Source organism: Methylobacter sp. (genome assembly GCF_004322395.1).
Taxonomy (GTDB): domain Bacteria; phylum Pseudomonadota; class Gammaproteobacteria; order Methylococcales; family Methylomonadaceae; genus Methylobacter_A.
Window position 1 is genome coordinate 1 of sequence record NZ_SCTW01000033.1, and the last position, 46,121, is coordinate 46,121.

Consider the following 46,121-nt stretch of genomic DNA (forward strand, 5'->3'; position numbering starts at 1 on the left):
AAGGCGACCCGGTTGCCGCTTGCTTCCTGCGCTCCTCGCTTTCGACGGGGGTTGCCAGAAGGGCCATCCTTGGCCCTCTGGCAACGCGCTGCATCCATGCAGCGCCCCTGCGGGCTATTCTCGTCGAAAGCTCCGGTGCTCGGCGCGGCATACGGGACAAAAACCATCCATGCGTAACATCAGTTAGTCATAAAAGAAGCTAAAAATTTTTTACACTGCATTTACTTTCGAATCGATACTATATAATATATCTAAGCGTTTTATTTGGCTGTCTACCTACAAGACTATTTATCAGGTAGCGCCTTCCATAGTTAAGTAAGGGAAAAAAATATATGTTTAGATTAACAACCTTTAAATTTAACCGTGACAATCTGATCCAAAGTTTAGCGGCTATTTTTCTATTATTCAGCATTTCAACTGCTACTCTAGGGCAGCCTCAAGAGGCGTCGGCCTCCAATATGCAAAACTGCCATTATATGGATAGGGTTGAAGGCTCATCAGGATATGGAAAGAAATCCGATTGGCAAAGTCAGGCCAAATATTCAGTATTAGCTCAGGCTGAAGAATTAGGCGCAAGCCATATTGTTTGGGAACGGTTCACTCCTATTGGTGCCTTCAATGGGATTGCCGTTGCCAAAGCATATAACTGCAATTCATAGCAAAATATTGGTAGATTCATCGATACGTAGTCATACAAATTATTGGCAGAAAAAGGCTGCAATGGGCGCAGAAACAGAAGAACAACTTGCCATAGGATTATTTTACAAATTAGCAAAACAATTGTGCGGCAGCAGTGGGATTTGAAGCAAAATAACAGTGCAGGTAACTGGCCGTTAATCGGTTTAGCCGATAAATAGCTTCGCCTTCCGAAGTATTATGCAGGCGTTCGCCAAATGCGGCAGGGACAAGCGGTGTTTCTATCAGGGAGTGGTGAAAAGTATGACTGCGCAATACGCCGCCGGGCATTGGTGCGAATTGATAGCCTAAGCCTTTTAGCCTATTTTGCATGATGGCGTGTCCTGGTAATAGCCCCACCATTTCTCCGCGATTTCCGGTTTTATCCAGAATCGATTCCAACAAATACAACATTCCTCCACATTCGGCATAAATGGGTTTGCCCAGCTGAAAATGCGTTTGCAATGCGGCTTTCATTGCCAGATTATCTTGTAGCGTTTGCAAATGCAGTTCGGGGTACCCGCCCGGCAGATAAATACTGTCGACATCAGGCAGCGTTCTATCTGTAAGCGGCGAAAAGAACTTTAGCTTAGCGCCCATAGCCCGCAGCAAATCCAGGTTCGCGGCGTAAATAAATGAAAACGCGGTATCGCGGGCAACGCCGATGCAGATGCCTGGCAACAGTTGAGGCGGCGTTTCCTGTTCCGATGATGCAAATTCCACCGCTTTCGGCAAGTTTGCCAAATCGGTCGAACCAATGGCGGTTGCTGCGGCTAGCATCCGGGGTTCGAGGTCAGGTACTTCTTCAGCCTGAACCAAACCCAAATGCCGTTCCGGCAATACAAACCGGCTATCGCGTGGTATCCCGCCTAAATAATGTAGACCGGATGGCATGCCTTGCATGATCATTTCATTATGCCGAGGGCTGGCGACATTATTGGCTAAAACACCGGCGAATTTTATCCCAGGGCGATAGTTGGCAAGCCCATAGGCGATTGCTCCTAGGGTTTGAGCGCTGCCTGTTGCATCAATCACCGCCAGCGCCGGCACTGAGAATAGTTTCGCAACATCGGCGCTGCAAGGCTCACCATCGAACAAGCCCATGACGCCCTCGATCAAAATCAAATCAGCTTCCAGCGCGGCTTCGTATAACAGCCGCCTGCATTCAGCCTCGCCGATCATCCAAAGATCGAGCTGGTGCACCGGATAGCCGCAAGCGCGTTCGAGTATCATCGGGTCGAGAAAATCCGGGCCGGATTTGAATACCCGGACTTTTCGGCCTTGTTCGGCATGATAACGCGCAAGTGCGGCGGTAATTGTGGTCTTGCCGTGATTGGAACCGGGCGCGCTGATGAACAGGGCGGGGCAAGGCTGTGGTCGCGAACTGGAGAATTTCATTGTAGTCTCATTCCCACGCGCCGCGTGGGAGCGAGAGGAAGCTTGCAGGCGAAGCCAGCACTCCAAAGGCAAAATTAGTGGCGGCTAAGTAGTTGTGGTTCATTTCCAATTAGTTCCTGTCAATTTGGATAACAGCGTCGCCACGGTATTGCGGTTCAGGTGATAGCCGATAAAAACCAGTTCCGATTCCTTTGCAGATAAATTGGTTGTATCGGCAGTTATCGCCACGCGAGCGCGTACGCCTTGCACCAAAACCGATTTATCGGGGTCAACAAGTATAAAACCTTTGCTGCGCAACAACGGTTCTGTTTTAGCCACCTCGATTAACGCGTGTTTGAGCGTTTCTATATGCTGTGGTTCTTGGCTGCGCAGTACGAACGATAGCCAGCCAGGGTCCTGTTCATGAAAATGTTTGTGCGTTGCCAGTCCGTGACTGTGGCCTGCCAGACCGGAATGGGCGTGACCGTTCAATTTTACATGGTTGCCCAAGGTCGGCGTATCTGAACCGGGTATCGGCATAAACCGGTGGTTGTGCGCGGTAAAGGTAGGCTGGTGCAAGCGCAGACCGAGGGCTAGCCGGATATCCAGTCGCGCGTTGTACGCAAGTTCCAGAAAGCGCACGTTCGGCGCACGGTCGCGAACGCGTTGTTCCGCTTGTAACAATGCATCCTCATCCAGCGTGTCGATTTTGTTCAACACTACCACATCGGCATATTCGAGTTGCTGTTCAAACAGGGTTGCGACTGAATCCTGAACGGCTGCATGCGAGCTGTCAGAGTTCAGGTCACGGTCAAACTGGTCGGATAACAGCAACGGCGTATCCACCACTGCCAGCGTGGCATCAAGGATAAAATCCTCGGCCAGTTCGGGCGATTGCAATAGCTCCATGACCGCAGTAGGCAACGCAAGGCCCGAGGTTTCTATCAACACATGGTCGACATTGGCCCGGCGCGCGGCGATAGCCTGCATAGTCGGGATAAAGTGCTCGTCATCGCCGTAGGCAATCAGGCCGTAAGGGAAATCATGAATCCGCACATGCTCGTCACCGGCAACGCTATCGTTAATCAATGCATCGTCGATGGAAACCTCGCCGAACTCATTGATCAATAATGCAAGGCGGCGGGTTTGCCGGCTTTTAACCAGACTGCTCAGTAACGTGGTTTTACCGGAACCGAGAAAGCCGGTAACGATGGTGACCGGAATCATGCGTTGATATTCCATGCCTGTAATTGCTGCAATACCGCATCGAAAGTTGATGTGGTAAACGGATAGTCAAGTTTCGGGCGTTTGATGACCAGCAATGGAATGCCCAATGCCTGAGCCGCAGCTACTTTAGCTTGATAACCGCCTGCATCGCCGGAGTCCTTAGTGATGACGCAATCGATTTTCAAATCCCGCCACAAGGCTTCATTGAAAGCCTGTGAAAATGGCCCTTGCATCGCACAAATGCGGCTGCGCGGAACGCCCAGGTCGATGGCTCGTTGGATGAATTCAGGCTCAGGCGTTACCCGCACAAACCATTCGCGTTTGGCGGCTCCTGGCGCATTGAGAAAGGTAGCCAAGTCCTTGGAGCCGGTAGTCAGGAAAATACGCTGGCCGAGTGTAATGGCCTGCTCGGCTGCCTGTTCAGTGGAGTCACATTCCACACCGGCATCAGCAACAAAAGAGCTGGGCCTTTCAAAACGCAGATAGGGGATATTCAGACTTTTCGACAAGCCCATCAGTTGTTCCGATATCAGGCTGGCATAAGGATGCGTCGCGTCAACGATTGCCCGCGCCTGATTTCGGTTTAGCGCCTGTTTTCGCGCTTCAACGCCCTGATGCCCGGCCCAGATCGACACACCGGAGCAATGTTGGCTTGCAACCTCGCCGCCGTATTCCGTCGCGGCGGATATTACGACCGGATAGCCTCGCCGCGCCAGTTCATTAGCCAATGCGTTTCCGTCGCTGGTGCCGGAAAAAATCCATAGCGCATGAACGGGCAGTTCAGGACAACCGCAAGGGATTGCCCCTACGTCGGGGTTATCCCAGTTATTGTAACCGCGCGGCGTAAAAATAAAGCCGCGTTTACGCTGGGTAAAACGATTGCCGATCACGATCGTGGTTAGCATATCGAACTGCAAAGACGGCAGGTCTTCCAGGTGATGGATACTGACTTTCTGGCCCGGACGATAGGCATTATGGATTACGCCGCACAAGGTCTTCGGCGATTTTGATTCGAGCATGATATTCAGTATGCGGTACACGCCTTCCTGACGACCGGCGCTCTGCACGTTATACAAAACGCAAGCGAGATCGGCCTGGGCGATATGCCTCCCGCGTTGTTCAATCCAGTCCCAAGGGCATAGTAAATCGGACAAGCTCAGCGTGGCGAAGTCGTGTGACAACGGCGAGCCCAATAACGAGGCGCAGGCGTTGGCGGAAGTGATGCCGGGTATCACGTTGACGTCATAGTCGTCATCTTCGCGCATTTCATCGAAAGCCAGCGCCGCCATCGCATAAATGCCGATATCGCCGCTGGAAATCAGCGCAACTTTAGCGCGGCTACGGGCTTTTTCAATCGCTAGTAAAGCGCGCTCGCGCTCCTGAGTCAACGGCGGGGTGTGGATTTCCTTGCCGGCTACCCACGGCTCAATCCATCGTAAATACAGGTCATAAGCCACGATCACATCGCTATCCCGCAACGCCGCTTCGGCGCGCGGAACGATCAGATCGCTAAATCCCGGCCCGACCGAAACCAAATTCAATACACCTTTCATTCTTCTATCCACTGATTGTTAATCTGTAATATTACGCAAAACGTAGAGACGCGATTTATCGCGTCTCAGATTTATCGCGTCTGGATTATCTAGCGCCTCTGAGACGCGCCTCTGAGACGCGATAAATCGCGTCTCTACCATCACATTAAAGTATCTTCAACGACGGCCACAGCCACCCCGTTTAATGTTATTTTGGGTACGATCAATTTGCCGCGGGTGCCGGCAATCAACGCGCAAGGCTCGCATACGCCCGGCAAGCCTACATTCTGTTGCACCCAGTCCGACGGCTTGGTTACCCAAGGCCGCGCCGCCACTGTTGCGCTTGCCAATATGCGCAACGGCAAATCATGTTGCCCGCAAAATTCCACTAAACCCGGTTCGTTTGCCTTTAAATCTATAGTCGCTACTTCGCGCACTTCATTTAACTGCCGCTTGCCCAATGCTTGCTGTACAGCGGCGGTGATTTGTTCGGCAGCGACGCCTTTGCGGCAACCTATGCCGATAACCAGCGGTTTCAAGGCTTCGGTTGCGGTAGTGATGACCGGTACCGCACCGATTGCATTGGCGACGCGGTAAGCCAAACGATTAGCCCCGCCTTCATGCCCAGCCAACAATGAAACCGCAAATCTTCCTGCTTCATCCAGCACCACAACGGCCGGATCGCTATGTTTGTCTTGCGCCAAACCGTCGAGAAAGCGCACGGCGATGCCGCTGGCGGCTATAATGATCCATTGCGAATGCAGCCGGTAAGCGGCGGCAAACTGTTGTTTCTGAGCTGTGGCAATATCAAGCCAAGGCCGATACAGCACTCCGCCCAACTGCTCTTGCAGGATTAAAGCCAAGGCTTCGCTTTCTTGCCGTACTAGCCAGATGCCGCAATCAGCCATGCCGTAGCCTTCTTTTATCTAACATACATATCAACTTCAGCAGAGAACTTATAAAAATTGTTCACGAAAGCCACGAAAAACTCGAAAAGTCCAACAATATGTTTTTTTCGTGCCTTTCGTGTTTTTCGTGGATCATGCTTTTTTCTTCTTCACAACCCGGAATATATGCGTGAAGTCCTTCGAGTACAGGCTGGATTCGATTTGCTCACCACGCCCCAAAGCCGCGCCCACCAGCAACATCGTAGTGAGGTTCCATTCGCTGCTCTTGGTTTCTTTAAGTATATTGCCCAGAGTGCCTTGATAAGAGCGCTGTTCCGGCCAAGTTGCCCGGTAGACCAGCGCGACCGGCGTGTCATCGGGATAATGCAGACGCAGGTCGGCGACTATTTTTTTCAAATGCGGTCCGGACAGGAAGATGCACATCGTCGATTGGTGCTCTGCCAACCGCGCAATCGATTCCAGTTCCGGCACGGCGGAGGCTCGGCCGGAAACGCGGGTCAGGATCACGGTTTGCGATACTTCCGGCTTGGTTAATTCCGCTTTAATCGATGCCGCCGCCGAAGTGAATGAAGACACGCCCGGTACGATTTCGTAGTCGATACCCAGCGCGTCAAGCCGCCGCATTTGCTCTGCCGTTGCGCCGTAAATTGCCGGGTCGCCGGAATGCAGGCGCGCCACATCATAATCGGCTTCCTGAGCGCGGCGGTAACAAGCTTCCTGTTGCTCAAGGTCGAGCTTTGCGGTATCGATCAATTCGGCGTCAGTACGGCAATGTTGCAACATGTCCGTAGGCACCAGCGATCCTGCGTACAGCACCATGCTGACCCGGCCAAGAATATTCGCGCCGCGCAATGTGATCAGGTCGGAAGCGCCGGGGCCTGCGCCGATAAAATATACTTTCATTCTAAACCTCTATTGATCCACGAAAAGCACGAAAGACACGAACAAAACGAAATAAATCAGTAAGTCTGTGTTGAATTAGCCGCACACCCTTTGGATTATGACCAATAATTTGATGTGTTCCTGAAAATTTTCGTGCTTTTCGTGTCTTTCGTGGACAAAACGATTTTTCTAAGTTCATGAATGTCTTCTTTCTCTGGGTGTTTTGCGTATCAATAAAGTGGCGAGATAGCCCATCGCCGAAGTTGCGCATAAATCGCCGACACCGTCGGCCAGCATTTCGTCTTCCAAGCCGATGCGGCGGGCAAACGCGCAGTGCTCGGCGATGCCCATGTCGCGGAGTAGGGTCAGAACCCAAGGTAGGCGCGGCCCTATCTTCATCAGCACGACAATATCATGGCTTTCGATGTCTTGTCGTAATGCACCAGCATCTTCGGGGCAGGGCAGGATCAATGTACGCTCCTTGCCTACGCCCAGCGGCCAGCCCATAGCTGCGGCCGCAGCCGCGTAGCTGGTAATGCCGGGAAAAGTGCAGTGCGACAAATCCGGCAGATACTCGCGCAAGGCCGCCAATATATAGCCGTAAGTGGAGTAAGTTAGGCTGTCGCCGATGGTCAGGTAGGCGACGTCAAAGCCTTTGCGTAGATCGGCCGCGATGGTCTCGGCCAATTGGGCGTAATGCTCGCTCAGTACGGAGCGGTCGGGGTCCATGTTGAATTCGATTTCGCGTATCCGTTGTTGAGCGATGTTAATGTCGGCCAAACATTGCAAGGCCACCGATGATTCCGAACTACGCGCGCGGGGCGCATAAATGATGTCGGCCTGCCGCAATGCCTCGACCGCAGCCAGCGGAATATAGCCCGCGGGCCCAGGGCCAACGCCGATGCCCCAGAATGTACCTAAACGACTCATGCTGCTCCTGAGAAAGTTATAATGAAAAGTACTCGTATTTTGTACGATGTTATTTGTTTTGGCATAAAACAATGTTGATTAACTGTGTCCTACTCAGCGCGTTCGTTGTTATACACAACTCTGTCCAGGAGTCGTCATCCCGGAAATAGTTATTCAGCGCCCTGTCAGAACGTTGCAAGTTAGACCTTCCAGGTTTTAAAAACCTGGAAGGTCTGCATATCGGTTTCTCGCCTAACGCCGGAGCGCTCGTCTTTATATATCTCGAAGGCCGGAATAAACCGGTCCGTGCGTTAAGCGCGGGATAGGCGTTTTCGGCCAACATCCCAAGGTGCGCACGGCGCGCCCTACTTAGGCTTCACCCAAGCTATCGCCTTGTAAATTAAATAACCGTACTTCAACTTTTTTCACAGCGGGCACTTGAGCATGAACAAGTGCGGCAATACGTTGTTCAATATCTGTCCACAAAGTCTGTGCACCGGGCTCGTTTCTTAATCTTTCGGTTGCTGCTTCCACGGTGTTCGCTTGTTCCAGTTCCTGTACCAGATGGCTGTCAAGCCCTCGTTCCGCGGCTATGCGAGCAACGATACGCATCGCCATGTCGCTCTTGCCGGAGTGCGTATCCCATACCCCATCCAGCACTTTGGCAATTTTGCCCGGATGTCCCAACAGCCACAACACATCCAATTCTCGCTGTTGTTCAGCCAAGGACTGCTGCACAAAGCCGAGCGTATCGCCAAGAAAATTGGCGATCTGCACTGAGCGTTGTTCGGGCAAACCCAGTGTTTGTTTAGCATAACTGCGGCCGATTTTGCCCGGCAGCAAAGCGATGCTGTTTACGTCGTTGCCCAAAGCGACACGGACATAAACCTCAATCGAAGCAATCCATGACGCCAGCGACAACGGTTCGACTATGCCTGAAGTGCCGAGTATCGATATGCCGCCGACTATGCCGAGTTTCGGGTTAAAAGTTTTTTTAGCGATAACCTCGCCGTTGACACAACCTATGGTCAGGTCGAGGCCTTGATCACTATTACCGGCCGCTTCAACAACTGCCTGCCGCATCATCTCGCGCGGCGTCGGGTTGATTGCAGGTTCCCCTACTGCTACGCGCAAGCCCGGTTGGGTCGTAATGCCGACGCCGGCTCCTGCGAAGAAGCGTATTTTCCCTTTGTTGTTTTTTCTTACCTCGGCAAAGATGGTTGCTCCGTGCGTGTTATCCGGGTCATCGCCGCCGTCCTTGAGTACCTCGGCTCGAACCGTTTGCTCGTTTAGCCAACGACAATCCTGAATCGGTACGGTCAGGTAATGCGCATTGTCAGGCAATGTTATTTGCACCTGAATGCGATGTTCACCGTACAACAGCAGGTAGAGCGCGGCTTTAACTGCCGCCGTAGCGCAGCTTCCTGTAGTGCGTCCGCGCCGTAAACCGTTCGGTGCAAGAACATTGAGATCGAATTCTCTAAGCCCCGTCTGAGCCATACTTTTAGGTCTAAAAGCCCTGTAGGGTACGCTGTGCGTACCTCGTTTGCCCTGAGGCAACCGTCATTGAAGTACGCAGAGCGTACCCTACAAGGATGACTATCATTCCGTATTTAAGCGATCTGAAAGCTGGTTTACCGCATCGATCATTAACCCATTGACGACCGTTGCCGCCCACGGTGAACCGCCACGCGTACCGCTGTTGGTGATGCGCGGCACTTGCAGGCAACGTTTCAACTCAGCCTTGGATTCGCAAGTGCCGACAAAGCCGACCGGTAGCCCGATCACCAGTTGCGGCCGCCAGCCGTGTTCGCGGATCAAGCGCACCGCTTCCATAATCGCAGTCGGCGCATCGCCTATCGACAACACGATATCGTTACCGAATTTTTCGAACGCGCGCCGAATGCCTGCTGCGGAACGAGTGATGCCTTGCGTTTGCGCCATCAGCGCCGTCTCGTGATCATGCACCCCGCACCAGGTTTCGATGCCGAGCTGTTCGAGCAAAGCGCGCTTTAAGCCGGTCTGTACCATAGTTACGTCGGTTACCACGCGCTTGCAGCGGAGCAGCGCACGGATGCCGGTTTCGATCGCACCTGCCGAGAAATAAATGTCATCGACTGCATTAAAATCGCCGCTGGTATGCACCAGTCGTTGCAACACAGTTAAATGCGCCTCGGGAAAAACCGACCAGTCGCGCCCTGCATTGATAATGCGGAAACTTTCGGCCTCTATCGGATGCGGCACATAAGGCGCAAATTCCGTTGCGGCTTCTGTTGTTTTCTCGAACAAGCCGCGCACTTGAAGATGATGAGGGCGTTGCGGCTCGCCGACCTGCTGTTCGAAACCGACGATTTGCACCCGGTATTTGCATAGCGAGCAGTTCATCTCAGCACGGCCTTCTATCGCTTCTTGCGCCCTGGCGATTAGCACATCGGCCACATTCGGATGTACGCCGAGGTAACCTGATTTAAGCACTTCCAATTCGGGTTCACGTTGCTGCAACGCATCGGCCGCGTCATAAATGCGCTTGACCAGTATGCCGTCGAACAGGAAAAACGGCACGACGATCAGTCGCGCATAGCCCAGCTTTGCAACGGTACGCAAACCGTCGGCGACCAGCGGTTTGGCCGTGCCTGAATAACACACGTAGGACGCGCCAAAGCCCATGCCTTCTTCTATCATCCGCGCGAATTTGGCGACTTCGCCATTTGCATCGGGATCGGTGGTGCCGCGGCCGACCAACACTAGGCAAGTGTCGTCGCGGCGCACTGTTTTAGTCGATGTTGCTTCGGCCTCGACGATGCGCTCTTGCACTACTTGCAGCAATAACGGATGCAAGCCCATCGGCGCGCCGAAATGAAAGTCGATCTCGGGATGTTCGTATGCAAAGGTCAGCAGCTCGCTGGGCATGTCGTTTTTGGCATGAGTCGCTGCCAGTAAAATGCCGGGCACCATGACCACTTGTTTGGCATCAGCGTTTAGTTGATCTGCAATCGCCTGATCGATAGTCGGGGCGGCGAATTCCAGATAACCGTGGCTGACCGTATGCTGCGGTGCGCGCTCCTTGACCAGTTCAATCAGTTGCTCGAATTCCCGAATGCCGTCGGCATCGCGGCTGCCGTGGCCTGCGATAACGATGCCGAATTGTTGTGTTCCGTCCTGCATCAGCTAGCTGCTCCCGACGGTTCGATCTGGCTGGACATAGGGTTGCGGGTGCGGATCAGCATGATACTCATGTCGCTAAATTCCTGTGTCGCACAGTCGGCGAGCGTGCCGTGCCACTCCGCTTCGGCAATTGCTCCTTGCATTGCTCTACCTCCTGCATCCATGCAGTCGTCGGAACGCGTCAGATTCTCCCAAACTTCAGTCGGATGATCCGGCGATATGCCTTGTTCCAATAGATATGCAGCAATATGGCGTGGCATGAATGAGCGGGCTTCATCCCACGGACAAGGAATCACGATTGCATTGCGCTGGTCTTGCAGCACATGCACCAGATGTTGTTTAAACGGGGTTAAATCGCCGCGGCGGTGAAAAGTGATAAATGTCGTTTCGTCGAAACAGACTTTTGCGCGCGATGCGAGTATTTGCGCCGAAGAAATGCCAGGCACGGTTTCGACCGGATGGCCGCAAGCCCGCTCGACTCGTTCCAGGTACTGGAAGCCGCTGAAATGGATGTCGCCCATGAACACTACCACGCAATTTTTGCCGGCATGGTGTTCGGCCGCGACTTGCGCCAATTGTTCGGTTTGGTCGCGGTAATTCATTAGAACGACTTGCGCGGTAGCGGGAATCAGGCTTTGCACGACGTTAACGACGGCATCGAATCCGGCGACCACGTCGGCGTTGCGAATCAATTCAGCGCCTCGCTGGGTCAAATAGCCAACATCGCCGGGGCCTGCGCCTATGCAGATAATCATAATTGTTCCTTGTTAATTAGTGTTTCTGTCCACGAAAAACACGAAAAGCACGAAAAATTGTAGGGTGCGCTGTGCGTACCTTTAGGCTTAATCTTAATGGTACGCACAGCGTACCCTACAGGACTAAAAAATGTGGTGAATAAGCGTAGTGCCTCCACCAATTTAAAGTTTTGCTTCGATAACGTTGCGAGTTAGACCTTCCAGGTTTTAAAAACCTGGAAGGTCTGTGTATCGGAAGCTGGACGGGGCATGTTATTTCGTCTTGTCTGCTCACGCAAAGTGCGAAAAAGTTGACTTGAGGCACTGCGCGTGGAAACGAGGTGAATTTCAAGTTCATTTAAGACATCCACGTATCGTAAGAGCCAAGTTTTCTGCTGACAACTCTTCCAGTGTCAGGCATTCGGCACCTAGGGCTTGCGCGAGTTGCCGGGCACGGCCTAAGCGCAAATAGCCGGTTTCGGTATCGAGCACCAGCGCTGGTACACCACATTCTGCAAGTAATCCTGCAAACCTTAGCGACTCCTGCCAAGGGTCGTTGCCATCGTTCAACGCAACATTAGCCTTACCGTCGCTAAGCAGTACCAGCAACGGAGGCATGGTGGTTTTTTCCAGTGTTTCCAGTGCCACAGACAGCGCATGAGGCAACGGTGTACGGCCGCCTGTAGGCAGTTCGCGGAGGTTCTGTTCGGCAAGATCGACGCTACGAGTAGGCGACAGTAATAACTGTGCTGATTCGCCGCGAAAGCTGATTACGGCCACTTCATCACGCTGCTGGTAGGCATCGGTCAACAACGATAAAACCGCACCTTTCACCGCTTCCATGCGCCGTTGCGCAGCCATCGAACCGGAGGCATCGACGACGAACAAGATCAGGTTAGCGTTTTTGCCTGAGCGGATTTGTTGGTGTAAGTCGTCTTTTGTCACCTGGAATTCGTTTGAACCGCGAAGTGCCGCGCTACGCAATGTCGCGCCGACGGCAAGACTGTTTGGGTTCTGGTCCGGCACTGCGCGAACGACGCGGCCGCGTGGTGCATCTTTCGCGGTACTGCGCTTGCCTGCGTTGAAACGTTTGGAAGCGGTATCCACTTCTAAGCGTCGTACATTATTGGCGGACGCGGCGGCGAAAACCTGTTGCTGGTCTTGTGCTTCACCGTTACTTTCAGAGTTTTCCTGCCCGGTATATTCATCGCCGGATTCGCTTTCATCAGGCGGCTGCAATGCTTGTTGCATCAGATCGTCAAGTTGCTCCTGATCCAGTCCGGGCTGTTCGAACGGTTTACGTCTGCGCCGATGCGGTAGCACCAGTTCCGCCGCGCTACGCACATCTTGCGGTGTTACTTGCGACCGGCCGTCGAGCGCCGCCAATGCCCGCGCCGCTTTATGCATGACGATATCGGCGCGAAGGCTGGCTACTTCGAATTCGCAGCATAAATGACTGATCAAATCGAGCAACGCGTCATCCAGCGTTACTTCGGCTAATAACTGCTGCGCTGTTGCGAGTTGATGGCGCAAAGCTTGTTGCTCTTGCATCCAGGCCGCAGCGTAAACCGTAGGATTGGCTTCGAACGCGATGCGCCGGCGCACGACTTCGGAACGCATGGCTTTGTCGCGCGGCGCGGTCACTTCGACCATCAGGCCGAAGCGATCCAACAATTGCGGGCGCAAATCGCCTTCCTCCAGATTCATCGTGCCGATCAGCGTGAAGCGGGCAGGGTGGCTGATCGATAGACCTTCGCGCTGCACGGCATTGACGCCCATCGCCGCGGCATCCAACAGCACATCGACTAGATGATCGGGGAGCAGGTTGACTTCATCGATATACAGTATGCCCCGGTGCGCCGAAGCCAGCAGGCCGGGCTTGAATACGCGCTGTCCGCCTTTGAGCGCTTGTTCTAAATCCAGCGTGCCGATAACGCGGTCTTCGGTTGCGCCGAGCGGCAAGGTGACGAAAGGTACGCTGTCCGCTTGCGCCGTTGCATGTTCGGCATTGCAGGTTTCGCAATGTTGATACGGTGCGCCGGGCAAGCAGTTGTAAGCGCAACCTACAACCCTATCGATCAGCGGCAGGATGTCGGTCAGCGCCCGCGCCGCAGTGCTTTTTGCTGTGCCTTTATCGCCGCGTATCAGTACGCCGCCCAGCGACGGATCGACCGCGCATAGTAGCAATGCAGTCTTGAGCTGGGTTTGTTCGACAATCGCGGAAAAAGGGAAAGTGGCTTGGTTCATTTTAAAAATGGATATTTGTCCACGAAAGGCACGAAAAACACGAAAGAAATCAATAATGTTGTCTGCAAGCAATTTGACCCTAATATTACGCTCGTTCCCAAGCTCCAGCTTGGGAATGCAGTCTTGGAAGCTCTAGCTTCCTGTCCGGCACGCGAAGCCAGAGCTTCGTGTACTGGGTTCCCAAGCTGGAGCTTGGGAACCAGCTTAAATGATAAATACTGTTTACAGTTTAAAATTCGGTTTTTAAATCTCCTCACCCCAGCCCCCTCCAGCAGAAGAGGGCGTTTAGGTGCCAAATTTTGATACATGAGGAATTGATCAAGTTTATTTGGACAGTAATCTGAGTATTTTCGTGCTTTTCGTGCTTTTCGTGTTTTTCGTGGATAAAACAAATTTTCCATAGGCATTATGCCCCGCGCGGTGTTTCGCCGCGCGCCTCCAGCAGGGTTTCGCTATGCAGGTATAAAGTCTGCAATGCGTCCAGCGTTTGTTGCTTCGGTTCTGCCCACATGCCGCGGCTGGCGGCCTCCAGCAGACGTTCGGCTATCGCGTTTTGCGCCCAAGGGTTAGCTTGTTCCAGAAAGCGCTGCATTTCCGGGTCCATCGCATAAGTCTCAGCGACTTGTTCGTACATCCAGTCGTCCATCACTTGTGCGGTGGCGTCGTAGCCGAATAAATAATCGACGGTCGCGGTCAGTTCCAGTCCGCCTTTGTAGCCGTGACGGCGGATGCTGTCCAGCCATTTTGGGTTGACGACGCGGGAGCGGAACACACGCAGGGTTTCTTCCTTTAAGTCACGGACTTGCGCTCGCGACGGATCGTGGCTGTCACCGAAATACTTGCGCGGCTGCTGGCCGGTTAAGGCTCTGATTGTCGCGATCATGCCGCCGTGGAATTGCAGGTAATCGTCGCTGTCGAAAATATCGTGCTCGCGGTTATCCTGGTTGTGCAATGCGACCTGGACGCCTGACAACCGGGTTCTAAAAGCATCGCGCTGGTCGTTGCCCTGCTGGCTGCGACCGTAGGCATAGCCGCCCCAGTTGACGTAGGCTTCGGCGAAATCGGCATCGGCTTGCCAATTTTTTTCCTGAATCAGCGGCAATATGCCCGCGCCGTAACTGCCGGGTTTGGCTCCAAAGATGCGTAAGGCTGAGCGTTGCGAAGCTTCATCTTCGCTCAGGCCTTTGCCAATCCATTCGCCCAGTTCGGCTAAATAATGCTTGCGGACAAAGTTTTGCGACAGCGGTTCGTCCAGCGCGATCACGGCGTTGACTGCGTCGTCGATCAGGTCGATCAGTTGCGGGAACGCGTCGCGGAAAAAGCCGCTGATGCGCGTCGTCACATCAATGCGCGGGCGTTTCAGTTCCTCCAAAGGAATCACTTCGATTCCGGTCAAACGGCGGTTTTCGTGCTGCCAGACCGGACGCACGCCGAGCAATGCTAAAATCTGCGCGACGTCATCGCCGTGGGTGCGCATTGCGCTGGTACCCCAGATGCTGATCGCGACGCTCTCGGGGTAATCGCCGGTTTCGCGGACGTAGCGCGATAAAACTTCATTGGCAAGTTGCTGACCGACTCGCCAGGCTGATTGGGAAGGTACGCTACGCGGATCGACCGAGTAAAAATTGCGTCCGGTCGGCAGGATGCTTGCCATGCCGCGTGTCGGCGAGCCGCTAGGGCCGGCCGGGACATAGCCGCCGGACAGGCCGTGCAGCAGGTTATCGATTTCGTCGGTGGCTCGGGCGAGGTTGGGTGCTAATTCGCGGCAAGCAAAGTTCAGTATGCGTTTTACGGCAGTGAAATCGGCAGGGCTGTTTCCGATTTCACAGATAGCTAGATCTATAGGTAACACTGTTGGCTTAAGAGCAGGTGCCCCTTCTCCCTGAGGGACAAATCCGCCGGGAGCGGATTTGCACTCGCCCGCAGGGTGGCGGACAGGACAGTCCGACATGATTAGGCTGGGATGAGGGGATTTAAATAAGTTTTCTTCCTTATTTTGATTTCCCCTCACCCCACCCTCTCCCTCTGGAGAGGGCTTTGTACTGTATAAGTCGGCTGTACTGATACCAAAGATTCCATTGATGGCTAAGTCTATGGCGGATTCGGCGTAAGCATTCGCCTGTAATTCGCTGAATAATCGTTTGCATAAGGCTTCGATGGTTTCCAATACATCGGCATGAGTAGGCAAAGGCCGTTCGGCCAGTTTTTCTAGCTCGGCATTTGTTTGATTCAAGCGATGGCCCTGATGTTCCAGCAGCGAGTCCATGCTCAGGCCGAATAACCGGGCAATTTCAATAGGCAGTCCGGGGATGTCCTGATTCGGCAAGCGGGTCAGCGAGACCAGCATGTCTGTTAGTTGCTCGTTTTCGGGCGTCTGTCCGAGTATATGCAAACCGTCGCGGATTTGCGCCGCGCCCAGTTCGCACAAGTAGCCGTCCAGATCCTCAATCAAATGCGCGACATCGGCACCGGCCATTTTGGTCAGCAGTTCGGGCAGCCCGTCTTCGTCGTGATCATGGTCATGCTCGTGATGATGTTCGCCATGTTCATGGTGATAATCATGGCCGTGATGCCCATGATCGTGGTCATGATGATCTGCATGGTCATGAGCGTGTTCGTCATAATCCTGATGCCGATGTTCATGTGCATGGCAGTGCTCATGATGGTGATGGTCGTGCTCATGGCTGTGATCGTGATGTCCATGATGATCATGGTCGTGATGGTCATCGTGATCATGGTCGTGGTGCAACAGCCGCGCCTGCAAATCGGCGTCCAGGTTGGTTTCTTTGACCAAATCCCAGATTTGTTGTTGCAACAGCGGCAGCTTGGCCGGATCGAGCACTTCCACTTGGTAATATTCATCGACCAGTTGGGTCAGTTGGGCCAACGCGCCGTAAGTGTCTGCGGTGGTCATCGGTGGCGTCAGGTGATCGACGACGACGGCATGAGCGCGGCGCTTGGCCTGCGCGCCTTCGCCGGGATCGTTGATAATAAATGGGTAGAACAACGGCATGTCGCCCAACAGCGCATCGGGGAAACAGTTTTCCGATAAGCCCACGCCTTTACCCGGCAACCATTCGAGCGTACCGTGCTTACCGACATGCACTATCGCATCGGCCTTCCATTCGTCGCGCAGCCAGCGATACAGCGCATAGTAATGATGAGTGGGTGGTAAGTCGGGCTGGTGGTAGATCGCGTCGGGGTCCATGCCGTAACCGCGCGGCGGCTGCAATGCCACGAAAGTGTTGCCAAGTTCTATGCCTGCCAGCGCAAGATGATCGTCATGCAAATAAGCCTCGCCGGGTGCGGCTCCCCATTGTGCGGTCATTTTCTGCTGCATCTCGACCGGCAGGTCGTCAAACCATGCTTGGTATTGCGCTGCCGATACGCGGCCAACGGTATTAGCTAGCTGTTCGGTCGTCAGATAGGTATTGTCGTAAGCGCAACGGTCGATCAGCTCGTGGATTAACGCTGTGCCGCTTTCCGGCAGATTGCCAATGTTGTAACCGGCTATTTGCATGGCTTGCAGAATCCGCATCAGCGATGCCGGTGCATCCAAACCGACCGCGTTGCCGATTTGCGAGGCTTTGCTATTGGAGTTCGTGAACACAAAGGCGATGCGCTTATCGACATTGTCCAGGCGTTTAAGCCGCGCAAAGCGCGAGGCGATTTGGGCGATGCGCGCGACCCTATCCTGCACGGGTTCGTATTCGATCAGTTCATTCGATAGGCCGGAAGCTTTCGCCTTGAACGATAGCGGCACGGTGATGATGCGGCCGTCGAATTCCGGTAATACGACACTCATCGCTGCATCCAATGGATTCAAGCCGCGCGCCGATTGCTCCCACTGATGCTGCATCATGCCGCTGGTGATGGCTTGCAGCACCGGTACATCGAGTTGCTCAAGTACATCCACAGACCAACCAGCGGGTGTGGCGCCGCCTGGAGTGATTTCACCCATCGCAAACGCGGTGGTGTTGATCAGTACGTCGATATGCGCGCCTTGTCCGCTGGTGAAATAGCGTAGCGCTGTAGGAATGGCGTCATCGCTGCGACCTGCGCGTAACGACGAGGTGAATACGGGCAGCACATTCAATCCGTGTTTTTCCAGCTGTTCAATTAAAGCGTCGACAAAACGCGTGTTGCCGCTGATCCAATGGGCGCGGTAAAACACAATGCCGATGCTGGCCCGTTCCGGCACTCGCAGAGCAAGCCAGTCGTCTATGCTTGCATCTTGAGATAAATCGGGGTGATAAATGCCGTGTTCGGGCAAATCGACAGCCGGTTCAAAGCCAAAACCGGTCAACAGAAAATGATCGGAAAGGTAGCGCAGCAGTTGCGCCATATTGAGGCTGCCGCCCGCCTGAAAATAGGCTTGTACCTGATGCAGTACGTCGGATGATACCGTGGATGCGGCGGCTAATTCCGGGTCAGGCTCGCCGGTGCCGCTGATCGCGATTAAGTGCCGCCCCCGGCAGTGGCGCACTAAGTCGGCAAAGCCGGGCACGCTGCCGAGACGGCCCAGCACGCGCAGCACGATGATACGCGCCGAAGCAAGCTGGTGCAGCAACAGCTCGGCCATTTGCGCATCATTTTCCAATGCCTGTAGGTTAACGCCGGTCACCTCCGGAAAACCTTCCGGCATTTGCGCCATTGCGCTTTGCAGCACCATCAAGTCGTTGGGCGCATGGGTCAGCAACGCTATATTAGACATCGCCGGTACCTAAACGGTGGAAAACGTGTTCGCTTATTTCGGTGCCATGTTCCAGGTGTTCGCTGACAATCCGCTCCAGCACCGCTTCATCCGTACAAGAATACCAAATGCCTTCAGGATAAACGACCAGGATCGGGCCGTTTTTGCAGACTGCAAAACAGTTTGAGCGGGTACGCTTTATTTTAAGGTGAGGGCGGGCATCGATTTTTTGGCCCAGTCGTTGAAACGCGTCTGTATTGTTCCCTGAGCATCGTTGGCCTGTACACATCAATACGTGTTTGTCGTGGGTTCTCATGACTGTTTTTTGTAAAACTGTCCCATCAGACCGCCGATAGCCAGCCAAAAGACTGCGTTGGCAAGAACGGTGGCGGTTATAAAAGATTGAGCCAATTCTGCTGGTGCAGCACTGCTATGAACTTCCGGCTGCGGCGCACTGATTAAATGAGGTGCTGCGAGTAACACTGCGCCGAAAAACTTGTTGGTCCTGGTTTTGGCAAAAGCCAGCAGCGATAGGCCGAAGCCGGTATCAAGCACTGTGATCAGCCACCAATTTTGCCGGTCTGCCAGTTTGGCAGCTGTTGTGCCGGGAACTTCCGGCGGCAATCCCAAAGACGGCGAAACGAAAAAGGTTATGTAGCCCGCCAGTCCCCACAACAGGCCCATGCGCCAGTTGCCGGGGCGGCCGCGCAAACACATGACTGAACCAATCAACAGGGAAAAACCCACACCCAGACTGATATTGGCTACTGCGGTAAAAAACGTCCGCTCCCAGCCGTTTTCAGGCTGCCATTCATGGTGTTCGTGACTATTTTCCGCATTGGCAACGACTGGTGCTGAGGCATTTTCCTCGTACACTTCGGCCCGGAGCAAAGTCGGGATGACTTGAATTTGTTGGATGGCAGTTAATAACAGACCCGCCAGTAAGCCTGTCCAGAGAGCCGCAACAACAAGCTCTCTGAATGTGGTCAGGTTAAACATTAATGGCACGGAAAGCTGGCGGAATGTCGTCCATCATGAGCAGCGTTATGCAATTGTGCAGTATCTGCGAAACCAGCGGCATACAGCAGCGCCAAGCCAAGCATACTAGCCAGCAGTGCGGGTAGGATTCTGTCTGAAATCCCTCTATCTTCGGCTTCCCCCTTTGATAAAGGAGGATTGAGGGGGATTTTTTGAGCGTTATCAAGTAAAACGGGTGTTGATGGCATGTGTTTTCTCCTGAGTAAAGAGACAGCAAAACCAGTAACGGATAATGTTACCAGTGGAAATAATCTGTACGGGGAAGAAAAGCAGGACGGACGCGAAGGAGAGCAATCCATCTGAGCGCCCTCCGCGCACAAATTTGATTATCGCTTCAGGCCGGTCTCCGGGCTCACGAGTTGAAAGCAATGCTTGAGCTTCCAAGGTTAGCGCCTTCCCATGCATGGCACAGTGGCGGTTGCAAACCTTTTACTTGTTTACCGTTGCGGGGGCAGCGTGGGCTTTGTTTGCATCTTAAGCGAACTTACCTACTTCCCGTTTCAATTCTGCGGACGATAGTCCATGAATACCTAAAGCAAATTGTACGAACCTAGTATATTCACTCAAGAAAGAACTAGCAAGCATGAGCTTTATTTACTATAGGTAGTTAATTTAACCGCACAAACATTAACTTAAGTAGAAAGTTTGTATATAAAGGATTGGTTGAATTATCAAATTTTTTAATAACCTGGGAAAAGCCGCTAGCTTTAGGCGGCCGCAACTAATGCACTGCATCCATCGAACAAGTGCCATAAGGTTATGACAGGAATTGCTGAGTTTCAGAGATTTTTGCTACAAAATTTGTCAATATAGGCGATAATTAAAAAGATTTAACGTTTCTACAAGTTTACATCACTTACTACGGGTAGATGGCTCAACTTAGAATTCGTCTTATCTGTGTATACGCAGACCCATAGATGTTCTCATCATAAATTATGCATTTGGATTCGCTTCGTGTTTAAGTTTTTCATCTGTTCGTAGTTAGATGTTATGCAGAGATGACTGTTTGGTAAGACTAAAATACTTTAATCGCCTGAGTAGTTACGGTTCCGGTTTTTAGCTTATTGAATAGTTAATTGTATTGACCGATAAATTTAAATTGCATGTTTTTCAATATGATCAAGCAAGTCGCGGCAAGTTATTTATCCGGCTTTATTATTGTTTTTCTAACAGGTATTTCACCTATCGTATCTGCCCAGGATTTGCTGGAAATCTATGAGCTGGCGCTACAAAATGATCCTGTCTTAAAGCAAGCGTATGCCGGCCAGCTTGCTGTTGGCGAATCAAAAAACCAAAGTATTGCAAATTTTCTACCTAATGTTTCGGCAACAGGTGTTAGCAATATGAATCGCTTAGATAATAAAGGTGCAACTTTTCAAGGTAGCGGCTTACAAAATTACGTTGACAATAATTTTACGGTGAACTTAACCCAGCCTTTGATTCATTGGGAACATTGGATACAGCTAAGTCAATCCGATAATCAGATCGCTCAAGCCGAAGCGGATTACCAATCTGAACTACAAAAACTAATGGTTAAAATCACCGAAGCTTATTTCAATGTATTATCTGCTGAAGATAATCTTGAATTTAGCCGTGCAGAAAAACAGGCAATTGCACGACAGCTTGAACAGGCCAAGCAACAGTTTGCAATCGGCCTTATTGGTATTACCGAAAGCCATCAAGCTCAAGCTGCTTTTGATAGAGCCGTTGCCGATGAAATTGAAGCAACCAACAATGTGGATAACCAAAAAGAAGCGCTAACGGCGATTATTGGCGAGCAAAACATCGTGCTAAGCAATCTGGGCGGTATTATTCCGCTAGTCAGGCCGGAGCCGGATGATATAATGGCGTGGAGTGACTCTGCTGAAATTGGTAACTTCAGCATCATTTCGGCCTTCAATCAAATGGAGTTTTCTCGAAAAGCGATTGATCTACAACGCAATGGGCATTTACCCAAAATAGATATGATTGCTTCTGTCGGTCAATATGATACCACCAGTACATTTGGCTTACAGGGATCTCAAGAAACTGTAGGTTTACGCTTAAATGTCCCTTTGTTTGAGGGCGGTGCGGTAAATTCCAGAGTCGATCAGGCGAGTTATAAATACGAACAAGCCAAAGAAAATTTAACCGCTACAAAAAGAACAGTAAAGCGTCAGGTAAAAGACGCTTATCGGGGAGTCACTACTAGCATTAGCCGTGTAGAAGCGCTGAAAGTTGCAGTTAGCTCCGCCGAAATCGCCTTGCAGGCGACTGAGGCAGGTTTTGAAGTCGGTGTCCGAACACTGGTTGAGGTGTTGGATGAGCAAAGAAATTTATACCGGGCTAAACGAGATTACTCACGTTCTCGTTATGACTATTTGTTGAATACCGTCAAGCTGAAACAAGCATCTAGCAGTCTTGCGCAAGAGGATCTTCAGCAAATAAATCGATTATTGGTGGCAAGTTCCGCATCAAGACATGAAAAGTGAGTTTATCAATAGCAAGTTTACTATTCCTATTTTCGCTAGTCGTCCATGATGGTTGCCAACTAAAATGAGTCCTTGATTTCTTAGTGAATCAGCTGTGTTGTTTTGTTTGCTTTATGCAACTAATTTTAATCAGTGTAAATGAACTGCCAGCCAGATGGTATTAAGGTCGGGCTGAGTCCATTCGACTCGATGTCTGGTATGGCTAGGAATCAGCAAATAGTCGCCGGTACTTAAATGAAAGGTTTGATTGTCTTTTTCATAAAGGATGGTTGCCTGTCCCTGAAGTAAAATTACCCATTCATTCCAGTCTTGATCATACCATTGTCCTGCCGGTGTGATATGGCCTTTGGATATAATGCGCTCAATTTGAATATTATTCCGCTTGAAGATACATTCAATCAGTTCTTCCGGTAACCGATCCGGTATGTTTTTAAAAATATTGGAGTTAACAGAATTCATATGATTTCGGAGTCGATAGTGAATTTGATTTTATCGGTTCAGGGTCTAAACCTTATAATGACTATTATTGGGCAGACAGATACTCTGCAAGTAATCGAAAAATAAATCATTTAATTGTAGAGAGCAAGATAATCAATAACGCATGATAAGTTTAACAGGCGTAATTTGCGCTTACCGAAGATGGCGGCCGCGACTGCTCCCGGCAGTCGTCGGCATTTCTTCCATCCATGGAGGCCGGAAGTGCCGCAGCCGGTAGATAGCTGGGGCAATCATAGAACCGTTGTGATTGTTGGCGGCGGCCCCGCAGGGTTGATGGCAGCGGAAGTTTTAAGCCAGGCAGGAGTCAAGGTTGACCTTTATGATGCTATGCCTTCTGTGGGGCGAAAATTCCTAATGGCTGGAAAAGGAGGAATGAATATTACGCACTCCGAGTCATTTGATAAGCTTCTTTCTCACTACGGTTCTCGTCAAGTCTATATCAAACCGATGCTGGATGCTTTTGGACCTGAGGCTTTGCGAACATGGGTACGGGATTTAGGCATTGAAACTTTCGTAGGTTCGTCAGGAAAGGTGTTTCCAGTTGATATGAAGGCCGCGCCTCTGCTGCGTAGATGGTTGCATAAACTACGTGTAAATGGCGTCAGTTTTTATATGCGCCATAAATGGTTGGGCTGGGATGATGGGATGCTGCTGTTTCAAACACCTGAGGGAGAGAAGAAAATCAGCGCTAATACGGTGATCTTGGCTTTGGGCGGAGGCAGTTGGAGTCGGCTCGGTTCTACAGGCTCCTGGGTGCCTCTGTTGGTCCAACAAGGGGTTCCGGTTGAACCGCTACAGCCGTCGAACTGTGGGTTTGACGTAGGCTGGAGTGAATTTTTTCAGAGCCGTTTTGCCGGACAACCTTTAAAATCTGTGCAAGTGTCTTTTACTGATTTGGCAGGCTTTAAATTTTGTGAGCAAGGCGAATTGCTTGTGACAGCGGATGGTGTTGAAGGTAATTTGATTTACAAAATGTCCGCATTGCTGCGCGATCAAATTGTAGCAGCCGGTAAGGCGTTGATTTACCTTGATCTTGCTCCCGGCAAGAATAAACAGTTCTTGCTCGACAGAATTTTGCAGCCGCGAGGCAAGCAAACAATGGCAAATCATCTTCGCAAGCGAGTCGGTATTGATGGCGTTAAGGCTGGCTTGCTGAGGGAGATTTTATTAAAAGAGGATTTTGATGATCCGATTCGTCTTTGCAATGCTATTAAAGCATTGCCGATTGCACTTATTGCTGCAAGACCGATTGATGAGGCGATTAGCAGTGCGGGCGGCGTTACCTTTGAGGCTCTTGATGAGCATTTGATGGTACGTTCCATGCCGGGCGTGTTCTGTGTAGGCGAAATGCTGGATTGGGAGGCGCCGACGGGCGGCTACTTATTAACGGCCTGTTTTGCCAGTGGGCGTGTTGCAGGATCGGGCGTATTGGCTTGGTTGCAGGCTGAACACAAATGACTTAAGTTTAAACATCAACCCTGTTGATATATACATCATAAAATAGAGTAATTATTCATTATCTAGAAAAAAGAACATGAATTACTCTAAATAAACACATGAACGAATAAATTAAAATCCGCCTAAAGTGTGATTCGTGTTTTATTGTAAAATTAGCATCGGTTGAGTGGTTGTAAATAAAGTAAAATATAAGCGAAAGAATTATCGGATCAAAGTCTATGTCGAAGAAAAAGGCCGCAAATGTTTTTAACTTTTACCAAGGTAGCGTATAAGGGCGGCTATGAAAACTCCAAAAAGTATTGAACCGCTGGTGCAGGATGGCCTCGTAGACGAAGTTATTCGTCCGCTAAAAAGCGGCAAAGAGGCTGCTGTTTATGTTGTTCTCTCTGAGGGAGAGATACGTTGCGCTAAAGTTTATAAAGATGTAAATAAACGCGGCTTTCACAAGCAGGCCCAATATCAGGAAGGACGCAAAGTGCGAAACAGCCGTCAGGCTCGCGCTATGGAGAAAAACACCCGGTTTGGACGGCAGCAGCAGGAAGAAGTATGGCAAAATGCCGAAGTCGATGCTTTATACCGCCTTGCCGCCGCCGGTGTGCGTGTTCCGCAGCCCTATAACTTTGTCGAAGGCGTATTGTTAATGGAGCTGGTAACCGATGAGCATGGCAGCGCCGCGCCTCGGCTTAACGATCTTGAATTGAGCCGAGAGCAAGCCCTTGAATACCATGGGGTGTTGATTAAGGAAGTGGTCAGAATGCTTTGCGCCGGACTTGTGCATGGTGATCTTTCTGAATATAACATATTGGTTGATGCGAACGGCCCGGTCATTATCGATCTGCCTCAGGCGGTTGATGCAGCAGCGAATAATAATGCCGCTAAGATGCTGGAACGCGATGTTAACAATTTGGCCGATTATTTTGGTCGTTTTGCCCCCGAGTTGCTCGTTACCGAGTATGGTAAAGAGATCTGGAAGCTTTATGAGAGCGGTGATTTGACTCCACATGTTACGTTGACCGGCCGATTTCAGGCCAGTAACAAATTGGCGGACGTCGGCAGTGTTCTGCGAGAAATTAAAGACGCCCGAGAAGAAGCAATACGCCGTCGCTATGAACATGAAGATTAACTCAGGCTGATTTATGAGTGAAAAACAATCGGGAAATCCACTGCATGGCGTTACTTTGGAAATGATTCTCGAAGAACTGGTAGCCGATTATGGCTGGGCCGAGATGGGCAGGATAGTTGACATTAAATGCTTTAATAATGACCCAACCATTAAATCAAGTTTGAAGTTTTTAAGAAAGACATTGTGGGCTAGAAAGCAAGTTGAAAAGCTGTATTTGATGAAAAAAGCCAAGTGATTTTTGGAGTATAGCGCTTTCTTTGATCGTTCAAAGTCGGCTTGTGGTTTTGGCCGAATGTTACTAATGTCTGGTATGAGCTCCTACTTGGCAATTGCTTTTTGCATTACTTACCTCTATTAGTCATAAGCGAGGGGAAGTAGCCTAATGTAGTACAGAATAAACTAACAGCATCCGATACAGCTTTTGTCAACATCAGTAAGCAGTAAGTCAGGCTAAATAAGCTTTTTTGGGGCAGGGTGTTGCTCATCCCATTTTGATATTGTCCTATGTGACCAAAGTTGCAGAGGCGGAAGAATGATGAGGAATGCTAGTATTAATACGTATGCTTTGAGCTTTATAAATTGTAAGTTATTGAAATTTAATGTCTTATAGTGATGAGAAATTACATTATTTACTGTTATTAACTTATTGTTTTAGCGGGTATTTTGCTTGTAAAATGTCAAGAATTTGGTTGTATGCTAAAATTATATTTTTATTGATCATATGCCACCTAATAGCAGGTCAGAAAATGACCAAGGACTTTCAATGTTTGCCGAAAATCTATTAGAAGAAACGAAAGCCAGCTTCTTCGATGGGCGCTACAAGTTATTTTTTGGAGGGAATGTTTCCTTAGGTAGTGGTCATGATCAGCGAAGCAATCAAGTCATCAAGGGCGGAGATCTGATAAATGTCCAGTGTTTTAAGTGCTCATTACCTGTAGTGTGTAGATAATGGCGCCGTTATATTTGGACTACATGCAGCCCTATAGCCGCAGAAATAATGCGACAAGAAACCGTTACTTATTATCGTGTTTCATAATGCTGATAGGCTGCATGCCAACCAAAAGCTATGCTATGGCATCGCCAGACGATACCATCAGACCCTACGTTGCTTCCAGCCTGTTATACGACAGCAATTTTTTACGGCTGTCGGACAACGTCGATCCAGTGCTGGTTAGCGGTAAAAGCGACAAAAGCGAATTTGTTAAACAAGTTGCAGCCGGGATTGACATGGACTGGAAAATCAGCAGGCAGCATATCATCGTTAAAGCCAATGTTAACCAGAACTGGTTTGGAAATTATACCAGCCTGGATTACACCGGCTGGGACACACTGGCTCAATGGAATTGGCAATTAGGAAACGATCTGGATGGCGAAATCGGTTACTCTAACGCTCAGGTATTGGGTAGTTTTGTCCAACTAAATAGTCTAGTAAACAACTTGCAAAACAACCAACGTTCTTTTGTTAACGCCGGCTATTTGTTTCACCCTAACGGTAAGATCAAGTTTGGTCTATTTAGGACAGAGAATACAATTGAAGGCACGGGTCGGCAATTCAGCAATAACATTGAAAACAATGCAGAGCTCAACCTGCAATACCTAAGCCCCACCGGCAGCATTTTGGGGCTACGGGTACTCGGAACCGACGGTGAATATCCGGAACGCCAATTAACTCCCGGCAGCACCCAGGATAACGCTTATACGCGAATGAACTATGCAGTTACCTGGGATTGGCAGGCTAGTATTAAAACTCGGGTTAGTGGGCTTCTAGGTTATACTCAGCAGCGCTACGATCATTTTGGCGTCCGCGATTTTTCCGACATCGTTGCGCATCTTAATCTGAACTGGCAAGCCACCGATAAGACATTGCTGGAGCTGTCCGCCAGACGCGATATCTACCAGGCCGACACCCTGTTTGCGAGTTTCGTACTAACCGAGGGCGTGTGGTTTGACCTTACTTGGCAGCCTAGCTCAAAAATTGCTCTTAGATTGCCTATATCCTATCAAGAGCAGCAATATCTGGGCGGTGGTACTGGTGTTGGCTTTGACCAACAAAAAGACCAGGTTGGCAATATCGGTATTAATTTGATGTATCACCCAGTGGAAAGCATTAGCATCGGCCCTGTCCTGAACTACGAAAAGCGCGATTCAAACAATCCGTTAAGATCCTACGAAACTGAGTCGGCTGGGCTTAATTTACAGGCGGCTTTTTAAGAGCTTATGGAGGCGGGCATAACAGAAACTAATGCTGATTTCGCCATCATCCACTACTTAAAATAAAGGAATTCTCGATCCTATAACGGGCGGTCCTTGTTGTATTTAGGTGTCAGATTCTCAATATATGAAATTTAGGAATAATCGACAGACATCCTGATTTTGATTATTAGGCCGATTATTTAGCAATGTCTTTTTGTTGAGGAAATAAAGAGTGTTTTTAACTGTAACTAAAATAGTAGTCGGTATATAATCCCATAGTTTTATTCAATCATTTACTAAATTCAAACCGGAAAAAAACATGCTGGGTAAGTTGGTTAGATTTGTTATAGGAAGCCGTAATGACAGGCTGATAAAGAAGAAAAAGTCATTGGTCAAAAAGATCAATGCTCTGGCTTCTGATTACGAAAAATTATCTGACGATGCGTTAAAAGCAAAAACGCAAGAGTTTCGTAATCGCCTGGCGCAGGGTGAAAAACTGGACAATCTGCTTCCGGAAGCGTTTGCGACAGTCAGGGAAGCGTCGACCAGGGTTTTCGGTATGCGTCATTTCGATGTGCAGTTGATTGGCGGGATGATACTTCATGACGGCAAAATTGCCGAAATGAAAACCGGTGAGGGCAAGACTCTGATGGCAACCTTGGCTGCTTATTTGAATGCACTGCCGGGACGCGGCGTACATGTTGTTACTGTTAATGACTATCTGGCCAAGCGCGACTCCGAATGGATGGGCAGGCTATACAGCTTTCTGGGCTTGACTACCGGCGTGATTATTAGCCAGATGGAAAGCGACGCACGGCGAGAAGCTTATGCGTCGGACATTACTTATGGAACCAACAATGAATTCGGTTTCGATTATCTGCGCGACAATATGGCTTTTAGCCTAGAGCAGAAAGTCCAGCGCGACCTAACTTTTGCTATTGTCGATGAGGTGGATTCTATCCTTATCGATGAGGCGAGAACACCGTTGATTATCTCCGGACCTACCGAAGAAAGCACCGAAATATATATCAAAGTCAATAAGATCATCCCCTTTCTGACCAAACAGGAAAAAGAAAATGGGCCGGGCGATTATTCGGTCGATGAAAAAGTACGTCAATTATACCTGACCGAAGAAGGCCACGAACGGGTTGAGCATTTAATGGTCGAACATGGCTTAATGGCGGAAGGAAGCAGCTTGTATGATGCAAGCAATATTCGCTTGATGCACTATTTGAATGCGTCATTGCGTGGTCATGTTTTATTTAAAAAAGACGTTGATTATATTGTCGCCAATAATGAAGTGATTATCGTCGATGAATTCACCGGCCGAGTTATGCCGGGACGCCGCTGGTCCGAGGGCTTGCATCAAGCGATTGAAGCGAAAGAACATGTTGCTATTCAAAATGAAAACCAGACGCTAGCCTCTATCACTTTCCAGAATTATTTCCGCTTGTTTGAAAAACTTTCCGGCATGACCGGTACGGCGGACACTGAAGCGTTCGAGCTGAACAAGATTTACGGCCTTGAGGTTGTGGTCATTCCTACGCATCGGCCCATGATTCGCAGAGATTTGGGCGACGTTGTATTCCTGACTGCCGACGAGAAATACACTGCCGTTGCTGAAGATATTAAAGAATGCGTTAGCCGTGGGCAACCGGTGTTGGTGGGAACCACGTCGATTGAAAATTCGGAACGGCTGTCTGCGTTGTTACAAAAGCAGGGCATTAAACACGAAGTGCTTAATGCCAAACAACACGAACGCGAAGCCCATATTATTGAACAAGCCGGTATGCCGGGAGCGGTTACTATCGCCACCAATATGGCCGGACGAGGTACCGATATTGTACTTGGCGGTAATCTGGAAGCAGAACTTGCGGCACTGGGAGAAGATGCCAGTGAGGCCGATAAGGATCAAGTCCGTGGAGTTTGGCTAGATAGACACGAGCAAGTTATAGCTACCGGCGGTTTACATGTTATTGGTTCGGAGCGGCATGAATCGCGTCGTATCGATAATCAGTTAAGAGGACGTTCAGGTCGTCAGGGCGATCCGGGTTCAACTCGTTTCTACTTATCGTTGCAAGATGATTTGATGCGTATTTTTGCATCGGATCGTGTTGCAGGCTTAATGCAGAAGTTAGGTATGGGCAATGGTGAAGCCATTGAACATCCTTGGGTAACCCGCTCTATCGAAAGCGCCCAGCGCAAGGTTGAAAGCCGCAACTTCGATGTCCGTAAAGAAATTCTAGCTTATGACGATGTCGCCAACGATCAACGTAAGGTTGTCTACGCGCAACGTAATGAGCTAATGGCGGCTGAAGAAATATCCGGCATTATCACCGCGATACGTGAAGATGTGGTTAATAATGTGATTACCCAGTATATCCCGCCAAAAACCATGGTCGAGCAGTGGGATACTAAAGGCTTAGAAGAACATTTGCATCAGGAATTTAACGTTGAAATTCCAGTGCGTAAAATGTTGGCTGAAGATCACTCGCTGCAGGAAGAATCTTTGCGCAAGCGCATTATCGCTATTCTGGAACAAAACCATAAAGACAAAGAACAACAGATGTCTAAGGAAGTGTTACAGCATTTTGAGAAGTCAGTGATGCTGCAAGTGTTGGACAATAGCTGGAAAGAGCATCTGGCGGCGATGGATTATTTGCGTCAGGGCATACACTTTAGAGGTTATGCTCAAAAAGATCCCAAGCAGGAATATAAGCGTGAAGCATTTGAAATGTTTACTAACCTGCTTGAACATATTAAGTATGAAGTGATAGGAATTCTGTTTAAAGTTCAGGTCAGACAGGAAGAAGACGTTCACGCTATTGACGAGCAAATGCAAGCGCCCAGAGAAATGCATTTTGAGCACGCTCAGGCGCCAACTTTGGAAGCTTATGAGGAATCGTTACAGGTGCCTGAACAGGAAGCTGCTACTTCTACAGAACAGCCGTTTGTCAGGGAGGGCCATAAAGTGGGTCGTAATGATCCTTGCCCTTGCGGTTCAGGCAAGAAGTTTAAGCAGTGCCATGGACGGTTAAGTTAATTTAGAAATAGTTCGCTGCATATCGACTTGATGTCATAATTTTATTAAGACATGACAAAGCACGAAGATAACGTTCATGTCTTAATAGAGTTCCTTCTAAGTTAATTCTTAAAATAGGTTTTCTGTAGGTTTTTCGTCAGGTCTGTCGAAATCATTCGCCGAATTATCGGATGTGGAACTCGTTGGTACACGATCCTCTTGAAAGAACTCCCATATCCCGCTTTTATTTGAGGCCGATTCTAAAAGACCGGTCTCAGGGTTTATAAACGCTTTGACTATTCCTTCAGGCATTTCAAGAGGTGCTTCCGGGATGTCTTTCAAGGCTATCCGCATAAACTCTATCCACATCGGCAATGCAGCTACGCCCCCCGTTTCAGAATCTCCAAGCGGCGCAAAGTCATCAAACCCGATCCATGCGGAGGCGACATTGGATTGAGTATATCCATTGAACCAGGCGTCCCGGTGTTCGTTTGTGGTTCCTGTTTTTCCGGCAAGATCTTGTCTACCTAATATTTTTGCACCTGTCGCTGTGCCGTGTTGCACAACATCCCTTAATAATGAATTCATAAGAAAACAAATTTGCGGCGTAATAATTCGGGGTGCGTAGTTGCGTTTTAATTCCTCAGTACTATCGCAGGTAGGGCAGGCAATTTTAGGCTTGGCTTGATAAATAATTTCGCCTTCGTTGGATTCAATACGTTCAATAAAATAGGGTTTGACGAGGAAGCCGCCGTTGGCAAATGTGGCATAAACTTGTGCCATTTGCAGCGGGGAAGCATAGCCGCTACCCAATGCCAAAGAGAGGGTCTTTGGTATTTGATCTTCGGTAAAACCAAAGCGTAGTGCTGTTGCAACGGCTTTTTCAATGCCCATTTCCTTCAATAAGCGAATGGAAATAATATTTCTTGAGTGAGTTATAGCCGACCTGATGCTGGTTGGTCCGTAGAATTTTTTGTTGTAATTCTCCGGTCGCCACTCGTTTTCCTGGCCTGGAATGTCTATGACGATCGGTGCATCGTTAATAAGACTGGCGGGGGTATAGCCTTGCTCCAGAGCAGTCGTGTAAATGATGGGCTTAAAGCCTGATCCCGGCTGTCTTTTTGATTGGGTCGCTCGATTATATTTGTTGCGAAAAAAGTCGAAACCGCCCGTTAACGCTAAAATGGCGCCATTGGCAGGATTTAATGAAACAAACGCCCCTTCAACTTCGGGTACTTGCGTTAAAGCCCAGGTATTATTCGGCAGTTGACGAACACGAATAATATCGCCGGTTTTTAGCAGGGTTCCGATAGAGCTGCCGGTCCATTTAATATTTTCCGATGGTATTTCAATAACAGTGCGGTCTTGAAGGAGGGCCGTTGCGAGATTGTTTTTTACCTGTAGAACAGTGGCGGGCAATGTATCGCCGATGATGGGGGGCTCGTTGAAATCGTTGGTTTTGTTAATACGTGAGTGACGGTATCCGTGGCGCTCATCGTAGGCATGCAAGGTATCGGTAAGCGCCTGATTTGCAGTTGTTTGTAGTATCCCATTTATTGTTGTATAGACCTTGAATCCGGAGGTATAAGCTTGCTCGCCGTAGAGTTCGAAAAGTTTCTGCCGCACCATTTCAGCTAAATAAAGCGCTGAAATCTCAGGTGTGACCGATTGCAGCTTTGCAGTAGAGGGTTGCCGGGATGCATCCTCATAGTCCTGCTGAGTAATGTGGTTAAGCTCAAGCATGCGGTGCAAGACATAATTACGTCTTTCAATTGCCCGTTTCTCATTAGTAATTGGATTATATATAGAAGGTGCTTTTGGCAAACCGGCAATCATCGCGTGCTCGGCCAAGCTCAGCTCGGTTAAGGGTTTTCCGTAATAAACCTGAGCGGCTGCAGAAATGCCATAGGCTCTATGTCCCATGAAAATCTGGTTTAAATAGAGTTCCATAATTTTATTTTTCGGGTATTCGTGCTCTATTTTTAACGCCAACATAATTTCTTTTAACTTACGGGTGTAAGTTTTTTCGCTGCTAAGCAGGAAGTTGCGGGTAACCTGCATGGTGATAGTACTGCCGCCCTGTTTTTTCTTGCCGGTTAATGCAAGTTGCAGCCCGGCACGAAGCAGGCCTTTAAAGTCGACGCCAGTGTGTTCATAAAAACTGTCATCTTCAGCGGCAATGAAGGCATTAATGAGTTGTTGGGGGACTTCTTCTATATTAACCGGTGTACATTTTTTTTCGCCAAATTGAGCAATTAGCAGGCTATCTTTACTGTAAATAGTTAAAGGTGTCTGGTATTGAACATTATGCAGGGTCTTAATATCAGGTAGGTCGGCTGAAAGCTTGTTGTATAAAAAATAGCCGAAGATTGCTGTGCCCAAAGTTATGGCCGTAAAAAAAAAAGCAAACCATTTTAAAATTCTAACCACAAGTGATCCTGGGAAACGATATGGAAATCATAAAAATATAGATGAATCGTTCTCAACAATGTTTTTGTTGGAGAAAAAGCAACAGGTCGAACAAATAAATTGAACATTTTAAGCATCAAAATAAAAAAGACTACTATACTTTCGCCAGTAAATAAGTTTTTGTAATGGTTGACTGTGGTTGGCGACTGTATAAGTGCAGGAGATAGAGCACCAAAAGCAGATACTTTAGGCGATGCAGGAGTTATTGTCGAAAGATCTATTGCAACTGATCAATCAAAAATTCATCAAGTTTTTCAAGGGTTAGTCCATGAGTTGGTTTAGTCAGAAACAGAGCGCTGTTCTTGGTATTGATATCAGTACTGCGGCTATAAAATTACTCGAATTGAGTAAGGTTGGTGCTCGTTATCGGGTTGAGAGTTACGCGGTAGCGCCTTTGCCGCAAGACGCTGTGATTGACAAGAATATAGCGAACATTGATGTAATAGCCGATGCCATAAAAATTGCGTTAAAACAATCGGGGACAAAGCTAAAGCAAGCGTCTGTGGCTGTTGCAGGCTCTTCAGTGATGACTAAAGTTATACCGATGCCGGCGTCATTAACCGATGATGAAATGGAAGAGCAAATCATGGTTGAGGCGGACCAGTATGTGCCTTATTCGCTTGATGAGGTTAATTTTGATTTTGAAGTGCAGGGCGAAAATGAAAATAACCCTGAAATGGTCAATGTGCTTCTGGCTGCGTCAAGAAAAGAAATTATTGAGGATCGTATTGAAGTGCTGGCAAAGGCGGGCTTAAAGGCCAAAATTGTCGATGTTGAGGCCTTTGCAATTGAAAATGCATTCGCTTTGTTGATTGACCAATTGCCTGATGCGGTAGAAGGCCAAACAGTTGCTATCGTGGATATTGGGGCAACCATGACTTCTTTAAGTGTTTTATATAATTCTCATACCGTATATACAAGGGAACAAGGCTTTGGCGGCAAACAGCTGACTGAAGAGATTCAGCGCCGCTACGGATTAACTTACGAAGAGGCCGGCTTGGCAAAAAAATTGGGCGGACTGCCGGATAACTATACAGTCGATGTGCTTGAGCCGTTTAAGAGAGCAATGGTTCAGCAAATTCAGCGATCGATACAGTTTTTTGTTTCCTCAAGCGCGAATAGACATATCGATAATCTTATTCTTGCTGGCGGCTGTGCATCGATACCGGGCATCGATAAATTGGTTCAGCAAACTATAGGCGTGCCTACTGCTATAGCCAATCCTTTTATCAATATGGCTTTATCCAATAAGGTAAAACCTCAGTCTTTAAGCAACGATGCTTCGGCAATGATGATTGCATGCGGGTTAGCATTGAGGAGCTTTGACTAATGGCAAAAATCAATTTACTTCCCTGGCGTGAAGAACTGCGGGCGCAAAAAAAGCAGGATTTTATAAATGCAATTGGTGTGGCTGTTTTGTTTACAGCGATTATTTTTGCCGGAGTTCATATGTATATTGAAGGATTAAAGGCGTATCAGGAACAAAGAAACAAAATAATACAGGACGAAATAGCGTTATTGGATAAAAAAATTGAGCAAATTAAAACGATTGAGGAGCAAAAAAGTAAGTTGCTAACCAAGATAGAACTGATTCAGAAATTGCAGGAAAGCCGTCCGGAGATTGTGCATTTATTTGATGAACTTCCCAAAGTTACGCCTGACGGGGTTTTTCTATCGAAATTTACTCAAGCGGGTGCGGAACTGACTTTTGAGGGCAAGTCACAATCCAATGCCCGCGTTTCCGCCTTCATGAGAGCTATCGAAGCCTCCTCCTGGCTGAAAGCACCGACACTTAATGTCATTCAGTCAACAAGCAAAGTTACTCCTGAGAAGTTAAGTGATTTCACTCTGCATGCCAAACAAGGTAATCAAAATGCACAAGCTGCGGCTGGAGGGAAATAATGAATCTGTCAGAAATTAATTGGGATCCTAATGAGGCAGGGACTTGGCCATTACCCATTAAAGTAGCAACAATTTCAGTGATATGCGCTATGGTTTTCGGCGCTGGTGTTTACTATGACACACTCGACCAGTTAGCGGCGCTTGATGCTTCCGAGAAGAAAGAACTGGAATTAAAACAGTCATTTGAGACGAAACAAAAGAAATCAATCAATCTTCCGGATTATCAGGAACAGTTGGCGCAAATTGAAACACAGCTGGAAGATATGATTCGTCAAATGCCTACCAAAGAAGAAGTTGCAAGCCTGTTAATTGATATTTCTCAGACAGGATTGGCGAGCGGTTTGGAGTTCAGGTTATTTAAACCCGGAGCGCCGGTTCGTAAAGATTTTTACTCGGAGCTGCCAATCAGTATTGAGGTTGTTGGGAAATATGAAGAGCTGGGTTTGTTTGTAAGTGGTTTAGCTTCGTTGCCCAGAATTGTTACCGTACACGACGTAAACATTATTCCCGAAGGTAAGGAAGGGGAAATGAAGATGACTGCAATGGTAAAGACCTATAACGAAGGTGATGATGGAACCGTAACTACCACAGCTAAAAAGAAAAGGGGGCAAAAGTAATGGAATACCGTAAATTACCGGCGCCCAGTATTACGCGGACGGGGTTACAGCGTCACACTGGTTTCCTGCAGATTGCGACACTTTCACCATCTCTAGCTGTCATAACTTGCTTAGTTGTTACAACTTTATTAACAGGTTGCAGCGATGATTTTTCGGATTTAAATCGCTATATTTCGGAAGTTAAGGCCAGACCTAAAGAACCTATTAAACCCTTGCCTGAAATCAAGGTGATTGAGCCTTTTATGTTTAAACCTGAAGGACTGCGCGACCCATTTAAACCACTGGAGCAGCCTGAACAGGCCGAGGATGTAGATGCTTCAAAGGGTAGTGGCATAAAACCGGATACCACACGGCGCAAAGAAGAACTGGAAGCGTTTCCTTTGGATGGGCTAAGAATGGTGGGTACTGTAAATATGAAGTCGAGTTTATGGGGATTGGTAAAAGCGAGCGACGGTACAATTTATCGCGTCAAGGTTGGGAACTATATGGGCAAAAATTACGGAAAAATCATACGGATAGTCAGCGATAAAATTGAATTGATGGAAATAGTCCCTGACAAACCGGGAACATGGCGTGAACAACCAGTTTCGATAGCGTTGACAGAGTAATTTTGAGGATAAAAAAATGAATAATAAACAAGGCGGCATTATGGCTAACACCCACAGGGTACTAGATAATACGTGGAGATCATTATGCATGCGCATTGGCTTAGGTCTATTTTTATTTATATTTCAAATTGCATCTGTTAGAGCCGATGAGCTGGCGTTATCGGGTATAGACTTCGCGACACAGGCCGGAGATAAGCTCCAAATTGAAATGGAAATGACGGGGGCTGCCGTTACACCCAAAATATTTAAAACAGATAATCCCGCACGTATTGCTCTTGACTTTCCCGGTGTGAAAAGTGCCTTGGCAAAAAAAATGTACCCTATAAATCAGGGAACAGCGAGCAGTATCTATGTGGTAGAAGCAGCCGGCAGGGTTCGTGTCGTTGTTAATCTGATTGAGGCGACACCTTTTGAAACTAAGGTGGTCGGCAATAAAGTGCTGTTGACCTTGACTCAAGCAAAAGCAGTGATGCCTGCTCAATTGAAACCGGCTATTACAAAATCTGCACCGCCCGTTGCAACAAAATCAACTAATGCAGTGGTTGCAGCATTAATACCCGCACAAAATATTAGCGGCTTTGACTTTAAACGCGGCGATAAAGGCGAAGGGCGCATATTGGTTTCCCTCGCAAATCCCAATACTATCGTTAACTCCAAAAAAGAAGGGGGAAAAGTCATTATAAGCTTTTTGAACACCAGTTTGCCTGAAAGCTTGGCTAAAAGGCTGGATGTTTCCGAGTTTGCAACGCCCGTTAAGTTTATTGATACGGCCTCGTCCGGACAGCAAACTACCATTACAGTCGCAATGCAGAATGAACTCTACGATTATTCCGTATTTCAAGCAGACGGGTTATTGACAGTTGAGTTTCGTCCTTTAAGCAATGAAGAGAAAGATGCTCTGGATAAATCGCGCACTAAATATACCGGTGACAGATTATCTTTAAATTTTCAGGAAATTGAAATAAGGAGCGTTATTGCGATTTTGGCCGAGTTTACCGGACAGAATGTGGTCGCCGGTGATGATGTAACAGGTACGATTACTTTAAAGCTGGACGATGTGCCCTGGGATGAAGCATTGGACTTTATTATGATGACCAAGGATCTGGGTAAGTATGAGACCGGCAATGTCACGTTGATTTCACCGTTGGACAAAATTAAGGAGTACAAGAAGAAACAACAGGAAACAGATAAAGTCGTTGAACAATTAGACCCGCTGGTGACTGAATATATTAAAATCAATTACGCTAAGGCTGAGAACTTTAGAAATCTATTGAATGGTTTTGATACCGGTGCCTTTGGCAGTTGCGGGGTGACCGGTACCACTGGAGCTGCTTCATCCGGCGGCTCATCGTCAGCTTCCGCTGCTGGTGCTGGTGCTGGAGGTTCTTCAGCTGCAGGGCAATCAAATCAAGGGGCAGGGGCAAACGGCTCAGGGGCGAATAATGACAAGTTTGGCTTGCTTTCGCCCCGTGGGTCGGCCATTGTCGATGCCAGAACCAATACTTTGATTGTGCGCGAAACGACAAAACGGCTGGATGAAGTAAAGAAACTGATACGTAAGCTTGATGTCCCTGTGCGGCAGGTGATGGTTGAGGCGCGGGTTGTTATTGCAAATGATAATTTCATTGAAACCTTAGGAGTTAAGTTTGGTGCGGCAAAAGAGGCGGCTGTTGGTTCTGGTAAGACATTTGCTGTAGGTGGAACTCAGGTTCCTGGAGATGCCGGTGCAGACCCTACTACTGTAGCAGGGATGAGAAAACCAACCGATTTGCTGGTTGATTTGGGTGCGGCAGCGTTAACTTCTACCCCGCCAGGCGCTTTAGGAATGACTCTCGCTAGAGGAGCCGATTATGTGTTGAATCTTGAGCTGCAAGCATTACAAACTGAAGGGAAGGGTGAAATAGTATCGAACCCTAGAGTTATGACTATGGATCGCTGTACAGCGGTAATGACTCAAGGTGTGCAAATTCCGGTTACTACGCCTCCTTCGGCAAATCAGCCTGCAACGACCACTTATATTGATGCGGTTCTTGAGTTAGATGCAACTCCGCAGATTACCCCCAGTGGATCGGTTGTTATGAATCTATTGGTTAAGAAGGACAATGCGAATACAACAAGTAACCCTGTATCAGGTAATCCCGGCATTGATAAAAGACAGATTAAAACATCGGTTCTTGTCGAGGATGGGGAGACGGTCGTTTTAGGTGGGGTTTATGAAGGTACTGAAACATATGGCAAGAATAAAATTCCGTTTTTTGCCGATATACCCGGCATAGGGTTTTTATTTACAAATTCAACAGCTCAGAAAGAGAAGCGGGAATTGTTGATTTTTGTCACACCAAAAATAATGAAAGATAATATGGCCAGCGATTGATTACTTCTACTTGGAGCGAAAAGGGGGCATAATGCCCCCTTTTTTAATGGTTTACCCCATATAAGGCAGGTCATGACGCGATCAGAGAATATATATTTAGTTGGCCTCATGGGTGCAGGAAAAACTACGATAGGACGGCAGTTGGCCAGAGCGCTTAAATTGCCTTTTTATGACAGTGACAAGGCAATTGAGGAAAGAACTGGCGTAGATATTCCGACCATATTCGAGTTTGAGGGAGAAGAAGGGTTCAGGGACAGGGAGCAGAAAATGATTCAGCAATTGACGCAAATGGATGGTATCGTACTGGCTACCGGCGGCGGTGCTATTTTACGTGAAGAAAATCGCAAAATGTTGAAGGAAAATGGTTTTATTGTATATCTACAATGTTCGGTGGAAAGAATTTTGGAGCGGACGCGCAGAGATACGCAACGCCCATTACTGAAAACGGACAATCCTAGAGAGAGAATAGAAACTCTATTCGCACAGCGTGAGCCGCTGTATTTATCATGCGCCGACTTTAAAATTGATACAGGCATTATGCAAAGCAAGGAAGTAGTCAGTCGCATTTTAGAAGAATATAACTCGGTTAATCGGTAGGTCGGGTTAGCGTAGCGTAACCTGACTCTTTGCGGCAGAGATTGCCGGTTCACGCTACGCTAACCTGATCTACAAGCACCAAAACTTAATAAATATGAAAAAATTACTGGTTGAATTAGGTGACCGTAGTTACCCGATCTATATAGGCTCTGATTTATTGAGCCGGTCTGAGCTGTTCATCAATCATATAAAATCCAAACAGGTTGTTGTGGTTACCAATGAGACCATTGCTCCCCTGTATCTGGATAATGTTCTAAAAAATTTGCAAGGCTATAGCGTCGAAACAGTAATACTGCCCGATGGCGAACAGTTCAAGACTTTAGAATTTGTAATTCAAATTTTTGATAAGCTATTGGCTTGCAAATTTAGCCGTAACGCCACGTTGATTGCTCTAGGTGGCGGTGTTATTGGCGATATGGGCGGTTTTGCTGCGGCTTGTTATCAGAGGGGCATTGCTTTTTTGCAAATACCCACCACATTGCTGGCGCAGGTCGATTCTTCGGTAGGGGGCAAAACCGGGGTTAATCATCCGTTGGGCAAAAACATGATTGGCGCCTTTTATCAACCGCAATGCGTTATTGCCGACGCCAATGTTTTAGACACACTGGATGACCGCCAATTATCAGCTGGTCTGGCTGAAGTGATTAAGTACGGCCTGATCAGGGATGCTGGATTTTTTGAGTGGCTGGAAGACAGTATTGACGCGCTATTAGCCAGAGATAAGCAAGCATTGGCTTACGCTATAGAGCGCTCATGCATTAATAAAGCTGAAATTGTCTCCGAAGACGAAACCGAAACCGGTATCAGGGCGACGTTAAACTTAGGCCATACTTTTGGCCACGCGATAGAAACCGGCGCCGGTTACGGTACATATCTTCATGGTGAGGCAGTAGCCATTGGTACCTGCCAAGCTGCCGATCTTTCCAGAAGAAAAGGCTGGCTAAGCGAGGAAGATGTCGCAAGAATTATTGCACTATTTATAAAAGCCAAACTGCCCGTACAACCGCCGGAACAAATTGATTCAGACCGGTTTCTGGAATTAATGGCAGTAGACAAAAAGAATGTAGACGGTCAAATCAGGCTGATTCTGTTACAAAAAATCGGCATCGCGACATTGCCCGTTGACGTAGATCGAGAACTATTGGAGATGACGCTTAAAACCTATGGTAGAAGATGATACTTTTACTTATCATGTGAAACGGCAATTCGCTGGGCAGACAAATACAGCGGCTAATTCCTTGATAACAAAAGAGCGAATGCAGAAGCTTGATTTATTGATTCATCTGCTTTCAAACCTGACACAAGCACTTGTCGTTTGCGGTCCGGAAGGCATCGGCAAAACGACTTTGCTTAACGTTCTGCAGGCGCGCAAGACTGAATCATGGCGGTATTGTCTTATACAAGGTCATGCCGACTTAAGTTTTGAAGCGATTTATGACCAATTAGCTCAGTGCATAAAGCAGGATAAGACTGATGCGCCGGTTAAGTCGCTATCTATGGCTTTTAAGCAATACGAAAACCAACATAAACAAATAATAGTAATTGTTGATAATGCCGGAGAATTAGTGCCCGGCTTAGCCACGGCAATCATTCAATATGCAGCGGCAAACCCCGTTTTAAGGTTGATCTTCGCTTTAACGCATGACGAATTGCAGGTGAAACGCGGATCGGATCGTGCTGTTGATGATTGCCATATCATTGAAATTCCCCCCTTGTTTGAAAAACAGTGCGGTGATTTTTTACAGCATCTGTCAACAAAGCCCTATGCGAACCTGTCGTTTAAAGCCATCGACGAAAATATGGTAGCGCACATCTATCGTGAAACGCATGGCGTTCCGGGAAGAATTATCGCCGAAATATCCGGTTTGTCCTCTGCCAAGCAAAGTGGAAAACTGAAATGGATACTTGTTCTTGCTATTGCAGCAGCGATTGCTATAGCAATTGGTGTTCAGTTGCTAACATTATCGAACAATAGTAAAGAAGAAATAACGCCTAATGAACAAAAGAAAGCAAGCAATATCGAAGCTATTCCGCAACGGCCGGAGTCCCAGATAGTGCTGCCGCTGCCGCCTGCTCAGCCGGTTATTCCGCAACAGCAATCACTACCGGCAAGTGAGGGGAATGAAGCGTTAAAGCCTCCTCCGGTCGATGATCAGCAGTCTGTTAATTCCATAGCAACACCTGAACCGGTGAGTGCGATGGAAACTGCTCAGAAGCAGGACAATAAGCAAGCTGGTGCCGTACAGCAAAAAATTGCCGAACCGCTGGCGGAAGCATCGCCAGAAAAGCCGAGACAGCTGGAGATATCCAAAACGGTTAATAATGTTGAGCAGCCCAACTCTGAAAAATTGGAAAATAAAGTCCAATCTGCGCCTGCCAGTGCCATTGCTCCGAAGCCAGACAATGGGCTATCTGTTGTTGCGCAGCAGAAAATTGCCGAGCCGCCTGTAGTAGCCAGACAAGAAGAACCGAAACAGGCGGAGATCAGTAAAACGGTTAACAATGTAGAGCCTGTTATGTTCAATGCTTTGGAAACAATCCAGCTACCGCAAAAGCCCGTAGAAGTTGCGCCAGTTCCTGAACAGCCAGTTTTAGAAGCGGCTGCGCCTCAACAAGTAGAGTCTGATGGATCGTGGGCATCGCCAACAAACAGCTTCACCCTGCAGCTTATGGTTTTATCAAAACAATCATCAACTGACGACATGCTCAAAAAATATCCTGCTATGGGACCGGATATTAGAGTCATTAATACGTTCGCCAATGGCAAAGAGAAGTTTATTTTAGAGTATGGTTCATATCCCGACGCCGCTTCAGCCAATAGAGCCAGACAGTCCTTACCTTTTGAATTCCACAAAGCACTGGTAAGAAAAATAAACTCGAAAACGCAAAGGTAGTACACACAGGGGTGGCCGGATTGTCGCCTATAAGCTAACACCATAAAATTTTAAACCTTAATAATCAAATTCATGACCGTATTAAAAAACGATACTTTTATCAGAGCACTGTTAAAACAACCTGTGGACTACACGCCGATTTGGATGATGCGTCAAGCGGGGCGGTATTTGCCGGAATACAGAAAAGTCAGGGAGCAGGCGGGCAGTTTCTTAGAACTATGCACCAACCCTGAGTTGGCTTGCGAAGTCACCTTACAGCCCTTACGTCGTTTTGATTTTGATGCGGCCATTTTGTTTTCGGACATTTTGACCGTTCCCGATGCGATGGGTTTAGGGCTTTATTTTACCGAAGGCGAAGGCCCTAAATTTACCCATCCGGTAAGAACATCGGCGGATGTGAATAAATTGCCTATTCCTGATCCTGAAACTGATTTGCGTTACGTAGTGGACGCAGTCCGGCTGATAAGAAAAAACCTGCAAGGCAGTGTTCCCCTGATCGGCTTTTCAGGAAGCCCTTGGACCTTGGCGACCTATATGGTCGAAGGCGGCAGCAGCAAGAGCTTCCAAAAAGTTAAAGGCATGATGTATGAGCAGCCCAAGTTGATGCATATCATGTTAGATAAACTGGCGCAATCGGTTGCAGCCTATTTGAATGCCCAGATTGAAGCGGGCGCTCAGGCGGTCATGTTGTTCGATACCTGGGGCGGTATGTTAACGACTGAAGATTATGCCGAATTTTCCTTATACTATGCCAAGCAGGTCAGGGCACTGCTTAAAACAAATATCGATGGGCAGCAGATCCCAACCATCCTGTTCACTAAAGGCGGTGGGCTTTGGCTGGAAGCCATGGCCGATTCAGGCTATGATGCGTTGGGACTGGATTGGCAGACCGATATACAGCAAGCTCGTGCCAGAGTGGGTCAAAAGGTTGCCTTGCAAGGCAATATGGATCCGGTTTCGCTTTACGCCAGACCTGAAGTTATTACCGAAAAAGTAAAAACCATTTTGCATAAATACGGTTCGGGCTCCGGCCATGTGTTCAATTTGGGCCACGGTATTTTGCCAGATATGAACCCCGATCATGTTAAGGCGATGGTTGATGCCGTGCATGAGCACAGCCGGGCTTATCATCAGGCTTAAGCAGATAAAAAACCAATAGAACACGGATGACGCTGATTGGACGAATTTAAACGGATTTTAAAAGTCAAAAACCAGTTCCGTATATATTAATTTAAAGTGCCTTGACTTGTTATCGGCAACATCTTTATGAAAGGCTAAACATTGTTTAAGTACGAATGGAGTGCAGGCTTTGCCTGCAAGCGTAAGCACTAAAAGTAAGGCGCTTTAGGCGACGCAGGGAGCAGTTGCCGAGGCGAAGCTTGCACACCCGTTGCAATGAGTTGTCAGAACATGGCTTTGGTGAAGCTCCAATTGATCCGTGCTTATCAGTCAAATCCGTGTCATCTGCGTGCTATTTTTCTAGTTGTTGAATAGTTACAATTAACTAATAAAGGAGTTGCAATCATGAAAATAATGAAAGTTTTGTTGGCAATTGGTCTGTTCGTTGTCAATTCGGGCGTTAAAGCCGAGAGCTCAGGCAAGCCGATTGACATCGTCGTTCATAGAAGCCCGACCTGCATGTGTTGCGGCAAGTGGGTGGCGCATTTAAAAGAAAACAACTTCAATGTAAAAGACATCGTTACCGATAATGTACAAGCTATAAAAGATAAATACGGCATCACCAAAGAACTAGCTTCCTGTCACACAGCCATCGTCGATGGTTATGCCATAGAAGGCCATGTGCCTGCCAACGATATTAAAACACTTTTAAAAACCAAGCCTAAAGTTGTCGGCTTGGCGGTTCCCGGCATGGTTAATGGCAGTCCCGGTATGGAAATGGGCGATAAAAAAGACCCGTATAAAGTGGTCAGTTTCGATCATAAAAAACATACCAAAGTATTTAACAGTTACGAAGGCACACAATGATTCTGGCTGGTGACGTAGGCGGAACAAAAACCATCCTGGCGCTATTTGAAACCGAGAATGGAGATGTTAAGTGTCTAAGGAAAGAGCAGTTTTCCAGTGCGCACTATCCAACCTTTACCGAACTACTTACCTCATTTTTGACGGATGCCGATTGCCCCATGATAACGGCAGTTTGCATTGGCGTAGCGGGCATCGTTGTAGATGGACGTTGCGAAACCACTAACTTGCCGTGGGTGCTCAGCAGTAAAGAAATCGGCGAGCGCGTCAATAGCCAAAATGTCTGGCTGTTGAATGACCTGGAGGCCACGGCATGGGGCTTGCTCGATTTGCCGGAGCATAACTTTGTAGAATTAAATCCCGATGCCCAATACCAGCAAGGCAACATTGCCGTAGTTGCAGCCGGAACCGGCTTGGGTGAGGCAATCATTGCATGGGATGGCGATTCTTACCATGTTCTCGCCAGTGAAGGCGGGCATGCGGATTTTGCTCCGACTAATGAGCATGAAATAGCCTTGCTCAGGCACATGTTGGAAAAATACCCTGAACATATCAGCTGTGAACGATTGATATCCGGTGAAGGCTTGGTCAATATCTATCAATTTCTCAAACAAATCGGCTATGCGCCAGCCAGCCCGGAAACCGAACAGCAAATGGCAGAGCGGGACCATGCCGCCGTCATCGGCGAAGCAGGCGTTGCCGGTAACGATGCGCTATGCGTTGAAGCGTTAAACATGTTTTGCAGGCTCTATGGCGCTGAATCAGGAAACTTGGCGCTCAAGTGTCTGCCTTACGGCGGCGTATATTTGGCCGGAGGCATAGGCGCAAAAATCCTGCCCGTGCTGCAGCAAGGCGAATTCATGCGCGGCTTTTTAACAAAAGGCCGCTGTAGGCCGGTCTTGCAGAGAATATCGGTTAAAGTCTGCATCAATCCCGAAGTCGCCTTGTTGGGAGCATTAAGCTATGCAAAGAACGTCAGGTTAACGCAATGAGAATTGGTGTCCCCAAAGAAACAAAAGACCAGGAAGGCCGGGTTGCAATCACACCTGACGGCGCGCATTTTCTAATTCAACAAGGGCATCAAGTTTTTATTGAGGTTGATGCCGGATTAGGCTCGGGCTTTAGCAACGAGCAATATCAACAGGTGGGTGCGCAGATGGTTTCCACTGCTGCTGCCTGGGCTGTCGATCTAGTTGTCAAAGTAAAAGAACCGTTGGAGTCCGAATATCAATATTTGGAACAGCAGATAATTTTCACTTTTTTTCATCTGGCGGGTGTAACGCCCAGCTTGACGCAAGAACTGTTAAAAAAAGGCACAACAGCGATAGCTTACGAAACGCTGGAAGATGAACAGGGGCGCTTACCCCTGCTTGCTCCAATGAGCGCTATTGCAGGTAACATGGCGACCCTAATGGGAAGTTACTACCTTGCCGAATTCAATCAGGGCAGTGGAGTGCAGCTAGGCAAAGTACTAGGCAAGAGGCATGGTAAGGTCGTGATCATTGGCGACGGCGTGGTGGGTCAGCATGCCGCTCAAGTAGCCATGGGGATGGGAGCCAATGTATTTATCTCAGGCATCGATCCAGCGAATATGCAGAAAATCAAAAACACATTATTACCTGAAGCGGAGTTCTTTTTATCGAGCCCTGAAAATATAGGCAAATATATAAAAGATGCCGATTTGGTCGTCGGAGCCGTGCTCATTCATGGCGCCAAAGCGCCTAAAATAATTACTGAAGAAATGATAAAGTCGATGGCTAAAGGCTCGGTTGTTGTTGACGTTAGCATAGACCAAGGCGGCTGCATGGAGACCTCAAAGCCGACCTCGCACACTAATCCTGTATTCATCAAACACGGCGTCATCCATTATTGTGTGACCAACATGCCTGGAGCGTATCCCAGAACATCAACCATTGCCTTGTCCGATGCGACATTACCCTATGTCCTTAGAATAGCCGATGCTGGGAAAGCGTCTTTAATAACCGATAAAACGCTGGTCAAAGCGATTAACACTTACGAGGGCAAAATCACCTGCAAAGCCGTAGCCGAAGGGCTGGGCATGCTGGACAACTATCAGCCAATAGCCAATTTTAAATAGTTTTGCAATGGCAGTTTAAGGTACGATAAGCGCCAAGGCCGATGTAGCTCAGTTGGTAGAGCAACTGATTCGTAATCAGTAGGTCACGGGTTCGACTCCCGTCATTGGCTCCATAGGACTAAAGATACATAAAAATTCTTTAGCGATCGCAAAATGATTTGTCTATAAATTGGCCACTTTAAGATTTAAAAGTGTCTGAAAACATTGATAATTTAGATTTGCGGCATATTCGTAGCAAGGTTGATCAAATAGGGAATGGTATGCTTAATTTTAAGCATTGTAAGTCTATCTCCATGCTTTCTTTGTCAGGTTTGAGCAACAAGACTCTTCGATGTTGTATCCGTCTCCGATAGCGTTACGGCTAATGCGCAATTGGCCTGGACATTAAGTACGGTAATAATGGGATCAACCACGGGGTCAATAGCGA

Annotated in this window: 36 protein-coding genes, 1 tRNA gene and 1 riboswitch; of the genes, 21 read left to right on the forward strand and 16 right to left on the reverse strand. The window is 48.3% G+C overall.

The features are described 5' to 3' along the window. On the forward strand, positions 1-203 hold a 203-nt coding region (locus tag EPO18_RS05090; protein WP_292431421.1), incomplete at its 5' end, for a hypothetical protein. Between the two features lie 129 nt (positions 204-332). After that, positions 333-659, forward strand: a complete 327-nt coding sequence (locus EPO18_RS05095; protein WP_292431424.1) for a hypothetical protein — start codon at positions 333-335, stop codon at positions 657-659. A 109-nt stretch (positions 660-768) separates the two neighbouring features. On the opposite strand, the gene EPO18_RS05100 is transcribed toward EPO18_RS05095, so the two are convergent. The 14 genes from EPO18_RS05100 to EPO18_RS05165 all read right to left on the reverse strand — a co-directional run bounded on the left by EPO18_RS05100 (position 769) and on the right by EPO18_RS05165 (position 19,575). Continuing rightward, positions 769-2,073, reverse strand: coding sequence for a cobyrinate a,c-diamide synthase (locus EPO18_RS05100; protein ID WP_292431427.1), 1,305 nt, complete (start codon positions 2,071-2,073; stop codon positions 769-771). A 99-nt stretch (positions 2,074-2,172) separates the two neighbouring features. Beyond that, positions 2,173-3,294, reverse strand: coding sequence for a CobW family GTP-binding protein (locus EPO18_RS05105; RefSeq protein WP_292431428.1), 1,122 nt, complete (start codon positions 3,292-3,294; stop codon positions 2,173-2,175). After that, positions 3,276-4,832 (reverse strand): precorrin-3B C(17)-methyltransferase, encoded by a 1,557-nt coding sequence (cobJ, locus tag EPO18_RS05110; RefSeq protein ID WP_292431431.1) that lies wholly within the window; start codon positions 4,830-4,832, stop codon positions 3,276-3,278. Before cobJ ends, EPO18_RS05105 begins: the two co-directional genes overlap by 19 nt. A gap of 140 nt (positions 4,833-4,972) precedes the next feature. Continuing rightward, on the reverse strand, positions 4,973-5,719 hold the full coding sequence (locus EPO18_RS05115) for a cobalamin biosynthesis protein (protein ID WP_292431434.1): 747 nt from the start codon (positions 5,717-5,719) through the stop codon (positions 4,973-4,975). A 132-nt stretch (positions 5,720-5,851) separates the two neighbouring features. Continuing rightward, the gene (cobM, locus tag EPO18_RS05120) at positions 5,852-6,622 is read right to left on the reverse strand and encodes a precorrin-4 C(11)-methyltransferase (protein WP_292431437.1); all 771 of its coding nucleotides are present in this window, start codon (positions 6,620-6,622) and stop codon (positions 5,852-5,854) included. A 174-nt stretch (positions 6,623-6,796) separates the two neighbouring features. After that, positions 6,797-7,531, reverse strand: a complete 735-nt coding sequence (cobI, locus tag EPO18_RS05125; protein ID WP_292431439.1) for a precorrin-2 C(20)-methyltransferase — start codon at positions 7,529-7,531, stop codon at positions 6,797-6,799. A 348-nt stretch (positions 7,532-7,879) separates the two neighbouring features. Continuing rightward, a complete protein-coding gene (gene cbiD / locus EPO18_RS05130) occupies positions 7,880-9,010 on the reverse strand; it encodes a cobalt-precorrin-5B (C(1))-methyltransferase CbiD (protein WP_292431442.1) in 1,131 nt (376 codons plus the stop codon). Between the two features lie 102 nt (positions 9,011-9,112). Continuing rightward, positions 9,113-10,675 (reverse strand): precorrin-8X methylmutase, encoded by a 1,563-nt coding sequence (locus EPO18_RS05135; RefSeq protein ID WP_292431444.1) that lies wholly within the window; start codon positions 10,673-10,675, stop codon positions 9,113-9,115. Then, positions 10,675-11,430 (reverse strand): cobalt-precorrin-7 (C(5))-methyltransferase, encoded by a 756-nt coding sequence (locus EPO18_RS05140; RefSeq protein WP_292431447.1) that lies wholly within the window; start codon positions 11,428-11,430, stop codon positions 10,675-10,677. The genes EPO18_RS05135 and EPO18_RS05140 overlap by 1 nt, the downstream gene beginning before the upstream one ends. A gap of 333 nt (positions 11,431-11,763) precedes the next feature. Further along, positions 11,764-13,656 carry a putative cobaltochelatase gene (locus EPO18_RS05145; RefSeq protein WP_292431449.1) on the reverse strand — a complete coding sequence of 631 codons (1,893 nt, stop codon included), beginning with the start codon at positions 13,654-13,656 and terminating at the stop codon, positions 11,764-11,766. Between the two features lie 406 nt (positions 13,657-14,062). Then, positions 14,063-18,370 carry a cobaltochelatase subunit CobN gene (locus EPO18_RS05150; protein ID WP_292431452.1) on the reverse strand — a complete coding sequence of 1,436 codons (4,308 nt, stop codon included), beginning with the start codon at positions 18,368-18,370 and terminating at the stop codon, positions 14,063-14,065. Further along, on the reverse strand, positions 18,363-18,665 hold the full coding sequence (locus EPO18_RS05155) for a (2Fe-2S) ferredoxin domain-containing protein (RefSeq protein WP_292431455.1): 303 nt from the start codon (positions 18,663-18,665) through the stop codon (positions 18,363-18,365). Before EPO18_RS05155 ends, EPO18_RS05150 begins: the two co-directional genes overlap by 8 nt. Next, on the reverse strand, positions 18,662-19,348 hold the full coding sequence (locus EPO18_RS05160; protein WP_292431457.1) for a CbtA family protein: 687 nt from the start codon (positions 19,346-19,348) through the stop codon (positions 18,662-18,664). The genes EPO18_RS05155 and EPO18_RS05160 overlap by 4 nt, the downstream gene beginning before the upstream one ends. After that, positions 19,348-19,575, reverse strand: a complete 228-nt coding sequence (locus tag EPO18_RS05165) for a CbtB domain-containing protein (RefSeq protein WP_292431459.1) — start codon at positions 19,573-19,575, stop codon at positions 19,348-19,350. Before EPO18_RS05165 ends, EPO18_RS05160 begins: the two co-directional genes overlap by 1 nt. Before the next feature lie 132 nt (positions 19,576-19,707). Continuing rightward, a riboswitch (cobalamin riboswitch) is annotated at positions 19,708-19,936 on the reverse strand. 566 nt (positions 19,937-20,502) lie between these two features. Between EPO18_RS05165 and EPO18_RS05170 the strand changes: the two genes are divergently transcribed. Then, positions 20,503-21,858 carry a TolC family outer membrane protein gene (locus tag EPO18_RS05170; RefSeq protein WP_292431462.1) on the forward strand — a complete coding sequence of 452 codons (1,356 nt, stop codon included), beginning with the start codon at positions 20,503-20,505 and terminating at the stop codon, positions 21,856-21,858. Between the two features lie 129 nt (positions 21,859-21,987). Here EPO18_RS05170 and EPO18_RS05175 read toward each other — a convergent pair whose 3' ends face one another. Continuing rightward, positions 21,988-22,317, reverse strand: a complete 330-nt coding sequence (locus tag EPO18_RS05175) for a cupin domain-containing protein (RefSeq protein WP_292431464.1) — start codon at positions 22,315-22,317, stop codon at positions 21,988-21,990. 165 nt (positions 22,318-22,482) lie between these two features. Here EPO18_RS05175 and EPO18_RS05180 point away from each other — a divergent pair, with 165 nt between their 5' ends. From EPO18_RS05180 to secA, 5 genes are all read left to right on the forward strand, one after another. Further along, positions 22,483-23,814 (forward strand): TIGR03862 family flavoprotein, encoded by a 1,332-nt coding sequence (locus EPO18_RS05180; protein WP_292431467.1) that lies wholly within the window; start codon positions 22,483-22,485, stop codon positions 23,812-23,814. A gap of 280 nt (positions 23,815-24,094) precedes the next feature. Further along, positions 24,095-24,937: a PA4780 family RIO1-like protein kinase gene (locus EPO18_RS05185; RefSeq protein ID WP_292431470.1), complete on the forward strand. Its 843-nt coding sequence runs from the start codon at positions 24,095-24,097 to the stop codon at positions 24,935-24,937. Positions 24,938-24,950: 13 nt separating this feature from the next. Beyond that, positions 24,951-25,172: a VF530 family protein gene (locus EPO18_RS05190; RefSeq protein WP_292431474.1), complete on the forward strand. Its 222-nt coding sequence runs from the start codon at positions 24,951-24,953 to the stop codon at positions 25,170-25,172. A gap of 815 nt (positions 25,173-25,987) precedes the next feature. After that, positions 25,988-27,148, forward strand: coding sequence for an XrtB/PEP-CTERM-associated polysaccharide biosynthesis outer membrane protein EpsL (gene epsL / locus EPO18_RS05195; protein WP_292431477.1), 1,161 nt, complete (start codon positions 25,988-25,990; stop codon positions 27,146-27,148). A gap of 301 nt (positions 27,149-27,449) precedes the next feature. After that, positions 27,450-30,173, forward strand: coding sequence for a preprotein translocase subunit SecA (gene secA, locus EPO18_RS05200; protein ID WP_292431480.1), 2,724 nt, complete (start codon positions 27,450-27,452; stop codon positions 30,171-30,173). Positions 30,174-30,281: 108 nt separating this feature from the next. Here the strand turns inward: secA and EPO18_RS05205 are convergent, their stop codons facing one another. Further along, complete coding sequence (locus tag EPO18_RS05205; protein WP_292431484.1) at positions 30,282-32,582, reverse strand: penicillin-binding protein 1A; 2,301 nt, start codon at positions 32,580-32,582, stop codon at positions 30,282-30,284. 307 nt (positions 32,583-32,889) lie between these two features. Here EPO18_RS05205 and EPO18_RS05210 point away from each other — a divergent pair, with 307 nt between their 5' ends. From EPO18_RS05210 to EPO18_RS05270, 13 genes are all read left to right on the forward strand, one after another. Next, positions 32,890-33,951, forward strand: a complete 1,062-nt coding sequence (locus EPO18_RS05210) for a pilus assembly protein PilM (protein ID WP_292431487.1) — start codon at positions 32,890-32,892, stop codon at positions 33,949-33,951. Then, on the forward strand, positions 33,951-34,523 hold the full coding sequence (locus tag EPO18_RS05215; RefSeq protein WP_292431490.1) for a PilN domain-containing protein: 573 nt from the start codon (positions 33,951-33,953) through the stop codon (positions 34,521-34,523). Before EPO18_RS05210 ends, EPO18_RS05215 begins: the two co-directional genes overlap by 1 nt. Then, on the forward strand, positions 34,523-35,140 hold the full coding sequence (locus tag EPO18_RS05220; RefSeq protein ID WP_292431491.1) for a type IV pilus inner membrane component PilO: 618 nt from the start codon (positions 34,523-34,525) through the stop codon (positions 35,138-35,140). The genes EPO18_RS05215 and EPO18_RS05220 overlap by 1 nt, the downstream gene beginning before the upstream one ends. Beyond that, positions 35,140-35,748 carry a pilus assembly protein PilP gene (locus EPO18_RS05225; protein ID WP_292431494.1) on the forward strand — a complete coding sequence of 203 codons (609 nt, stop codon included), beginning with the start codon at positions 35,140-35,142 and terminating at the stop codon, positions 35,746-35,748. Before EPO18_RS05220 ends, EPO18_RS05225 begins: the two co-directional genes overlap by 1 nt. A gap of 16 nt (positions 35,749-35,764) precedes the next feature. Beyond that, the gene (gene pilQ / locus EPO18_RS05230) at positions 35,765-38,122 is read left to right on the forward strand and encodes a type IV pilus secretin PilQ (protein WP_292431497.1); all 2,358 of its coding nucleotides are present in this window, start codon (positions 35,765-35,767) and stop codon (positions 38,120-38,122) included. A 72-nt stretch (positions 38,123-38,194) separates the two neighbouring features. Continuing rightward, complete coding sequence (gene aroK / locus EPO18_RS05235; protein WP_292431500.1) at positions 38,195-38,719, forward strand: shikimate kinase AroK; 525 nt, start codon at positions 38,195-38,197, stop codon at positions 38,717-38,719. Between the two features lie 94 nt (positions 38,720-38,813). Then, positions 38,814-39,896, forward strand: coding sequence for a 3-dehydroquinate synthase (gene aroB / locus EPO18_RS05240; protein ID WP_292431502.1), 1,083 nt, complete (start codon positions 38,814-38,816; stop codon positions 39,894-39,896). Between the two features lie 79 nt (positions 39,897-39,975). Beyond that, on the forward strand, positions 39,976-41,613 hold the full coding sequence (locus tag EPO18_RS05245; RefSeq protein WP_363331480.1) for an AAA family ATPase: 1,638 nt from the start codon (positions 39,976-39,978) through the stop codon (positions 41,611-41,613). A gap of 72 nt (positions 41,614-41,685) precedes the next feature. Next, positions 41,686-42,753, forward strand: coding sequence for a uroporphyrinogen decarboxylase (hemE, locus tag EPO18_RS05250; RefSeq protein WP_292431508.1), 1,068 nt, complete (start codon positions 41,686-41,688; stop codon positions 42,751-42,753). Positions 42,754-43,137: 384 nt separating this feature from the next. Continuing rightward, a complete protein-coding gene (locus EPO18_RS05255) occupies positions 43,138-43,599 on the forward strand; it encodes a DUF411 domain-containing protein (RefSeq protein ID WP_292431510.1) in 462 nt (153 codons plus the stop codon). After that, on the forward strand, positions 43,596-44,588 hold the full coding sequence (glk, locus tag EPO18_RS05260) for a glucokinase (RefSeq protein WP_292431514.1): 993 nt from the start codon (positions 43,596-43,598) through the stop codon (positions 44,586-44,588). The genes EPO18_RS05255 and glk overlap by 4 nt, the downstream gene beginning before the upstream one ends. Then, a complete protein-coding gene (ald, locus tag EPO18_RS05265; protein ID WP_292431516.1) occupies positions 44,585-45,694 on the forward strand; it encodes an alanine dehydrogenase in 1,110 nt (369 codons plus the stop codon). Before glk ends, ald begins: the two co-directional genes overlap by 4 nt. 37 nt (positions 45,695-45,731) lie before the next feature. Beyond that, positions 45,732-45,807: transfer RNA gene (locus tag EPO18_RS05270), tRNA-Thr, on the forward strand. Positions 45,808-46,121: the final 314 nt, after the last annotated feature.

Bases quoted from the DNA above. Each gene is read 5' to 3' on its own strand.
- EPO18_RS05095 (WP_292431424.1), top strand. From the start codon at position 333: ATGTTTAGATTAACAACCTTTAAATTTAACCGTGACAATCTGATCCAA.
- EPO18_RS05100 (WP_292431427.1), bottom strand. From the start codon at position 2,073: ATGAAATTCTCCAGTTCGCGACCACAGCCTTGCCCCGCCCTGTTCATC.
- EPO18_RS05105 (WP_292431428.1), bottom strand. From the start codon at position 3,294: ATGGAATATCAACGCATGATTCCGGTCACCATCGTTACCGGCTTTCTC.
- cobJ (WP_292431431.1), bottom strand. From the start codon at position 4,832: ATGAAAGGTGTATTGAATTTGGTTTCGGTCGGGCCGGGATTTAGCGAT.
- EPO18_RS05115 (WP_292431434.1), bottom strand. From the start codon at position 5,719: ATGGCTGATTGCGGCATCTGGCTAGTACGGCAAGAAAGCGAAGCCTTG.
- cobM (WP_292431437.1), bottom strand. From the start codon at position 6,622: ATGAAAGTATATTTTATCGGCGCAGGCCCCGGCGCTTCCGACCTGATC.
- cobI (WP_292431439.1), bottom strand. From the start codon at position 7,531: ATGAGTCGTTTAGGTACATTCTGGGGCATCGGCGTTGGCCCTGGGCCC.
- cbiD (WP_292431442.1), bottom strand. From the start codon at position 9,010: ATGGCTCAGACGGGGCTTAGAGAATTCGATCTCAATGTTCTTGCACCG.
- EPO18_RS05135 (WP_292431444.1), bottom strand. From the start codon at position 10,675: ATGCAGGACGGAACACAACAATTCGGCATCGTTATCGCAGGCCACGGC.
- EPO18_RS05140 (WP_292431447.1), bottom strand. From the start codon at position 11,430: ATGATTATCTGCATAGGCGCAGGCCCCGGCGATGTTGGCTATTTGACC.
- EPO18_RS05145 (WP_292431449.1), bottom strand. From the start codon at position 13,656: ATGAACCAAGCCACTTTCCCTTTTTCCGCGATTGTCGAACAAACCCAG.
- EPO18_RS05150 (WP_292431452.1), bottom strand. From the start codon at position 18,370: ATGTCTAATATAGCGTTGCTGACCCATGCGCCCAACGACTTGATGGTG.
- EPO18_RS05155 (WP_292431455.1), bottom strand. From the start codon at position 18,665: ATGAGAACCCACGACAAACACGTATTGATGTGTACAGGCCAACGATGC.
- EPO18_RS05160 (WP_292431457.1), bottom strand. From the start codon at position 19,348: ATGTTTAACCTGACCACATTCAGAGAGCTTGTTGTTGCGGCTCTCTGG.
- EPO18_RS05165 (WP_292431459.1), bottom strand. From the start codon at position 19,575: ATGCCATCAACACCCGTTTTACTTGATAACGCTCAAAAAATCCCCCTC.
- EPO18_RS05170 (WP_292431462.1), top strand. From the start codon at position 20,503: ATGATCAAGCAAGTCGCGGCAAGTTATTTATCCGGCTTTATTATTGTT.
- EPO18_RS05175 (WP_292431464.1), bottom strand. From the start codon at position 22,317: ATGAATTCTGTTAACTCCAATATTTTTAAAAACATACCGGATCGGTTA.
- EPO18_RS05185 (WP_292431470.1), top strand. From the start codon at position 24,095: ATGAAAACTCCAAAAAGTATTGAACCGCTGGTGCAGGATGGCCTCGTA.
- EPO18_RS05190 (WP_292431474.1), top strand. From the start codon at position 24,951: ATGAGTGAAAAACAATCGGGAAATCCACTGCATGGCGTTACTTTGGAA.
- epsL (WP_292431477.1), top strand. From the start codon at position 25,988: ATGCCAACCAAAAGCTATGCTATGGCATCGCCAGACGATACCATCAGA.
- secA (WP_292431480.1), top strand. From the start codon at position 27,450: ATGCTGGGTAAGTTGGTTAGATTTGTTATAGGAAGCCGTAATGACAGG.
- EPO18_RS05210 (WP_292431487.1), top strand. From the start codon at position 32,890: ATGAGTTGGTTTAGTCAGAAACAGAGCGCTGTTCTTGGTATTGATATC.
- EPO18_RS05215 (WP_292431490.1), top strand. From the start codon at position 33,951: ATGGCAAAAATCAATTTACTTCCCTGGCGTGAAGAACTGCGGGCGCAA.
- EPO18_RS05220 (WP_292431491.1), top strand. From the start codon at position 34,523: ATGAATCTGTCAGAAATTAATTGGGATCCTAATGAGGCAGGGACTTGG.
- EPO18_RS05225 (WP_292431494.1), top strand. From the start codon at position 35,140: ATGGAATACCGTAAATTACCGGCGCCCAGTATTACGCGGACGGGGTTA.
- pilQ (WP_292431497.1), top strand. From the start codon at position 35,765: ATGAATAATAAACAAGGCGGCATTATGGCTAACACCCACAGGGTACTA.
- aroK (WP_292431500.1), top strand. From the start codon at position 38,195: ATGACGCGATCAGAGAATATATATTTAGTTGGCCTCATGGGTGCAGGA.
- aroB (WP_292431502.1), top strand. From the start codon at position 38,814: ATGAAAAAATTACTGGTTGAATTAGGTGACCGTAGTTACCCGATCTAT.
- EPO18_RS05245 (WP_363331480.1), top strand. From the start codon at position 39,976: ATGCAGAAGCTTGATTTATTGATTCATCTGCTTTCAAACCTGACACAA.
- hemE (WP_292431508.1), top strand. From the start codon at position 41,686: ATGACCGTATTAAAAAACGATACTTTTATCAGAGCACTGTTAAAACAA.
- EPO18_RS05255 (WP_292431510.1), top strand. From the start codon at position 43,138: ATGAAAATAATGAAAGTTTTGTTGGCAATTGGTCTGTTCGTTGTCAAT.
- glk (WP_292431514.1), top strand. From the start codon at position 43,596: ATGATTCTGGCTGGTGACGTAGGCGGAACAAAAACCATCCTGGCGCTA.
- ald (WP_292431516.1), top strand. From the start codon at position 44,585: ATGAGAATTGGTGTCCCCAAAGAAACAAAAGACCAGGAAGGCCGGGTT.